Consider the following 56102-nt stretch of genomic DNA (forward strand, 5'->3'; position numbering starts at 1 on the left):
TGGACCGGCACCCACCCGACCGATAGGACGGGGAAAGTCCGGGTGCTGCCCGTCAAGTTGAGCGACCCTCTGACGAGAGACATCCAGTTCAGCGGCTGCCTCGGTGTACCCCATCAGCTCTTGGGGCCTGGGATGGTCCCGTTCTGCGTCAGCCTCCTCGGCTGTGACTACTTGCAGGCTCGTCAGCTCGGCTTCGCTTCCTAGGGAAGCCCCCAGGGCCTCGGCAGCCATCGATGACGCTTCCTGGGCGGCCTGAACCAGCCCTGTCGCGTTCAGGCGCCAGACCAGGTGGAGACGTTCGCTGTCAGCATCGTGCCTGATGACGCCCCTGATGAGCTGGTAGAGCTTCTCGAACTGCTCGTGCGCGATGCTCTTGGGGTAGGCGACGGTCACAATCGCCCTCCACTCTCGTTCCACGACTCTCCTCCTTCGTCCTTGCCGTGTTCTCTTGGGTTGTGTGCGGATGGACAGGGAGCGGGGGCCTGGCCTTCTGACCCCCGCGGCACCTGCTAGTCCTCCTCGGGGAAGACCAGGCCGGCTTCACGCAGTTGCTTGATCAAGTCGACGACGTCACCGGGCGTCACCGGCGGCCCGCAAACAACCGTGTTGCTGTCCCGGGTGATGATCCAGGTGCCGGTTTTGGTCTGTCGCGTCTTGAACTCCTGGCGGTGCAGCGCGGCGAGGAGCTTGTCCATCCAATCGGCCATATCTATTCCACCCCCAACCCTTGCCCATGTCAAGTATTACGCGAAGGACCGTAGCGCCGGCGGGCCGCCGAGGCAAATCGGTGCACGGAACGCAAGGCTACCCCCGTCGTCAGGGCCGATCCATCCCTGCGACACCCAACCCCCGGCCGTCGGAGCGACACGCGCGACTGCGTTCCTGCCCACCACGCCGGGCCGTCGGGCGCGCGGCGAGAGCGGCGACGGAAGGGGCGACCCGGCGGACATCCTTGAGGCGGGCTTCTGCGGATGGAGGGTCCGGCGGGGCTCGGCAGCGGCGGGCGGCAGGGACACCGGTTGAGTGGGACCGGCAGGTAGCGGGGGTTCGGGCAGCAGACTGCGGTGCTGGAGCACGGTCTTCTCGACGGCGTCGGCGAGGTTCTGCCAGAGGTGGAACCGGTCGGCAACGTGGATGGCGTCCGGCGCGCCGAGCCTCCCGGCCTCGGCATGCAGAGCAGAGCGGTCACGGCAGATGACCTTCACCCCTGGGTGGGCGGCCAGCCCCGAGCGGACGGTCTCGACGGTGCGGCCCGGCAGCAGGTCGACCGGTCGCGGGTCTCGATGTCGACCAGGATGGTCGCGTAGACGTGCCCCTTGCACAGGGCGAACTCGTCGATCCCGAGCACGCGCGGCACCGACGGCGCGGGCCCGGGAACAGCGCGTATCAGTCTGAGCAGGGTGGAGCGGCTGACCGGGACGGCGAACGCTTCTGCCAGGCGGGAGCCGACCCGGCCGGCGAGCATCAGCCCGAGCCGCTGCAACGCGGCCTGGAGCTGTTGGCTTCGCCATCCGTACCGGAAGGTGACGCCCTCGACCTGCTCGACGAACGTCGCCCGCTCGCAAGCTGGCTGGCGGCACCGGAAGCGGCAGACCCGTAACTCGACCATGACCCGGCGCTGGCCCGCGGTACTGTCGTCGAGGCTGCGCACGTAGCTGCTGTGCACGCGGCCCGAGGACGTTCCGCACGACGGACATTCTGCACCTGCCCTGGTTGTGGCGGCGTGGATGGTGACGGCGCTGACCGCGACGTCGGTGGTCTGGAGCCAGGGGTCCCTGGGGCAGGTCGTGGGTCACGACCATTCATGATCGTGGAGCTGGTGACCCTCCGTGGCTCCGGCACCAAATGTGATCCAGACCCACGTTCAGTCGCCGCCGACACCGCGCCTGACACGGCCGCAGTCGGATTCCTAGCTGTCCTGTAGCGGAGTTCCGGTCGATCGCGGTGTGTCCCGCACAGCGCGTGCATGCTCGCGGATCTCATGGATGAGTTCCACGGAGTCAGCAGCCTGTCGTGCTCGTGCGGCTGCCTCGGCTACGTCGCTTGGGGGCAGTGAGCCTTTTCCAACCTCAGCTTGACGTGGCGAGCTGCAGCACGAGGACGGCCTTGACGACGTCGGTGATGCGGGTGGTGCTGCAGCGGAGCTTTCGCAGGAGCCGCCAGCTCTTGAGGGTGGCCATGGCCTGTTCTCCGACCGCCCGGATCGTGGCGTGGGAGACATTCACGGCACGCTGACCAGCGGAGAGCCGCTCCCAGCGGCCGCGGTAGGGCACGCGGACGGTGCCGCCGGCGCCCTGGTAGCCCTTGTCCGCCCAGCAACGCACGCCCGCCTCGGCCAGGGCATCGATGATGTGGTGGGTGCGGGCCGCCTTGATGTCGTGCACAGCACCGGGCAGCGCGGGCGAGGCCCAGATCAGGCGCCCGAACGGGTCGGCGATCACCTGCACGTTCATGCCGTGCTTGCGGTGCTTGCCGGAGAAGTAGGGGCGATCGGCGGCAATCCGGTCGATTGGCAGCAGCGTGCCGTCCAGGATGACGAAGGCCTTCCTGGCCGCAGTCCGTACTGCAGTGGCCAGGTCTGGGGCGAGGGCGGCCAGCACCTCGAGAGCCTCCTGCACGTACCGGAAGACGGTGGCCACGCCCACCTCGAAGGCGGCAGCGAGTTGGGCGTAGGTGTCGCCGCAGCGCAGGTGGGCCAGGACCAGCAGGGCCTGGCGGCCAGGCGACAGGCGGCGCCAACGCGTGCGTTGCTGCCGACGCCGCGCCTGAAGGTGTCGCGCCAGGAACCGCACGCTCGAACTGGACAGATCCAGCCCGGACGGGTAGACAAGCACACGAAGCTCCTGGTAGGGCACGGGCGATCTTGGTCGTGAACCCGTCTACCAGGAGCTTCACTGCTTCGTACAGCCAGTCCTGCCAACTCGTCGCCCTCACGGCCAGGTCGGAAAAGGCTCACTGAGCCTTTTCCAACCTCCGTGCGAGGCAAGACCGTTGAGGTGACAACACGACGAAGCTCCTGGTAGATGGGTTGTCGACCAAGATCAACATTCTCCGCCAGGAGCTTCGTGTGCTTGTCTACCCGTCCGGGCTGGATCTGTCCACTTCCGCGCTGCGGCTGCTGGGAAGGGAACTGGCCGCCCGACGCCGCCGGATCGGGACCCGGTGGCGGCGGCTGACCTGCGGCCGGCAGGCGCTGATGGGCCTGGCCCACCTGCGCTGCGGCCACACCTTCGCGCAACTCGCTGCCGGGTTCGGGGGCGGACTGGCCACCGCCCACCGCTACGTCACCGAGGCCGTCGAGGTCCTGGCCGAGCTCGCGCCCACCCTGGAGGAGGCGGTAGCCGTCGCCGCGACCAAGGCGTTCGTGATCCTGGACGGCACCCTGCCGCCCATCGACCGCGTCGCCGCCGACCGGCCCTTCTACTCCGGCAAGCACAAGCGCCACGGCATGAACGTCCAGGTCCTCACCGATGCCTTCGGGAAGGTGATCTGGGTGTCACCGGCCCTGCCCGGCGCGGTGCACGACATCAAGGCTGCCCGCACCCACGGCATCCTCGACGCGCTCAACACCGCGAGCATCCCGTGCTGGGCGGACAAGGCCTACCAGGGCGCAGGCCCGGCCGTTCGCGTCCCCTACCGAGGCCGGTGGGACAAGATTCCCGCAGGTCAGAAGGCCGTCAACCGCGCTCACGCGAAGATCCGCGCGGTCGGCGAGCAGGCCATGGCCACCCTCAAGACCTGGCGCCTCCTGCGCAAGCTTCGCTGCAGCACCACCCGCATCACCAACATCGTCAAGGCCGTCCTGGCCCTGCAGCTCGCCACATCAGCGTGAGATTGGAAAGCCCTCACGGTCGCGCTCATCCCCCGCGCCCCGAGGGCCCCGCCCACCAGGAAGACCACCCACAAAACTGAGAAACCCCAGCTCGTAGCCACAGCAGCCACGCAGAACGACTGGGCGACGACAAGCCCGAGTTCTGGCCAGCCTGGACCCGTGGTGGAACCCGCCCTGGCCGATCGGTGGCAGTACGCCTACCACCACTCCCGCACCCACCCCGATACCCCACGCGCCGCACGATGGATCACCGCCCAGCGCCAGGCATGGCCTCTCCTACACCCTGACCAGCAGCAGCTCCTGGCTGCTCTCGGCATCAGAGTGGGCAGGCCGCTCTCGTTTCAGCGAGGGCGCTCCTGCTCGCTGTGATAGGCGCGGGCCAGTAGCCCAGCGAACGCAGCGGCCCGCTCGACGCCGTATCGACCGCCTCGGATCTGGTGAAGCAACGCCCGGCCTACCTGCTCGGGAGTGAACCCGTTTCTCGCCAGCTCTTGAACGATCTCCTCAATGGACAGTGGTGCCTGCCGGTGGGCACGCTCACTCACCGCACCAGATGCAGTCCCAACAAGGACGGGCCTTTGATCGGCGGATACGGCAGCCTGCACCGGAGCTTCGAAGAGGAGTTGCTGCTCTTTCGGGACGTCTGCAGCCCGCCGACTCCGCGGTGGTCGCACGTCCCCCGGGAGCAGGTTCTCATCCAGTGGCCTGAGATCCGGCCTAGCGCGGACAAGGACGCTCTGGCCGAACGGCAAAGTGCCCCACACGTATGTGGCCTGGTTACTCGCTGCTGGTGTGTCCGTAGGCGTAAGGGGCCCCAGGCCGGCCAATGCTGGCCCCATTGCCGTGTGGCCTACGAGGTCGAGCGTGGCCTTGGGAGGGCTCCAGCGCAGAAGATCCGGGTAAGCGAATGTGGAGGCCTCACGCCCCTGAGAAATGTCCCACATGCGCCGTGCCTCGGTGTCAATTAGCCGGACATCTTGCACGGTGCCAGGCGGGGGGCCTGCCGTGACGACGCCTAGAAGAGCGCCAGCCATGGTGGCGATCGTGTCGGTGTCCGAGCCGAGGGTGTTGGCGGCAAGGAGCAGGCCAGCTTCTGGGGAGTCGGCATAGACATGTGCCAGAACCGCGGCAAGCAGGGTGGTGACTGTGCCTGATCCACGCGTTGCGTCGTCGAAGCCGCCCCACCGCTGCACCAGGGCAGCGTAGATCTCTGTTGAGAGGGGCGTTGTGGGGTCGAAGGCCTCGAGTGCTGCGCGGCATTCGTTGGCGACGGTGACGGCGGCCGAGCGGAAGTCGATGCCAGCGGCATCACTCCATGTGGGTAGCCACAGATACGCCAGTTCGTCATCTTTTGCGATGACGTCCGGTACCTGCTCCAGCCAGTCGACTGCGGGGCGCCACTGCTTGGGGCTGGGAAGTTCGTTGGTGTCCAGTGCGTGGGCCAGCAGGATGGCGTGCAGGACGGCGCCGAGGATGCCCCGGGGGTGTCCGTGGGTGCTGACGGCGTTGCGTACGACGTCGCGGGTGATGTGGTCCCAGTTGGTGAGGTCCCGTGCGGACCAGACGTGGGGTTGGATTCGCATGGCGGCGCCGTTGCCGCCGATGTCGACGTAGCGGGCGGCTTTGGTGGCGAAAACGTTCTGGGACCACTTGGCTTCGACCCGCATCAAACCTGTGGCTGCCGCTTTGGTCCCGCGGCCGGCGCCGAGGGCGTAGGCCTGCCAGGCAACGACTTCGATCTTCGCGAAGGCCTCGGCGTCGAATTCCCCGTCTCCGCGAATGGCGCGTGAAGTTGCAAGGCGCAGTTGGGTGTCATCGGAGTAGGCGCCTGCGGGGAGAGGCATGTCGCGTCCAAAGCGGCCTCCCACGCGCCTCTTCCAAGGCACGGTCGTGGTGACTTCATCCTGTCCGACGCGTCGTCGCACGCCGGCAGTGTCGGTCAGTTCGGTGATGAAGCCGAGTGCATCTCCGTACGCCGCCCACTGGGCTGAGGCGCGTACTGCCTCCCATTGCATGGCGCTCACCGTAGTCCTTACCTGCCGAACGTGACCGGGTCGACGATGATGTCGACCTCATCATCTCCGCTGACACTGACAATGGCCTCGGCCTTCGCTGCATCTTCGTCGGTGAGGACGTAGATGCGGCGCAGGTGTCGGGTTGGGACGGCCTGAGGGTAGAGCACTTCGGCCTGGGGATTGGTCGGGAGGTGGGGCGCTCGGTCCCAGCGCGGCATCGTCTTCTTGAAGCCTTTGGGGACGCGGTCAGCGAAGAGGGCTTCGGCTCCGGGCAGTCCCTCGACGGGGGTGATGCCTTCGTACCCCATGTTGCCTGGGGCGAAGAGGACGCCGGGGTGCCTCATGATCACTGGATCGAAGCTGAGGACAGCCCAGAACAGATCCTCGTTCGCCCACCAGTCTTCGCTGCTGATACGAAGGAAGCGGTGGTTGGCCTCGCTGATGCTGAGGTTCACGTACGACCAGTACTTGGGGTCCTCGCGACGCCACTTGGTGTTCTCGTGGTAGATGCTCTCGAGGTACTCGTCTTTGGCAAGGAGCGCCCGAGCTTTGCACAGCCGCTGCACAAGGATGCCGAGCAGACCACGGTTGGTGGTGAAGTGCACCACTTCGGTGATCTTTCGTTCCTGGATGAGCTTGCTGATTCCCTCAGCGTGTATGTCGCCGTCCGATGTGGGCGGACTCGGCTCTGTGGTGGTCATACGGCCTCCACGTCATAGGTGTCCGGGTCCATGCAGGCGATGAGTTCGCTGGCCTCGGAAGGCTTGTAAGTGATGGTCAAGGTCTTGCGGGCCCGTCCAGCGGACATGGCCAGCAGGCGCAGGTGCGCGTCTCGCTCGCTGTCACCGGGCTCAGCGGCGTGCGGCATGACCTCGCTGCTGAGGCCGACGATGATCACGTGGTCGAACTCCAGGCCCTTTGCGGAGTGCATGGTCGACAGCGCCACGTTCACCGGGCCGGTGGGCCATTCCCCGGTACGCGTGAGCGGGACCCAGGCCAGCCCGGCTGTATTAAGGCGTGCCTTGACCTCGCTGAACCAGCCGCCGCCCTTGGCATGGAGGATGGCGACGGACTCGTCGTTCTCCGGGCCGAGGTCGTTGAGGAACTGCACCACGTGGTCCATCTGCTGGGTGAAGGTCCCCTGGACCAGCAAGGGCTTGTCGCCATCCTCCCCGCAGGAAGAGAGGTCCGGGATCGCGGCGTCGTCCGTGGTCTCTACGTCGCGCAGCAAGGGGGCGGCGAAGGCAGCGATCTGCCGGGTGTTGCGGAAGTTCTTCGACAGCAGCTTGCTGTTGTGCGGCCCCACACTCAAGCCGACTTCAGCCCAGGTGAAGCGCTGGGGGTAAATGCGCTGGGCCGCGTCGAGGACGAAGGTGAGGGTGTGCTCGTCGGTGACGTGGTTGAGGACCGCCCGGACCTGGTTGGCGGAGAAATCCTGAGCCTCGTCCACAACGACGACGTGGTACGGGTCGTCGGCGCGCTTGGCCGCCATGGCGTTGGCCAGGTCAGACCAGTCCCAGGCCTGCTGCTCCTTCTTCCACTCCTGGAAAGGAACGATCACCTCGTCCAGCAGCCGACGGCGCAGCGAGGCCGGCATGCGCGGGGAGCGGCCACGGCCCTGCCGCTCGCACTCGATGTACTCGGTCAGGCAGTCCGGCGTGAAGCGGCCCAGGACATAGTCCACTTCAGAGCGTCCAAAGTCCTCGGACAGGGGCATGGCCGCGGCCAGGGCGTCCAGCTTTACGTTGTGCTCGTGCTCTTGAAGGATCCGCTCGTAGGGCACGCGGTCGGTGGCCCACTTGGCGAAGGTGGAGATCGTCAGCTCGACGTCGTTGCCCTTGATCTGTTCCTTGGTCAGTTCCTCGATGTAGCCGCGCAGAGTCTTGTTGTAGGTGAGGACCAGGACGCGGACGGGGCCGTCGATGAAGCCGTCACGGCGGCGGCGCTGCCAGTACCGGACGGTGAACTTCAGCCGGTAGAGGGCGGTGGTGGTTTTGCCGCTGCCGGCGGCGCCCCGTACGACGAATACCCCCGGCTTGTGATTGTTGATCACCGTGAGCTGCTCGCTCGTCGGCTGCGTCGGCCTGAGAACCTTCATCCGCGCGGTCCCTCCCCAAGACTCGCTCCCCCGAACCCGAGGCCATGTTAGAAGTAAACGCCACCAGCCGGGTTAAGATCGGACAGGCAGTCTGTCGCACAATTTCGGATAGCAGCCCACCCGTCACCCATTCGGGTGATGGGTGTCAAGGTGCGCCTCCCCGCCGACACCGGACTGATCGACCGAGCGTCCTGCGGCCCCCCGCGGATCCGGTTTGATTCACCCACTGCACAGTCGTTGCGAAAACGCCCGCCCGGAGCGGTGAACACGAGACCGTGGCGTAGTGGTCCCTAATACTCCAGCCGTAGATCGTGATGTTCATGGCTGTGTGGCTGTCTGCCGTCGGTAGTGGCAGGTGCGGGCGCGGGCTTGGTGTTGGCGGCGCCACTGCGACCAGCGGAGTCGGTGGAGTGCGTCGTGGATCGGGCGTGCGATCAGCGTGGCGAACAGGTGCTGGATCTCGTTGCAGGTGAGAGGGATCAGGTCGTCTGGTGCGGGGTGGTCGCGTTGCTCGGTGGCGGCGGTGATGGCGAGGAAGGCGTGGGCGAGCATCGCGAGGGTGACCCAGCGGTGCCAGGAGGCCCACGACGGACCTGGTGCTCATCCAGGCCGGCCAGGCCCTTCCCGGCCTGGAAGGTCTCCTCCGCCGTCCAACGTCGCCCGGCCACGCGCACCAGCTCCGACAGCGGTACCGGGTGGGACGAGAAGCAGCGGTAGAAGGCGAGTTCGCCACTTCGTCGGTTGCGGCGGACCAGCAGCCACCAGTGGCCGGGGCGTCCGGTGGGGCCGTGGATGTCGGCCTGCGCCCAGTCGTAGAGGCGCTCGCCTTTGGCACCCGTTCCGGCGGACAGCCGCTGCCGGGCGCGTTTGGGTATGCGCGTGGCCAGGGCCTTCGCCGGGATGCGGCCGGCGTGCGTGGTCACCCGGTGGGTGCTGGAGACGGCCAGCACGTAGCCGGTGCGGCGGTCTTCCGGGGCGGCTCGCAGGTGGGGGTTGTCGCCGTAGACCTCGTCGCCCGCGACCCAGCGGGCGGGTGTGCCCGCGTCCAGGGCTCGGCTGATCATCCGGGCGGCCAGGACCGGCTTGGCGGCGAAGGCGAGGTCGTCGGGGATGCCCGCGGCCCGGCAGCGCGCGTGGTCCTCGGTCCACGAGCGCGGCACGTACAGGGCCCGGTCGGTCGCGGCGTGTCCGCGCGAAGCGGAGTGGACGAGGTAGACGGCGACCTGGGAGTTCTCGATGCGGCCGGCGGTGCCGGTGTACTGGCGCTGCACGCCCACGGTCGCGGTGCCCTTCTTCAGGTCGCCGGTCTCGTCGACCACCAGCACGGCCTCGGGGTCGCGCAGGTGCTCGGTCACATAGGCGCGAATGTCGTCGCGGACCGCGTCGGCGTCCCACTTCGCCCGGTGCAGCAGGTGCTGCATGCCGTCCGGAGTCGCGTCCCCCGCGTGCTCGGCCAGGGTCCAGCAGTTCTTCCTCGGCGGGTCCGACAACAAGCCCAGCACCAAAGCCCGCGCCCGGCGGCGAGGTTCGACCCGGGCGAAGCGGCCCGCGACCCGCCCCATCGCCTGATCGAACATCACCTGCCAACGGGCAGGCACTACGCTGTGACCTGCGGCCACCGCCTGATCCTCGTTTGTCCACACAACTCACGATGATCACCGGTGGCCGCACCTGTCTCCGCACCGGCCCTGACCAGCAGCATCACGATCTACGGCTGGAGTACTAACCTCGGCCCGCGGCGGACCGCTCCCCTGCGGAGGGAGACGACCTCGTCGCTGATCTGCCACATCGCCAGCCACTACGGGATGGAAGCGAAGGTGCTGCGGGCCTGCTGGAAGTGGCGCAACTACCCGCCTGGGCACGAGGGCGGAGGCACACGGGCCGACGCCGAGGTGCTGCTGAACGCAGCCGGACGCCAGCTCCTGGCAGGCATATGCGGCGTCGAGGAAGACGTGCTGGCACGGGCGTTGCCGTCCTGGGAAGAAGGGGACGCCTAGCTGCGCGTCGAGGATGGCGATCCGGTGGGGCTGTGGAGGATCGGTGGCGCGGTGGCCGGTCCGGTGGCGTTCGGCTGCCGGCTGTGCACGGCCCGGCGCACGGGGACGGCTCTGCGGGCGGTGCGGTACGCGCCGCCGTGGGAGCGGGCGTGTGTTCGGCATGGGCGGTGGCTGCTGGACGCGGACGCCAACCAGCCGCTGGAGCACCTCGATCTGCGTGGCCTGCCTGAGGTGGTGGCGGCGCAGCGGCGGTGGGCCTCGGTGGCGCGGCGGGCGGTGCGGGCCGGAGCGGAGCCGGAGCGGGTGTTCGCGCTGGCGCAGGCGGTGGTGGCCCGGTGGTGGGAGCAGGCCCTGCAGTGGGAGCGGGAGACGGTCTGGCCGCGGCGCCTGCACCAGGTCGCGGGCGGGGATGCAGGTGGTGATCTGGAGCGGTGGCGGGTCGTGGGGCGGGACGCGGTCGTCTTCCCGGAGGTGGTGGCGGTGGTCGACGCACTGCTGGACCCGGCGATGGCGGAGCTGGTGTGGGCCGACAGCGGTGCCGGGCGGCCGCGGGCGCTTCCCGCCGACGGGATGTTCTGCCGCAGGCTCGGTGAGCGGCTGGGGCGGGGATGGCTGGGGCCGCTGGCCGCGACGGACCACGGCGGGCCGCTCATCGCGTGGATGGGCAGCGTCATCCGCCTTCGCCGCGGTGCCGGCGGGCCGCCCGGGTACGACAACGACCCGTGGTGGCTGCGGCAGGAACCCCACGCCCCGACCATGGCCGGCCAGCTGCGGGTGCTGGGCAAGGAGAAGAAGGCGCCCGGATCGGGGACGATGTGGCGGGCTGCGGTGCCCGCCGAGCAGCGCAGGCTGATCACCAGCGCTATCTCCAGCGCCGAGGAGCAGCTGCTGCAGCTGCGCGGGGTGCAGACCGCTCCTACCGCCGAGGTCGCCCGACGGCTGCTGCGCGGGCTCGGTCACAGTGCCGGCCTGATCGAGGCGGCCTGGAAACGGACCGCGGTGGCGGCGGTGAACGGCGGGGTGCCGCTTCAGGAGGTGGCCCGGTGGCTGGACATGCCCGTTGAGGTGCTCAGCCAGATGCTGACGGCGGGCAGGCAGGAGAACGGCGGCCGAGAGCGATGCGCCGACGGGCAGGTCGGCTGTTAGCTGATACGGCACTCGTTCGTGGCAGAAACACTGAAAGCGGCGGCGTCTGCCGGCGGGAGCGGTTTGGCTGGCGCGGGTGACCAGCACAGGAGCGGCCCGGGCCAGGAGCCGAGCAGGGCGAGCGGCCGTGGACCAGGGCAGCGGGTTCGAGGCGCTGTTCCTCGACCCGGTGGGACAGGCGGTCCAGCAGCGGTGGGCGGACGCCGCCATGACCGTGGCGTTCGAGGAACTGCCGCCGGTGTCGGCGTTCCCGGTGGTCCCGGGGCGGCGCTGGGGGCCGGGCCTGTGGTGGTCGGCGACCACCGGGCGGCACGTAACCGCCGGGTCCAACGCGATACATGCCCAGCTGATGGTCCTGGACCGCGACCCGGACGTGACATGCCTGGCGGGGCGGCCCGTGCGGCTGTTGTGGCGTACTCCCCGCGGCCAGGTGCGTTCCTGGGTGCCGCAACTCTTCGCCCGCCGTGCCGACGGCACCACGCTGCTCGCCGACTGCCCCGGCCACCCTAACGCGGGCGGCGAACGCGCGGTGAAGGCCGCTGAGGCGGTGGCGCAGGCATGCGCGGACGTCGGCTGGACCTACCGGCGCCTCCCGCCGCTCGACGACGTCCTGGCCGCCAACCTCAAATGGCTGGCCGGATACCGCCATCCTCGCAACGCCGGCCGCCCCGGGCTGATGACGGCGGTCGTCGAGGCGTTCACACGGCCTCAGCCGCTGGTCGAGGGCACCGAAGCGGTCGGCGACCCGATCGAAGTCCTTCCCTGCGTCTTCCACGCTCTGTGGCACGGCCGGTTGACGGCTGGTCTGGACACGCCGCTGCACGAACGCATCCTCGTCGGCCCGCAGGGCTGGAGCGACCAGGGCAAGAAGGGAGGTGCCGGGTGAGCGCGCGGCGTAATGCCCGGCCGGCCGTGAAGGTCGGTGCTCGGGTCCGGTTCTGTGACGTGACGTGGCAGGTGGTCGCCCTTTCGGGGCAGGAGATCCACCTCGTCGGCCCGGACGGAGGCGGCCAGGCCGTGCTCGCCGGGCACCTGTTCGCCGACCCCAGCTTCGCCGTCATCGGGGCCGATGCGCCTCAGGCGGCCCCGCAGTGGGGGCTGTTCGAGACCGCCCCCGCCGCAGCGCGTGAGAAGGCGCTGGCCTGGCGGCGGCACGTGCGGGAAGTCGAGTGCCGGCTCGCCGGCGGGCCCGGCAGCGAAGGAGTGGTCCGGCCGCAGTACGACCCGGAGCGGCACACGCTGGCCGAGCGGGAGCAGACCAAGGCCGAGGAGCTGACCGCGCTCGGCTTCAGCCGGGTGTCGCGCACCACGGTGCAGCGCATGCGTGGCCTGGGACGGCTCGGGCGCCTGGCCCGGCCCGAACACTTCAACCTCGGTGACGGTCTTCCCAGAGGAGCGCACGAGCGCGACCGCGTCCCGTGTGAACTCCTCCGTGTACCGCTTGCTGCGGTTGCTCTTGCTTCCCACCTGGCACTGCTTCCTCTGGAACCTCATGTCCCGGTTTCCAGGTGTCCACGATCAAGGGGAAGGTTCAAGCCGGCCTCCGGCCTGCGGCGTGTGCTCGGTCGCCCCCGTTCAGAAGACAATCCTGGCCCGGCGGGCGGCCGCGAGAGCCGGCTCCGCTCCGGACACCAGTTCCAACTGCACACCGTCATCGCGGCCGGCCAGGGCACGCATGTAGGCCACGGCGTCCGCCCGGACGACCGCCGCCGGCTCGCCCGAGCCGATCAGCCACCCTCCGCCCGCGGGGCCGGTGAGCTCCAGCCCGATGGGAGCCTCCGACCAGGCCAGGGCCAGGTCACGGACGACTTCTTCGACGATCTGCCGGTCGTGGTCACCCACGGCGACGGGCTGTCCCGTGGCCCGGGCCAGGTCGATGCGGTGCATCCACAGGTCGCGGTTGTAGATGGTGTCGAGCAGGTAGCCGACGGACATCCGCGGCGCCCCCGGCATACCGCTGTCGACCTTGGCGCGCCGCATCAGGCCCGGACGGCGTCGGCGGGCCACTACGGCGCGGGGCCACAGCAGCGCAAACTGTGCAACCAGCGCCGGTCCCGAGGCGTCCGCATGGTCGGCGACCTGGGCCGCCATGTGGGCGTCCACCGAGCCTTTGCCGGGGTGGCGCCAGCGTCCCGCGACCTCCCGGCGCAGCATGGTGGGCAGGCTGATGTTGTCCTCACACTGGGCGACGAGGTGGGAGAGCAGGGTGCGCACGTCCCATTCCACGCAGTCGGTGGGACGTCGCCAGTCCTCGTCACGGAGCTTTTCGAGCACGTCCAGAGCTGCCCGGCCTTCGGCCTCGGCCAGCACGGCCGACTGGTCGCGGTCAGTCTGCGGCAGGCGCGCAGCCTCCGCGTAGGTCTGAGCCATCGGACTCGCCCTCCTCCTGGGCGTAGAAGCGGAAGAACATGTCCACTGCCGTCCGCGTGAGCCGGGTGAAGCGGCCATCTTCGGTCTGCGCGGACGGTTCATTGGCGAGCTGCTGGCTGATCACGCCAGCCATCAGCGCCGTGTAAAGGGCCACACCCTCCTCGTCGGCGGCTGCGGGTGACAGCTGTCCGGCGTGCACGGCCGCCCGTAGTGCCGCCCGCAGGATCTCCAGTTGCTGCACCGCGGGCTCGAAGGCCTGGGGGGTCGGTTCGAATCCGGGTACGGGCCGCCAGTAGAGCAGCTGTGCCAGTACCGGATTGGCCACCGCCCAGGCGACGGTGGCCTGCTGGCCCGCCAGGATCGCCCTTCGCGGATTCTCGGACAGCCCGGCACGGTAGGGCTCCAGGACGCCGACCGCCTCGCGCATGCCGTGCTCGAACAGGGCGTCATAGATGGCCATCTTCGACGGGAAGTACTGGTAGAGCGAGGGCGGACGCACCCCCACCCGCCGAGCGACCTCGGCCATGCTCAGCGCGGCCACACCCTCCACCGCCATGACGTCGAGCGCGGTGTCGAGGATCTCCTGCACGGTCTCCTTGCGCCGACGCTGCCTCCGGCCGTCCCTCATGCCATTAACAAAACCTAACAGCCGTAGGGAAGTCAATACCCTGTCGGCCAAGTCCCTGGGCGGGAGTGAGGCGGACCCGGCGGGCCGCCCGTCGACCACGACCTGGCCTTCCCCTTCCTCGACCACTGCGTCCGCTGGTGGGACCACCGCACCGTGCGTGACTACGCGTCGGTGAACGACAAGGTCGGTAACGGGCAGGCCGTCGAGGGTTGGTGGTCGGGTCTCTGGCGGTCTGGGGTTTGTTGGCGGTGTCGGGCCGGGTACGGGGTGCGGTTGCTGTGGAGGGTGACGCTGCCGCCTGGTGCTCAGGCTCGGGCGGCGGCCAGTCCGGGGGGTCCGACCTGCCCGAAGATCTTTCGCAGGTTGTGGCATGCGGCGAGTAGCCGCCATTCGGCGCGGGCGCCTGCTTCGCCGCGTAGCAGGAGTCTGCGGCCGTCTTGGCAGGTCGTGATCTGCCCGAAGACGGGTTCGACGATGGCTTTGCGGTGGGCGTAGGCGGCGCGTCCGGGTTTGGTGTGCAGTTTGCGGGCCATGCGCTCGCGCGCCGTGGCGTCGGCCGGGATGCGTCCGCGCGGGGCGGGGCTGACGCGTTCGTCGTGGGACAGGCGGCCGGTGGCCATGGAGGTGTCGGTGCCGTGTTCTTCCTTGCGCTCGGCTGCGGCCTGAAGGTTGGCCTCGGAGCAGTAGCCCGCGTCGAGGAGCGCCTGACGTGCGTGGATTCCGGTGTTCGTAGCGGATTGGTCGAGCATGCCGGTGTAGTTGAGTGCGTCGGCGGGGTGGGTCGTGACGTCGGCGGCGGTGATGATCTGGTGCGCGTCGTCCACCACGGCCTGGGCGTTGCATGCCTGGATGAACGCGCCGGCCCCGTTCTCCATGATGCGCGATTCGGGGTCGGTGAAGTTGGCCTGCGCCTTGTCCTTCGGCCGCGCGGTTTCGGCCGCCAGGTCGCCGGCTTCGGCCACCGCCTCGGGTTCGTCGGTCCCGGCACGCTTTTGGCGTCGCCGCTCCTTGTCCTCGGCGTGCTTGCGGGCCTTCTCGGCGGTCTCGGCCTCGATCTGCGCAAGGGCGGTCTGCAACCTGGCCAGGCGTTTTTCCCTGCGGTCGGGTTCGGCGGGCAGGTCTGTGTCGTTGCCGTCGGGCCCGAACCGCTCGTCCTCGGCGGCATCGAGAGCCTCGGCATCGGCCGGCAGGCCGGCGGCTGCCGCCTCAAGGCCGGCGATCTCGGCTTCGAGGCGTTCTTCCTTCTCCACCAGCCGGTTGCAGCTCATCGCCTTGTGCTTGGAGGCGTTGGCCCGCAGTTTCGTGCCGTCGAGTGCGACCCGGCCCATCTTGACCATGCCCAGCATCGGTGCACTTGCGCTCGATCGCCCGCGACGAGCGCACCCCGGTGGTGTACCCGTAGATCAGCAGCCGGACCCTCAACCGGGGGTCATACGGCGGGAACCCGCGCTTCTCGGTGCAGGACGCCAGGATCGGGCCCAGGTCGAGCACCTCGTTGACCAGTTCGGCCACGAATCGGGCCAGATGCCCCTCGGGCAGCCACTCATCCGGCGACGGCGGCAGCATCAGCGTCAGCATCTGATCGGGGACGAACGCCCGGAAGGTTTTCTTCACCGCCCCCGTCGGCGCGGTCTCCGGCTTCGCCACCACCGCCGCCGGATCCGCCTCGAACAGGCCATCGCGAACAGGAGGCGGCGTCGGGCTCAATCGCCTGATCGGCTGCCAAGATCCGCGGACAGCGCCGCGTAGATGTACTCGCTGCCCCAGCGATCCCCGTCGAGGTCGTTCTCGACCAGGTGCGCCTCCCGGCGCATCCCGAGGCGCTCACAGACTCGTACAGACCCGGTGTTCTCCACATCCAGCCGTGCGTAGAGCCGGTGCACGCCCAGCGTGCCGAAGGCAAACCCGGCCAGCGCCGCGGCCGCCTCGGTCGCGTAGCCGTGTCCCTGGTGACCTGGGTCGAGAGTCCAGCCGATCTCGGCCTGGGCGGCGCGGGCATCGGCCAGGGTGAGGCTCACCTCGCCAAGGACGCCGGGCTCATCGCGTCGGCAGACAGCGAGCGCCAGCTTGTCCCCGTCGGCGCGCCAGGCCGTCTGCGCCGCGCGCTCGGCGGCAACCTGCTCGCTGCGCTCACGCGTGTGCGCCGGCCGGTACAAGTAGCGCGCCACGCTCGGCAGGCTCTGGTAGGAGTACAGGTCATCGGCGTCGCCGGGAGTGAACAGACGCAGCGACAACCGGGCCGTGGTCAACGGCAGCAGCGAGGCGACGTCCATGCGGACCTCCGGGACGCGGATGTGGATCAAGTTGCGGACTGATTTTCGCATCACGACTGCCCGGCAGCCACGCCTTTTCAAGAGCACCGCTCGCCAGCCGCACTTCACCGCGAGGCACGGCATTCCAGGAGTTGCTTACTGACCCACGCTCCTAGGTGTCTTGACCCGCAGGGTTGTTGACGCGGCTGATCGGGGGTTTTCCTCCGAGTGCTGTGTGGCACCGGTGATGGTTGTAGGTGTGCGGGAAGTTGTCCAGGGCGGCGGTGCGTTCGGTGTTGCTGGTGTGGGGCCGCAGGTGGGCCCACTCGTCGAGCGGTGTGCGGTTGAAGTGTTCGACCTTGCCGTTGGTCTGGGGCCGGTAGGGGCGGGTGAGCTTGCCGGTGGCGCCGAGGGAGGCAAGGGCCTGCTTCCAGGCGGAGCTCTTGCGGTAGGGCCAGGTGTTGTCGGTCAGCACCCGCTCGATGCGGTCGATGCCGCGGGTGTCGAAGAAGGCGGCGGCCCGGCGGAGAATGCCCGGCGCAGGTGTCGGCCTTCTCGTCGGCGTGGACCTCGCTGTGGGCCAGGCGGCTGTGGTCGTCGACGGCGGAGTGGACGCAGTCGTAGCCGACGCCGGCCCTGGTGGCACGGCCGGCTCGGCGGCCGAGCACCTTGAGGTGCTGCTGTCCCGGCAGGCCGGCGACGTGTACGCGCCGGGCTGCCGGCCTCTGGTCAGCGGGCACCCGGACGGCGCGTGGGAGGACATGGTCACCGCCCTGGTGCGCGAGGCCCGGAGTCAAGCCCCACGTACCCTCTTCCTGTGCCTGCCTCCCGTCTGCATCGCGTCGCCGTCCTCGTGCTCGAGGGTGCGAAGCCGCTCGATGTCGGAATTCCTGCGCAGGTTTTCACGACCCGCGCGAGCATGCCGTACGAGGTGCGGGTGTGCGGGGCGGCACCCGGTCTCGTGGCCGGCGGCGACGGCCTCGCGTACCACGTCGCCCACGGCCTCGACGCGCTTGCGTGGGCCGACATCGTCTTCGTCCCCGGCTACCGGTTCCCGGACCGCGACGACCCGCCGCAGGCCGTCGTCGCGGCACTGATCGCCGCCCATGACCGGGGCGCGCGGCTCGCCGCGATCTCGACGGGCGCCTTCGCGCTCGCCGCCACGGGCCTGCTCGACGGCAGGCGCGCCACGACGCACTGGCACTACACGCGGGCACTCGTGGCCAGGCATCCGCTCGTCCAGGTCGACGAGAACGTGCTGTTCGTCGACGAGGGAAGCGTGCTCACCTCGGCCGGAGCCGCCTCCGGCATCGACCTGTGCCTGCACATCCTGCGCGGCGACCTGGGAGTGGCCGCGTCCAACCACGCGGCCCGGCGTCTGGTTGCGGCCCCCTACCGCAGCGGCGGCCAGGCCCAGTACGTGCCGCGCAGCGTCCCCGAGCCGCTCGGCGAGCGGTTCGCCGCCACCCGCGAGTGGGCGCTGCACCGGTTCGGCGAGCCCCTCACCCTCGACGTACTGGCGCGGCAGGCGGGGGTCTCACCGCGCACGTTCTCCCGGCGCTTCGTCGAAGAGACCGGCTGCACGCCGATGCAGTGGGTGATGCGCGCCCGCATCGACCTGGCCCGCGAACTGCTTGAGCGCTCACAGCGCAGCGTCGAGCAGATCGCCGCCGCCGTCGGGCTCGGCACCGGCGCGAACCTGCGCCTGCACTTCCAGCGCATCCTCGGCACCACACCGAGCGAGTACCGGCGCACCTTCACCCGGGGCGAGTGACCCGGCCGGGCCGCCACCGCGTGGCGGGATCCTTTTGAACCGTGGCGATCCCGCCACTGTCAGCGGCACCTGCCGCGAGCGAGCCTGGTGTGGAAGGGAAAGGGATGCCACTCATGACTCGCATCGCCATCAACGGATTCGGCCGCATCGGACGCAATGTGCTGCGCGCACTGCTGGAGCGCGACAGCGCCCTCGAGATCGTCGCCGTCAACGACCTGACGGAGCCCGCCGCTCTCGCCCGACTGCTCGCCTACGACAGCACGGCCGGCCGGCTCGGGCGCCCGGTGACCGTCGACGGTGACGTCCTTGTCGTTGACGGCCGCCGGATCACGGTGCTGGCCGAGCGCGAACCGGCGCAGTTGCCGTGGGCCGAACTCGGCGTCGACATCGTCCTGGAAGCCACCGGCCGATTCACCTCGGCCAAGGCCGCCCGGGCCCACCTCGACGCGGGCACGAAGAAGGTACTCGTCAGCGCGCCGTCGGACGGCGCCGACGTCACGCTCGCGTTCGGGGTCAACACCGGCGCCTACGACCCGGCCGTGCACACGATCGTCTCGAACGCCTCCTGCACCACCAACGCGCTCGCGCCGCTGGCCGCGGTCCTCGACGAACTCGCCGGTATCGAACACGGGTTCATGACGACGGTGCACGCCTACACGCAGGAGCAGAACCTCCAGGACGGTCCGCACCGCGACGCCCGTCGCGCCCGAGCCGCCGGCGTCAACATCGTGCCGACCACGACCGGCGCCGCCAAGGCGATCGGCCTGGTGCTGCCGAACCTCGCCGGCAAGCTCTCGGGCGACTCCATCCGCGTACCGGTGCCGGTGGGCTCGATCGTCGAACTCAACACGACCGTCGCCCGCGACGTGACGCGCGACGACGTGCTGGCGGCGTACCGCGCCGCAGCGGAGGGGCCACTCGCCGGCATCCTCGAGTACTCGGACGACCCCCTCGTGTCGTCCGACATCACGGGCAATCCCGCCTCGTCGATCTTCGACTCGGCCCTGACCCGCGTCGACGGCCGCCACATCAAGGTGGTCGCGTGGTACGACAACGAGTGGGGCTTCTCGAACCGCGTGATCGACACGCTCGAGCTCCTCGCCACCCGCTGACCGGACGCCGGGACGGTGCCCCGCCCGGGAGCAGGCGAACGGCGCGGGCTCCGGACACCCCCGCATCGATGGCGCCCGGGCGCGGCGGTACCCCGGCCTCGGCGCCGCCTCTCATGGCAGGCCGCTTGGCTGCGGGACGATCGGTGTCTCGGATTCGGCGACATGCGGCGCGGGAGGCGAGGACGTGGCCGAACAACGTCCGCTCCGGCACGTGCACCGGCTACGGCCACCTCGGCATCGACGGGACCCACGCATGAGTGGATCACCACGCGCAGGTGTCGGCCTTCTCGTCGGCGTGGACCTCGCTGTGGGCCAGGCGGCTGTGGTCGTCGACGGCGGAGTGGATGCAGTCGTAGCCGACGTCGGCCCTGGTGGCACGGCCGGCGTGGCGGCCGAGCACCTTGTGGCCGCCTCCGTCGGGGATGCGGCCGGGCTTCTTGACGTCGATGTGGACCAGCTCGCCGGGTCGGGCGGGCTCGTAGCGGCGGATGACCTGGCCGGTGGGTCGGTCGAGGTGGGCCAGGCGGTGGAGGCCGTGTCGGGCCAGGACGCGATGCACGGTGGAGGGGGCCAGGTCGAGGATCGGGCCGCCTCGGTAGTGTGGACAACGCGGCTTCCTCCGCCGGGCCGCCGCCTTCTTCGCCACCCGCGGCATCGACCGCATCGAGCCGGTGCTGACCGACAACGCCTGGCCCTACCGCAAGAGCTTCGCCTGGAAGCAGGCCCTTGCCTCCTCGGCGCCACCGGCAAGCTCACCCGTGCCTACCGGCCCCAGACCAACGGCAAGGTCGAACGCTTCAACCGCACACCGCTCGACGAGTGGGCCCACCTGCGGCCCCACACCAGCAACACCGAACGCACCCCCGCCCTGGACAACTTCCCGCACACCTACAACCATCACCGGTGCCACACAGCACTCGGAGGAAAACCCCCGATCACCCGCGTCAACAACCCTGCGGATCAAGACACCTAGCGCGCCCGCGCCCTGCGGCGGGCCACCGTGGTGGAGGCGAGCATCCGGCGCCGGTACGGAGGCGTCCGGTCGCAGGAGTACGGCAGGATCACGAACCGCCCGGGGGTGGGGCAGGGCGTCGCCGCGACCGCCGGGTTCAGCATCAACCAGGCGCTGTGGGCTGGCGGCACCCCGCTGATCGGGGAGGACGGGCCCGGGGTTGCGCAGAGGGCGCGTGCCGGGCGCCTTCGGGGTGGTGAAGGCGTAGCGGCCGAGGATCTCCTATCTGGATGCCTTCGAGTGACGCCTGAACCGGCGCCGTGGCGATCGAGGTGCAGGGTTCGTTGGGCCATCTGAGTGCAGGCTCGGGGAGGTCGGTGTGCGGGTGGTCAAGGAACGCGGTGGCGGAATCGTGCGGCGGGTGCGGTTGGTCGACGGCGACGGGGAACAGGTCACGGCGGCCTGCCGGTTCCTGGATCACTGGTCGGCCGAGCCGGGCTGCCGTGCGGGCCTCCGGCGCGCGGAACAAGCCGACTGCATCGCCCTCCGTCACGCGGTCCGGGAGCCTCCGGACCCCACCGCGAGCAGGCCGGCGATCGAGGTGCGGGTCCCGTCGCGATGGATGCCCATGAGTGCCACGACGGCCTCCGGATCGTCACGGCGCAGTGCCGCGATCATCTCGGCGTGCTCTTCGAACATCCGGGGCCGCCCCCTTGGGTCCATCAGGGATGCCGAGCGGTAGACGTCGCTCAGTGCCCATATCCGGCGGATCTCGTCCACGACGAGATCCAGCCCCGAGGCCCGGAACAGGGTGAAGTGGAAGTCGATGTTGAGGGTGCGCATCATGGCCACGTCTCCGGCGGTCCAGGCCTCCACGATCTCCTCGTTGAGCCGTTCCAGTCGGGCCAGGACCTCCTCGGGCATCGGCACGGGCAGGGCCCGCAGCACCTCCGCTTCCAGAACACGGCGCATGAGATAGGTCTGCTCGAACTCGGCGACGGTGAGCCGCTTCACCGCGTAACCCACGTGCCGGGTGTGCTCCAGGAGCCCTTCGCTCTCCAGGATCCGCAGCGCCTCGCGCACCGGTGCCCTGCTCACCCCGAGCCGCTCGGCCAGCGCCTCCTGACGCAGCGACTGGCCGGGAAGGATCTCCATCGAGGCGATCATCTCGTGCAGCGCCGCGACCGCCTTGGCGACGGCGTTCTCGGTGCCTGCGCCCACCACTCCTCCAGGAATCCTGCCGGGAGACGGAGTCCGGCGGTGATCCGCCGTTGACCTTGGTCATTGTCGCATGCATGATTGGATCCAATCTTGTATGCGATGGTACCTGGGGCCCCGACGAGGTGGTGAGGATCGAGCCGTCGGGTGGCGACCCCGGTCCGCTGCGTCGGGGACGCGGTCCTCCTGAACGCGGACCCCGGCACGCGGAGCGTCGTTCAGGGCCTGGACGCCGACGTGAAGAAACCGGAGAACCGAAGGAGCCCTTGTGGCAGACATCGAGTACACCGTCCGCGACCGGGTCGCGACCATTCTGCTGAACCGGCCTCACCGGAAGAACGCCTTCACGCTCGACATGGTCGATGCGTGGGCGGACCTGCTGCTGCGGGCCGGGGACGACCCCGAGGTGCGGGTGATCGTGGTGACCGGGGCCGGCGGGGCGTTCTGTTCCGGGATCGACCTCGGCGACCTCACGGGCCAGGAGCGAGGCCCGCTGGCGCAGAAGGAGATGCTGACGGGGCGGGTGCACCGGGTGGCGCGTGCCCTGGAGCAGATCGACAAACCGGTGATCGCCGCTGTCCCCGGTGCCGCGGTCGGGGCCGGTATGGACATGGCGCTGATGTGCGATCTGCGCTTCGCCGGCCGCGGCGCCCGGTTCGGCGAGAGTTACGTCAACGTGGGTCTGGTCCCGGGAGACGGGGGCTGCTGGCTGCTGCCGCGCATCGTGGGCACGTCCAAGGCCCTGCATCTGCTGTGGACCGGCGAGTTCATCGATGCCGAGCAGGCGCTGGGGATCGGTCTGGTGGAGGAGGTCGTCGATGACGACAAGCTCCCCGAATTCGTCCACGCGTACGCCGTGCGGCTCGCCGGGCAGCCCCCGGCCGCCGTCCGCATGATCAAGCGGCTCGTCCGGCAAGGGGCCCGGACCGACCTGATGACCTCCCTGGACACGGTCTCCTCGCACTTCGGCGTCATCGGTTCCACCGAGGACAGCAAGGAAGCCTTCGCGGCCTTCAAGGAGCGCCGTCCCGGTCAGTACAACGGAAAGTGAGGTGACCTCGCGATGACTCTCTCCGCGTACGAGGAGAGCCTGCCCGAACTGCGGGCCGAGGTGCGGTCCCTGGTGGCCGGATGGGACTTCGTGCCACGCAGCGACGCCTGGCTGCGCTCGTTCGACCCGGCGTTCAGCCGCGAGCTCGCCTCGCGCGGCCTGGTGGCGATGACGTACCCGGTCGCCTACGGGGGCGCCGGCCGCACCAACGTCGAACGGCTCGTGGTGACCGAGGAACTGCTGCGGGCGGGTGCCCCGGTGGCCGCGCACTGGATCGGGGACCGGCAGATCGGACCGTCGATCCTGCGCCACGGCACGCCGGAACTCCGGGCCGAGATCCTGCCGTTGATCGCCTCGGCGCAGGCGGTGTTCTGCCTGGGAATGAGTGAGCCGTCGGCCGGTTCCGACCTGGCGGCGGTGCGCACGGCGGCGGTGCCCTGCGAAGGCGGCTGGCGGCTGAACGGCCACAAGATCTGGACCAGTCACGCGCACCGGGCCACCCATGCCTATGTGCTGGCGCGTACGTCCACCGGCGAGCGCAAGCACGAGGGGCTCACCGAGTTCGTCCTCGACATGGACGCCGAGGGCGTACGGGTCACCCCGATCACCGACCTGGCCGGCGAGCACCATTTCAACGAGGTCCACTTCGAGGATGTCTTCGTGCCGGCGCACCGGGTGATCGGGGAGGTGGGCAACGGCTGGCGGCAGGTGGTGGAGCAGCTCTCGTTCGAACGGGGCGGCGCCGAGCGGATGCTGTCCAGCTACCCGGCGCTGGCCGAGCTGGCGCGGGTGGCCGCCGAGCGGCCGGACGCGGGGCTGCACGAGCGGCTCGGCGCGCTGACGGCACGGCTGGCGGTGCTGCGGCGGATGTGCTTCGACGTGGCGCGTGCCATGGACGGGGGCCGGGCCCCGGTCCAGGAGTCGGCTGCCCTCAAGTACCTGGGCAACGCTTTCGAGACGGAGGTGATCGAGGCACTGCGGGACACCGGGGCGGGGGTCGATGCCGCTCCGGACGGCGTGTACGGGCAGGCGCTGATGGCCTCGCCGGCCTTCGGTCTGCGCGGCGGGGCGGCGGACGTCCTGCTCGGGATGATCGCGAGACAGGAGGCACGGGCATGACGGAGCAGTCCGCACCACTGCGGGACCTGGTCGGCAGCGTGGCCGACGGGATGAAGGACGCGCCGGCGGAGGCGCTGTGGGATCAGCTGGTGGAGCTGGGCCTGCATCGGATCGGTGTGTCCGAGGAGGCCGGCGGGTCCGGCGGCGAGCTGGCGGACCTGCTGGTCGTCGTCAGGGCGCTGGCCGAACGGGGCGCGGCGACGCCGCTGGTGGAGGCGGCCACGGCGGACTGGGTGCTCGCCGGGTGCGGGAAGCTCGACGGGACGCTGACCACGCTGCTGCTGCGGGACGACACCGGGGCGGGGCGGGAGCTGGTGCTCCCCCGGGTTCCCTGGGGCCGCAGCGCCGGGGCCGTGCTGGTGTGCACGCCGGGCGGGCTGTTCCGCGCGGACCTCGCCGGGGCTGGAGTCGAGCCGGGCGAGGACCTGGCGGGTGAGCCTCGGGACACGGTCACGCTCGTCGCGGCCCCCGAACCGCTGACCACCGGGTCCGCGTTCTCCCCCGAGGCGGTGCGTGAGCGGATCGCGCTGCTGCGGTCCGTGGCGGTGACCGGTGCGGCCCATGGCGCGTACCGGCTGACCCGCCAGTACGTGGCCGAGCGGGAACAGTTCGGCGCTCCGCTGCTGAAGCTGCCCGCCGTGATGCGGCAGCTGGCGCTGGCGCGGATCGCGCTGGCGGAGGCGGACACCGCGCTGTCGCTGGCCGGCACGACGCCGGAGGGCATCGCGGTCGCGGCGCTCACCACGTCGCGGACAGCCACCGAAGTGGCCCGGATCGCCCATCAGCTGCACGGCGCCGTGGGCATCACGGCGGAGTATCCCCTGCATCCGCTGACCCGCCGGCTGTGGGCCTGGCGGGACGCGGTGGCACCGGCATCGGGGTGGGCGCGGGAGCTGGGGGCGCGGGCCGCCGAGGCCGGCGAGGAGGGGATCTGGACGGCCCTGGCCGCTCCCGGACTCTAGGAACCTCTGGGACCTCTGGGGCCTCTGGGATCTCCGGGACCTCTGGAAACGGGGCGCAAGGGAGCGGGGCCCAAAAGAGCGGGACCCAAAAGAGCGGGACCCAAAAGAGCGGGACCCAAAAGAGCGGGACCCAAAAGAGCGGGACCCAAAAGAGCGGGGCCGGACGGCGATCACGCCGTCCGGCCCCGCTCCCCTGTTGTCGGTCAGCCCCGTGCGGCGAGCGCCGAGCGGGGACGGGCGACGAGTTCGACGACGACGCCGTCCGGGTCGCGCAGGAACATCACCGTGAGGCCGCCCAGCGGTGTGCCCGGGAGGGGGATCCACACCGGGTCGCCGCAGCCGAAGGCCGGGTCCCGGGAGAGTTCCGCGTGGGCCGCGTTCACGTCCTCACAGGCCAGGGCGATACGGAACAGGCCTTGTGTGTTCGCCCGGTCGGGGACGGGACCGACGGCCTCGGGGTGTGCCACTGGGTGAGTTCGAGGGTGAAGGTGGGGTCCTCGGACAAGGCGACGGCGGCGGTGGTCACCGCGACCGGGCCTGCTGCGCCGAGCGTCCCGGCGGGCAGATCGCGCCGGGTGGGGCCGTCGGCGACGGTGAACCCGAGGACTCGGTACCAGGCGAGGGCGCGTTCCAGGTCGGCGGTATTGATCCGCAGGTGGGAGAGGGCCGGGGATTCGCCGTCGGCGTCCGGGACGAGTTCCACCGGGACGCCGACGGGGTCCTGCACCCGCAGTGCGCCCTGGTTCGCCCGGCCGGCCACCGGCAGGGGCGCCTCGCCGAGGACGGCTCCCCCGGCGCGCCGGCGCAGCTCCTCGGGAGCCCAGGGGACGCGGTAGCCGACGGCGGCAATACCCAGGTGCCAGGGCGCAGCGGGAAGGGCTCGCGCCACGGGGCCGGGCTCGTTCCACTGCACGATCTCCAGGGCTCCGGCGACGCGGGGCCCGCGGGCGTCGTAGAGGAACAGCGTCTCGCTGTCCGTGATCCCGTCGATGCCCATGGGCGTGGCGTCGCCCTTGGGCTCGTGGGAGCGCATCCGCAGGTTGAGGCCCAGCAGGTCGCGGTAGAACGCGTGCTCCGGCTCGGCGGCGGCGGCGTTGAGGTTGATGTGCAGGATGCCGTGCGCGTGCGGTAGGGGGGCGGGGGCGCTCATCGGGCGTCACCTTCCGTCGTGGGCTGGGGCTTGGCGAGGAGCACCTCGGGGTCGAGGCCGGCGGGCAGGGGTGCGAAGCGCGGCGGACGGCGCTCGGTGAAAGAGGCGACTCCCTCCCCGAAGTCGGGGTGGGCGGTGAGGGCCGCCATCGCGTTCAGCGACCGGTCGTAGGCGGTGGCGAAGTCCGCCTCCAGGTCGGCCAGCACCTGGCGGCGGATCACCGCCATGGCCTGCGGCGAGCTGTTGACGGCGAGGTCCCGTGCGTAGGCCTGCGCGGCGGCGAGCACCTCGTCCGCCGGAAGCACCCGGCTGACGAGGCCGAGTCCCTTGGCCTCGGCCGCATCGACGGTGCGCCCGGACAGCAGCAGGTCCAGGGCGTTCTCCACGCCGGTCAGCCGGGGCAGCAGCCAGGAGATGCCGCGTTCGGCGGGCAGCCCCCGGCGGGAGAACGAGGTGGCGAAGCGGGCCCCGGAAGCGGCGAACCGCACATCGCACAGCAGGGCCTGGATCAGGCCGACGCCGGCGCAGGCCCCGTTGATCGCGGCGATCATCGGCTTCGGGATGCCGCGGGCGTGGTGATGGGGCCGCCGTCCGGCCAGGTTCATGGGGCGTGCGGTCAGCCCGGCCAGGCGCTGCATATCGACGCCGGGGCAGAACGCCTTGCCTGCCCCGGTGACCACGATCGCCCGGACGGCGGGATCGTCGGCGGCCTCGTCGAGGGCCCGGAAGTAGGCGTTCTCGAGGTCGGGGTTCCAGCCGTTGCGCCGGTGGGGGCGGTTCCAGGTGAGGGTGAGGACGCCGGCGTCGTCGAGGTCGCGCAGGACGAGCTCGGTCGGCTCCTCGGTGTCGGGCGGGTTGCTGGTCACCGTTCGGTTCCGTCCTTTCCCGGCCCGGGGGCGGGTGCCGTCTCGCCGGCCCAGGCCTTGCTCAGTGCCGCGCGCCGCTCGGCGCGGTCCAGGCCGCGCAGATCGACGGTGGCGTGTTCGGTGACCACGACGTCCACGTCGTGGGAGGGGGTGCTGACCGCGGTGCTCAGCGACTCGACCAGGGTGGGGCGGCCGCGGTGCCGGCTGGGCAGGGCGATGACGCTGAGCCCGCCCGTGGCGCGGGCCGCGGCGGCCATGTAGTCGGGCTGACCGCCGACGCCCGCGACCGGCTCGCGGCCCACCGCCTCGACGTTGACCTGGCCGTCCAGGTCGATCTGGAGGGCGGTGTTGACCGCGGTCAGCGGCGGCCCCGAGGAGAGCCGGCCCGGATGGTGGGTGTTTTCCAGGGGATGGACCAGGGGCCGGCCGTCGGCCCAGTCGTAGAGCTCCTCGCCGCCGGCCAGGTAGGGCGCGACGGGCAGCCCCCGGAGCAGTCCGCGGCGGTCCAGGGTCAGCACGTCGGGGGTGACTATTCCGGTGTCCACATGGACCGGGCGGCGCAGGGCGGCGACGAACGCCGCGCCCACGCCGCCAGGCGCGAACTGGATGCGGCCGCCGTCTGGGACGAGCGCGGCGACGCGTTCGCCGACGACGCTCTGGACGTCGCTCGGGCCGCCGCCCCAGTCGATGGTTGCCGGGCCGTCCGCCCCCGTGTCCAGCTCCACGACGCGGGCGGGGTCCAGCAGCGGCCCGGCATGGGCGGTGCGGGGGCGGTGCTGCGGTACGCCGGCGACCACGGCGCCCGCCTCGACGGCGGCGTGCAGCCAGGACGCCTCCATGGTGAACCGCCATCCGCCGGGGACCCGCACCACCGGTGCGACCAGCACGTCGGGCCGGATCACGTCGCGCAGCAGCGCGGGGACCGTGCCCAGCCGTGCGGGCAGATAGCGGACGGCGCCGTCGGCGACGGGGCGGCGCAGCGCGTATCCGGCCATGATGGTGCGCACCTCGGCGAAGGCCGTGAGGTCGAGGCCCTCCGGCGGGGCGGGGCACCAGCCGAGGAACAGCCGTACCCCGCCCGCTTCGGCGGCGGCCCGGGAGAGCTCGTCGGCGGCGGCGCCGCGCGGCAGGCCGGCGCCGTCCGCGAACGCCACGGTGCAACCGGGTCGCACGAGCTTGTCCAGTCGGGTCATCCGCGGGTCATCCCCGGTCCGTGGAGAGGATGCTGACGGCGGACACCGCGGTGGGGCCGCCGATGTTGTGGGCGAGGCCGATGCGGGCTCCGTCCACCTGGTTCGCGGCCGTGCCGCGCAGCTGCTCGAACAGTTCGACGCACTGCGCGACACCGGTGGCCCCCGGCGGGTGGCCCTTCCCCTTGAGCCCGCCACTGGGGTTGACGGGGAGCCGGCCGCCGACGCTGGTGACGCCGTCCTCGACCAGCTTGTGCGCGCCGAACCGGTCGGCGAAGCCCAGGTCCTCGTACGAGATGAGCTCCACGCCGGTGAAGCAGTCGTGCACCTCGGCCACGTCGATGTCGGCGGGCGTGATCCCGGCCATGGCCATCGCCTGGCGGGCGGCACGCACGGTGGCGGGGAACGTGGTCATGTCGGGCTTGTGCTGGTGCATCACCCGGTCGAGGCCGAGACCGACGCCCCGCACCCACACGGGGTTGTCGGTGTAGCGGTCGGCGACCTCCTCCCCCACCACCAGCAGGGCTGCGGCGCCGTCGCTCTGCGGAGTGCAGTCGAAGAGACCGAACGGCTCGACGACCATCGGGGCGTTCAGCACCTGTTCGACGGTGATCTCGAAACGGAGCTGGGCCTTGGGGTTGCTGACGGCGTGCTTGTGGTTCTTCACCGCGACCATCGCCATGTGCTCGCGGGTGGCCGGCGATTCGTGGAGGTAACGCCTCACGTGCAGGGCGAAGTTCGCCGGGGCGACAAGGCCGAGGGGGTAGTCCCACGCGGTGTCGCGGGTCATGCCGGCCCACTCCCAGAAGGTGGAGCGGGTGGAGGACTCCCGGACCTTGTCGCCGCCGACCACCAGGGCCACGTCCACCGCGCCGGAGGCCACCGCGAAGGTGGCGTTGCGCAGGGCGTCGTTGCCGGTGGCGCAGGCGTTCTCGACGCGGGTGACGGGGACGTCCTCCAGTCCGCAGCTGTCGGCGAGGATGCCGGCCGGGAACCCGTCGGTGGTGGACAGCTCACCGAACCAGGCCGCCTGGATGTCGGCGCGGTCGAAGCCCTTGTCGACGGAGCGCTCGCACTCCGCCACGGCCATGGGCAGCAGGTCCTTGATACCGAGATCGAAATGTTCGGCGAAGCGGGTCATGCCCGCTCCCACAACGGCGACCCTTCTCATCGGGCGGCCTCCTTGACGGTGTCGGGGCCCGGGCTGCGCCGCCCTCGGTGTCGGGCCAGAACGCGTATCCGTAGTCGGGGACTCCGGAGCGGACCGCGACCCGGCGCAGGGTCATCCGGCCGGTCCGGCCGATACCGATGTCGCCGGGGGCGGCCGCGGTGGTGCGGACCAGGACGCGTACGTCGGTGTCCGCGAGCTGGACCAGGGCCAGGTCGTACGGGGAGGCCATACCGGGGACGGGGACGTGCACGGTGACGCAGGTGTAGACCTCCGCACGGCGCGGCAGGGGGACGTCCCCCAGCCGGCCTCGGCGCCGCAACCGCGGCAGCGGTGGCGGGGCGGGTAGGCGAGGGTCCCGCAGCCCCCGCATCTGGCGGCCTCCCAGCGGACCTTGGGTTCGAACGCGCGGTCGTAGGCGGCGAGCGAGATCGGAATGGGAAGCCCGGGGGTGGTGCGCGTGGCGGGGACGGGCCGCGCCTCGGGTTCGACACGGCGCACCGTGGCGCGCCCGGTGGTGTCCTCACCGACAGCGGCCATGGTCATCGTGGCCTGTTCGGCGGCGAGCAGGGTACCAGGGGTGCCGGACCCGGCCATCTCAGCGAGCGCGAAGAGCACAGCGGAGGCACCGAAGGTCGGCAGCCGAGGCGACCGTCCCGCGCTCAGCGCGCGAGCGTCCCTGTCAGCGAGACCAGCGACCACATCCGGAGTGACCTCCGGTCCGGTCTGTTCGAGGGAGGCCCGCAGGCCGCGTTCGCGCAGCAGGCGCGGGTCGTCGTAGTCGTGGACCACGCCGTCCGGTGTGCGGGTGCGCACGGGGAGGCTGCGCGCGAGGCGGCGCAGGGACCGCAGGCTCAGTCCGGTGCCGCCGGTGAGGACGGCTCCGGCGCCGGCCGGCCGCAGGTCGGCGGCGACGACCAGGGTGTGGGGGCGGGCCGAGAGGACCGCGTCGAGGGCCGCCGGGGCGCCGCCGAGGCGTTCGACGACCTCGACGTCTGCGGGCAGGCCGAGTCCGGCGAGCAGGACCGCGGCGCCGCCGCCTTCGATCAGCGGCAGGTCACGGGTGACCAGGACGATCCGTTCGACGGCCTCCTTCGTGACCGTGCCGTCCAGGGCCGCCCGGCCGGCCTCGACGGCCAGGGTGAGGGCGTCCTCGTCCGGCCCGGCCGTCCGGCTGCCGGACTCCCCCCAGGGCGGGAGATAGGTGCTGACCGCGCGTATGCGGCTCATGGCTGCTGCTCCTTTCGTTGCGCGGGCCCGGGTGGTCCGGGACGAAGCCGCCCCGACCGGGGCCCGAAGCGGACCGGTCACCGGCGGGACAGGGAGGCGATGCCGCCGGGGAGGACGCCGAAGACCCGGCGCAGACCGGAGTCGATCTCCTCGGCCGAGAGCCGCTCGCCGCCGGCGGCGGTGTGGCCGTCCAGCACCGTCCACGGCTGCACACGGTGGACGGTGTTGCCGTCCACGCGCAGGACCGCGCCGCTGAGCCAGCCCGACTCGGCGGAGGCCAGCCAGGCGACCACGGGCGAGCTGTTCTCCGGGTCCATCGGGTCCCATCCCCCGGACCGGGACTCCTCGGCCATGCCGACGGAGGTGGTCATCCGGGTGCGGGCCACGGGCGAGACGGCGTTGGCGGTGACTCCGTAGCGCGCCATCTCCATGGCCGTGACCAGGGTGAGGTTGGCGATGCCGGCCTTGGCCGCACCGTAGACGGCCTGGCCGACGTTGCTGGCCAGACCGGCGCCGGACGTGGTGTTGACGATGCGTCCGGCGACCTGCTCCCCGGTGGCGCGGGCGACCTCGCGCCAGTGGGCGCAGGCGTGGTGCGTGAGGGCCATGGTGCCCTTGAGATGGACGGCGAGGACCTGGTCGACGTCCTCCTCGCGGAGCCTGGTGATCATCCCGTCGCGCAGGATGCCCGCGTTGTTGACGACGGCGTCCAGCCGTCCGTAGCGCTCGACGATGCGGCCCACCATGGCGCCGACGCCGTCCCAGTCGGTGACGGAGGCCATGTCGGCGACGGCCTCGCCGCCGAGCTTGACGATCTCAGCGGCGACCTCCTCGGCCGGTGACTCCCCCACGTCGTCGCCGCGCAGGCCGACTCCCAGGTCGTTGACGACGACCGTGGCCCCATGCCGCGCCAGTTCCAGACAGTGGGCGCGGCCTATCCCGCGGCCCCCTCCCGTGACGACAACGACACGGCCCTTCAGCATGCCCGGCATCTACGCTCCCTCTCACACGTATCGCATCCAGTTCATTTAGCTTAAGATTTAAGCTACATGAACGTCCACCCCCGCACACCCCATGGCCCAAGGACCGCCCCGCGCCGGCTCGCACCCCTCGCACCGGCTCACGGGCACCGTTCGCCATGGTGGTGCGCGCGTCCGGCTCGGACCTGACCGGGGCGACGAGCCACCACGCGACGCCTCGGCAGGGAAGACCGCCTCCGCACGACCACCCGGAAAGGGACGCCCGACCTCCATGGAACCGCAGCATCTACGCATCGACCGGGACGACCGGACCGGAGTCGTCGTGGTCACCCTGGACCAGCCGCCGGTCAACGCGCTCGACGAGCGCAGCTACGCCGAACTCACCCACGTCTTCGACTCGTTCGGCCATGACCGGACCACCCGTGCGGTGGTGCTCGCCGCGGCGGGACGGGTCTTCTGCGCCGGCGGGGACATCCGCGCGACGGAGCGCCGGCTCGCGGGCGGCGGGGACGCGGGGCCGCGCCACCAGCTCGACCCCGGGCTCGCGCCCCGCGCCTGCCTGACCGCGATCCGCACCTGCCCGGTGCCGGTCGTCGCGGCGGTGGGCGGGGCCGCCGTCGGCGCGGGTCTCGCCATGGTCAGCCAGTGCGATGTGATCCTCGCCTCCTCCGCGGCCCGGTTCGGCATGACGGAGATCAACGTGGGCGTGCTGGGCGGCTACACCCACCTCCAGCGCCTGGTGGGCCCCTACAAGGCGCGCGCCATGTACTTCACCGGCGAGCTGGTCGAAGCCGCCGAGATGTACCGGTTCGGGGCGATCGCGGAGGTCACCTCGCCGGACGAGCTGGCCGTCCGGGCGCGGGATGTCGCGGAGGCGATCGCCGCCAAGAGCCCGGTCGCCGTGCGGCTGGCGAAGGAGGCCATCCTGCGCTCCGAGCATCTGCCGGTGGACCAGGCCTATCCGATCGAGCAGGAGTACACCGCGCGCCTGTCCCGGTTCGACGACTCGGCCGAGGCTCGGGCCGCGTTCCTGGAGAAGCGCGAACCCGTATTCCGGTGGCAGTGAGCCGTGCGCAGCGGACCATGCGCAGTGAGGAACGGGCGGCAGGCGCTCCGCACGGAGCACCGAGGCCCCAGCATCCGAGGAGTATGACCTGATGGAGTTCACGTACAGCGAGGAGCAGGAGGACCTGCGCCGCACGGTGCGGGCGTTCCTGGAGCGCGGCGCACCGCTCTCCGAGGTGCTGCGCACGGCGACCGAGGGAGGCGGTCACGACCGCCGGCTCTGGCAGCGGATGGCCGGCGAACTCGGCCTGCACGGGCTGGCCCTGCCCGTGGAGTACGGCGGCGCCGGTTTCGGGCCGGTGGAACTCGGCGCGGTACTGGAGGAGACGGGCCGGGCACTGCTGTGCGCGCCGTTCTTCTCCTCGGTGGTGCTCGCCGCCCAGGCCGTCGTCGACAGTGCGGACAAGGCCGCGGCCGCCGCGCTGCTGCCCGGTATCGCCTCCGGGGACACGGTCGCCGTGCTGGCGCTCACCGGCGACTGCACCGGCGACGGTCCCGCGCTGCCGGTCAGGGCGGTCTACCGGGCCGGTGAGTGGCGGCTGACCGGCACGGTCCGCCCGGTGCCCGACCTGTGCGCGGCGGACCGGCTGCTGGTCCCCGCCCGGACGGAGGACGGCATCGGGTTGTTCTCGCTCTCCTCGGACACGCCGGGCGTCGGCGTCGCCCCGCTGCCCTCCCTCGACCCGACCCGCCCGGTCGGCGTGCTGGACCTCGCGGACGCGGCCGCGGAGCCGCTCGGCGAGCCGGGCAACGCCTGGCCGGGGCTGCGGCACACCCTCGACGTGGCCCTGGCGGCGCTGGCGGCCGAGCAGGTGGGAGGCGCGGCGGCGGTCCTGGACATGTCGGTCGCCCACGCGAGCACCCGGCACCAGTTCGGCCGTCCCATCGGCGGGTTCCAGGCGATCAAGCACCACTGTGCGAACATGCTGGTCGATATCGAGTCGGCACGGGCCACGGCGCACTACGGGCTGCTGGCGGCCGAGGCGGACGCGCCGGACCTGCCTCTGGCGGCGAGCGCGGCCAAGGCGTTCTGCTCGGCGGCGTTCACCCGCTGCGCGGAGACCACCATTCAGATCCACGGCGGCATCGGCTTCACCTGGGAGCATCCCGCCCACCTCTATCTCAAGCGGGCCAAGGCGACGGAGGCATTCCTGGGCTCCCCCCGCGCCCACTTGGAGGCGGTCGCGGTCCGGGCCGGGATCTGACCGCCGACCGGTCGCTATATAGTTATATATTATTGATGATTCATCGATCTGGTCCTATTCTTGGACACCGGCCGCCCACAGCACGGCCGCTGGAGGGGAGCATGAACCACCGAGCCATTGACCGCGCCGCCCTCGCGCGGGATCCGGCCGCATACGGCCGGGCGCTGCGCACGCATCTGTCCGAGGACCCGGCACTGAAACAGTGGCGCACCACCGGGCACGTCAGCACCGAGGAACGGATGGCCGCCCATGCCCGGCTGATGGGACATCTCCACGAGACCGGCTGGAACCGCTACGGCTGGCCCGAGGAGGCCGGCGGCCTGGGCGGCGACGAGCGGCACCGGGCCGTCCTCTACGACGAGCTGGCGGCGGCCGGGCTTCCCCTGCCGGGACCGCACATGCTCCTGGAGACCCTCGGCCCGCCCACCATCCGCTTCGCCCCCCATCTGGCCGCCCGGCATCTGCCCGCGTACCTGCGCGGCGAGGAGTGGTGGGGGCAGGGGTTCTCCGAGCCGGAGGCGGGCAGCGACCTGGCCGGGCTGCGGTGCCGGGCCCGCCGCGAGGGCGACGTCTATGTCGTCAGCGGGCAGAAGCTGTGGACCAGCCACGGAGCGACCGCCACCCGGCTGGTCTGCCTGGTGCGCACCGGCACATGGGAATCCCGCCACCGGGGCCTGTCCATGCTGATGATCGATGCCGACGCGCCCGGCGTGACCACCCGGCCGATCGCCCTGGCCAGCGGGGACAACGAACTCGCCGAGGTCTTCTTCGAGGACGTCGTGGTCCCCGCCGACCGGCTGGTCGGTCAGGAGGGGCAGGGCTGGGAGGTGGCCATGTACCTGCTCCAGTTCGAGCGCGCCATGTACGCCTGGATGAGCTCCGCGGAGGCGCTGCGCAGGCTGCGTGAACTGCGGGACGCCGTGGCCGGTCGCGTCGCGGCCGGAAAGCCGCTGCCCGACGGCGCGGCGCTGCGGCTGGGCACCTGCTACGCGGACCTCACCGCACTGCGCGCCCGCAGCGCGCAGACGGTGCGCCGGCTGGCGTCCGGCCGGATCGTGGGTCCGGAAGCGAGCGTGGACAAGGTGCTGCTCGCCACCGCCGAGACCGGGCTGTTCGACCTGGCCAGGGACCTGCTGGGCACGGGCTTCGTGCTCGGTTCCGACCCGGAGGCCGCACGGTGGCGGGCGGACTGGTGGTACAGCCGTTCCGCCACCATCCTCGGCGGCTCCGCCGAGGTGCAGCGCACCATCCTCGCCGACCACGTCCTCGGGCTGCCCAAGGAGGCCAAGGCATGACCGGCACACCATCCACCGACGCCGCCGCGGGCCTCGACGCGGCGACGGCCGAGCTGCTCACCGAGTCGCTGCGCGAACTGTTCGCCGCCCATCCGGACGGCTCGGGCCTCGCCGGGGCACTCGCCGAACTCGGCTGGTCCGATGTCCAGGACCAGGACCCGGCAGGCGCCGTCACCCTGCTGTTCACCGAGCACGGCCGGGCGCTGGCCGCCTCGTCCCTGCTGGACGACGTCGTGCTCGCCGCCCTGCCCGACGGTCCCGCCCAGGTGCTGTACTCCTGCGGCGACTGCGGGACCCTGCTGCGGCCCTACGACCCGGCCGCCGAGGTGCTCGTGCTCGGCGAGGACGGGACGGCTCGGGTCCTGCCGCCCGGCGCACTCGCCCCTCGCCCGCTGGACGCCTTCGACACCGCCCCCGGCCGGTTCACCGCCGTGGCGGGCCCCGAGGGCACCGCGCTCGCCTCCGACGCCGGAGAGCGCGCGGTCGCGGCGGCACACCGGGCGCTGGCGGCCGAGCTCATCGGTGTCTGCCAGTCCGCGCTGGACCTCGCCGTGCAGCACACCTCCGCCCGCTTCCAGTACGGGCGGCCCCTCGCCACCTTCCAGGCGGTCCGGCACCGGCTGTCCGAGTCCCATGTCGCCCTGGAGGCGGCGCGGGCGACGCTCGGCGTGGCGTGGGACGACGGCGGCGCCTGGGCTGCTCGGGTGGCCAAGATCCGGGCCGGGCAGGCGCAGGAGCAGGTGACACGCGCCGCCTTGCAGGTGTTCGGGGCGATGGGCCTGACTCTGGAGAGCCCGCTGCACCGGCACGTCACCCGCGCCGCCTTCCTGGATCTGCTGCTCGGTGGCCACCGTGCCCTCGCCGAGCGCACCGGCGCCGAGATCCTCGCCGGAGCGGACCCCGCACCCCTCGTCGCGATCGGCTGACCTCCGCCCGACCCCCCTGCTCACCCCGCAAGGAGCCCGCAGATGGCAAAGTCACCCCCGGACATCAGTCCCGACGAATTCGCCGCCGAGGCACGCCGCTTCCTCGACGCCCACGCCGAAAGGGCTGCCCGTTCCGGGGCGTTCGTGTGGGGCGAGGGCGACGACCGGATGGCGTACTTCTCCACCGACCCGCCCGAGGTGGAGAAGGAGAAGGTGCGCGCCGCCCAGGCCTGGCAGCGCGTGCGCTACGAGAACGGCTTCGGCTGGATCACCGGGCCCCCCGAGTTCGGCGGTCGCGGTCTGACACCCGTGCACGACATGGTGTACGACACGGTGGAGTCCGAGTACGAGGTGCCGGACACCGGGACGCTCAGCGTGGTCGGCCTCGGCATGATCGGACCGACGATCCTGGCGCACGCGCAGCCGGAGATCCGGGACCGCTGGCTGCCGGCCATGTACCGCGGTGACGCGATCGCCTGCCAGCTCTTCAGCGAGCCCGGCGCCGGCTCGGACCTGGCCGGGCTGGCGACGCGGGCGGTGCGCGACGGCGACACCTGGGTGATCGACGGGCAGAAGGTGTGGACGTCGGTCGCCCATCACGCCCACATCGGCGTCGCGCTGACCCGCACCGACCCGGACGCACCCAAGCACCGCGGGATCACCGCCTTCCTGATCCCGATGGACTCCCCGGGCGTCGAGGTGCGGCCGTTGCGGCAGATGAGCGGCGGTGCCGACTTCAACGAGGTGTTCCTCACCGGTGTCCGCGTCCCCGATTCGCACCGCCTGGGCGAGGTGAACGGCGGCTGGACGGTGGCGCTGACCACCTTGATGAACGAGCGCGCCACCGTCGGCAACGAGGGCGCCGGCCCCGCCGCCGACGCCCTGGATCCGGTGCGGCTGGCCGCGCTGCTGAAGGCCGCGGGCCACGAGGGCGACGGCGCGCTGCGCGGCCGGCTGGCCGATCTGATGGCCGACAACCAGGCCACCGGCCATCTCAACGCCCGTGCCCTGCGCCGGATGTGCGGCGGTGCCACCCCCGGCCCGGAGATGTCGGTGTCCAAGCTGATGTTCGCCCAGAACCTCACCGGCGCCGCCCACTTCGCCGCCGACGTGCTCGGGCCGCGGTCCGTCGCCGACACCGGCCGCTGGGGAACGTACGCCTGGTCGGAGCTGCTGCTGTCGACCCCGGCGCTGCGGATCCTCGGCGGCACCGAGGAGATCATGAAGAACATCCTGGCCGAGCGGGTCCTGAGGCTGCCCAAGGACGCCGGCATCGACAACCGCTCCCCGTTCCGCGAGCTGAGCCGTCCCGGCGCGGAAGGAGGTGCCGCGTGACCACCGTCGTCCCGCCGCGCACCGAGATCTCCACCGACGCCGAACTCGCCGACCTCCGGTCCGCCGTCCGCGACTTCCTCGCCGCCAAGTCGTCCGAGGAGGCGGTGCGCGCGCTGCTGGGCGCGGAGCCCCGCTTCGACGCGGCCGTGTGGGAGCAGCTCTGCGCCCAGTTGCGGCTGCCCGCCCTCGCCGTGCCCGAGGAGTACGGCGGCGACGGCTTCGGTCTCGTCGAGCTGTGCACCGCGCTGGAGGAGGCCGGGCAGAGTCTGCTGTGCTCGCCGCTGCTGTCCACCACCCTTGCCTCCCAGACCCTGCTGCTGACCGGGGACGACGAGGCCTGCGCCCGGTACCTGCCGTCGCTGGCCGAGGGCCGGACCACGGCGACGGTCGCGGTCACCGAGGAGTCCGGCTCCTGGCGGCCGGACGCTGTCACGGCCCGCGCCGAGCCGGAGTCCTCCCCCGGCGCGTGGACCCTGACCGGGACCAAGTACTTCGTCGCCGACGGTACGACCGCCGACTGGCTGCTGGTCCTCGCCCGGACCGGCGCCGGCCTGTCGCTGTTCGCGGTGGAGCGCACCGCCTCGGGGGTGGGCACCGCGCAGATGCCGGTGCGGGACGAGACGCGCGCCCTGGCCGCCGTCACCTTCGAGGCCGCCCCCGCCCGGCTCGTCGGCCACGACGGGGACGGCGGCCAGCTGCTCGCCGAGGTCCTCGACGTGGCCGCGGTCCTGGTCGCGGCCGAACAGGCCGGCGGTGCGCGCCGCTGTCTGGAGACCGCTTCCGAGTACGCCCGCACCCGGCATCAGTTCGGCCGGCCGATCGGCGGCTTCCAGGCGGTCAAGCACAAGTGCGCCGACATGCTCGTGCGGGCGGAGCTCGCGGAGGCCGCCGCCCGTGAGGCGGCGCGCCTGCACGACCTGGCCGATCCCGGCTTCGCCGCTGCCGCCGCCACCGCGCACTCCGTCGCCTCGCGGGCCTACCTGTTCTGCGCGACCGAGGGCATCCAGGTCCACGGCGGCATCGGTTTCACCTGGGAGCATCCCGCCCACCTGTACTTCCGTCGCGCCAAGTCCTCCCAGCTGCTGCTCGGGGGCCCGGCCGAGTACGGCGAGCGGCTGCTCGACCGCCTCGGCATCTGATCGCCACCCACCGATAGGGAACACCCTCGATGACGTTCACCCTGCCTCCCGAGCTGACTCTGGAGTCGGACGGACCGGTCCGCATCCTCACCATGAACAACCCCGAGCAGCTGAACGCGTTCACCGACCCGCTGCACGAGGCCATGGAGTACGTCTGGGCGCATCTCGCCCAGGACCCCGAGTGCCGTGCCGTGGTGCTGACGGGGGCCGGCCGCGCGTTCAGCGCGGGCGGCAACATCCCGAGCTTCATCCGCGACTACGAGGACCCGGAGCACCGGCGGGCCTCCCTGCGCAAGGCGCGCCGCCTGGTGGACGAGATGCTCGGCACGCATCTGCCGGTCATCGCCGCCGTCAACGGCCCGGCCGTGGGCCTGGGGTGCAGCGTGGCGACGATGTCCGACCTGGTCCTGATGGCCGAGGGCTCGTACCTGGCCGACACCCATGTGAGCATCGGCCTGGTCGCCGGTGACGGCGGCGCCGCGCTGTGGCCGCTGATGACCAGCATCCTGAAGGCCAAGGAGTACCTGTTCACCGGGGCCAGGATCCCGGCCGAGGAGGCCGTCGCCATGGGGCTGGCCAACCGGGTCGTGCCGGCGGACAGGCTGCGGGAGGAGGCGCTCGCCCTGGCCCACAGCATCGCGGCGCTGCCCCCGCAGGCGGTCCAGGAGACCAAGCGGGCCATCAACCTGCACCTTCAGCAGGCGGCGAACACGGTCCTGCCGTTCGCGCTGGCCGCGGAGGGCGAGTCGTTCGGCACGGACGACCTGCGCAAGACCATCGAGCGTTTCCGCTCACGCTGACGGGTGCGGCCGGGCGGGGGGAGGCGCGAGCCCCCGCCCGGCCGCACCCGGTCACGCGACCGCGCAGGGGGGACGGCCGCCGGGCCGTCCCCCCTGCGCGCTTCCGTCTACTTGATGTCTTAATTATTAAGCTATATGCTCGGGATATCGAACACAGACGGAGGAGCCCGCCGATGGCCGCTCAGTTCACCGATGCGCCGATCTTCGACGCCGACAGCCACATGTACGAGACCCCGGATGCCCTCAAGCGGCATCTGCCGGAGAAGTACCAGCAGGCTGTGCAGTTCGTTCAGATCGGCCGGCACACCCGGATCTCCATCCTGAACCGGATCACCGAGTTCATCCCGAACCCCACGTTCGACCGCGTCGCCGCCCCCGGTGCCCACGTGGACTTCTACGCGGGCACCAACACCGAGGGGAAGTCGCTGCGCGAGCTCAGCGGCAAGGGTATCGACGCCCTGCCCGCCTTCCGCGAGCCCGGCGCCCGCCTCAAGGTCCTGGACGAGCAGGGTGTCGACGGGGCGCTGGTCTTCCCGACCCTCGCCAACCTGGTCGAGCACTCCGCCTCCGAGGACCCCGAGCTGGTCGTCGCGATGATCCACGCGCTCAACCAGTGGATGCTGGAGCAGTGGGGGTTCGTCCAGGAGAACCGGCTCTTCATGATGCCGGTCATCAGCATGGCCCTGGTCGAGGAGGCCCAGCGCGAGCTGGACTTCGTCCTGCAGAACGGGGCCAGGGGCGTCCTGATCAAGCCGGCCCCGGTCAAGGGCTTCAAGGGCTGGCGCTCACCGGCGCTGCCGGAGTTCGACCCGTTCTGGCGCGATGTCGAGGCCGCCGGCATCCCGGTGATGCTGCACGCCAGCCAGCCCCCCCTGAGCGACTACATCAACATGTGGGAGCCCCCGCACACCAACAACTTCATGGACATGAGCCCGTTCCGCTGGGCCGTCCTCGGGCACCGCGAGATCTCGGACATGGTCGCGAGCCTCATCCTGCACGGCACCCTGACCCGCTTCCCGAAGCTGCGCATCGGCAGCGTGGAGAACGGCAGCTCCTGGATCAGGCCGCTCATCCATGACCTGCAGGACGTGTACAGGAAGATGCCCCGCGAGTTCCAGGAGGACCCGGTGCAGGTCCTTCGCCGGAACCTGTGGGTCAGCCCGTTCTGGGAGGGCAACGTCGCCGACGTGGTCGAGCAGGTGGGCTGGGACAAGGTCCTCTTCGGCTCCGACTACCCGCACCCGGAGGGACTGGAGGAGCCGAAGGGCTTCTACCGCTACGCCGAGGGCATGGACGAGCAGCGCACCCGGGACTTCATGGGTGACAACGCCCGCCGGCTCCTCGGACTGCCCGTCAAGAACCCCAACCCGCCGAAGGTCGCGGCGGCCTGACCGGAGACCTGACCGGACAGGAGCCCGTGTCCCGCACCGGACGGTGCGGGACACGGGCTCTTCCGTCGCCGTCTCCGCAGCCTTCACGTCCTCTCCTCGACCGCCATGAACCGCCCCCGCCCCCCGGTCTCGGCCGGGGGCGGGGGCGGGGGCGGGGGCGGGGTCGGGGGGCTCAGCGCGCGTCCAGCTCCGCCAGGGAGGCCCGCATGGCGGCGAGGCGCCGGTCAGCGAGGTCCCGAGCGGCCCCGGTCAGCCCGGGAACCTCCGCCTCGGCCTCCCGAATCGCTGCCCGGAGGCGTTCGGCGGCCTCGTCGAGGGTGAGGATGTCCTGGTCCACCCAGTCGTCCTGGGCGATCTGCTTGATCGGCTGCCTGTCCACGGCCGGACCTCAGTCCTGCTTCCCGGCCGTGGGGGCGGGTTCGGCGGCGGGCAGGTTGTACAGGCGCCGGGCGTTCAGCTCGACCATCCTGTGCACCTCCTCGTCCGGGATGTCCGCGAAGGCCGCCTCGGCGCGCTTGCGGCTGGCCGGCCAGTACGAGTCCGAGTGCGGGTAGTCGCACTCCCAGGTGATCCGGTCGACACCGATGACATGGCGGTTGGCCAGTCCGAAGGAGTCGTCGATGAAACAGCCGTGGAAGTGCCTGGCGAAGAGCTCCGAGGGCGTCACCTCCTGGTTGATGTTCTGGTAGTAGCGGTGCTTGCGCCAGGTGTCGTCGGCGCGCTCGACGATGTACGGGATCCAGCCGATGCCGCCCTCGGACAGGCCGATCTTCAGGTCGGGATGCTTGTGCAGCGCCGGGGAGAACAGCCAGTCCGCAGTGGCGTGCATGCTGTTGGCGCCCATGAGGTTGATCATGACGGCGAACGGCGCGTCCTTGGCGATCTGCGGAATGGACTTCTCGCCCCCGCTGCCGAAGTGCTGGCAGAGCGGTATCCCCGCCTCCTCCGCCGCGGAGAAGATCGGATCCCAGTAGTCGGTGTGGATGGAGGGCAGCCCCAGTGCGTGCGGAAGGTCGGGGAAGCTGATGGCCTTGGCGCCCTTGGCGACGGTGCGGTGGATCTCCCGCACGGCCAACTGCGGGTCCCACAGCGGCAGGATGACGACCGGGATCAGCCGGCCGGGGGCGGCGGCGCACCACTCGTCCAGGACGAAGTCGTTGTAGGCCTGGACGCACAGCAGCGCCAGGTTCTTGTCCTCCGCCTCCAGGAAGACCGTGCCGCAGAAACGGGGGAAGGAGGGGAAGCACATCATGGCCTCGACACCGTCGATGTCCATGTCGGCGACCCGGGCCTTGGGGTCCCAGCAGCCTCGGATCATCTCGTCGAACCGGACCGGTTCGACGCCGTACTCCTCGGGGCGCTTGCCGGCGACGGCGTTGAGGCCGATGTACGGGTACGAGCGGCCCTCGTAGAGCCAGGACTGGATCGGCGGCTTGCCCTCACGCGGGGTCTCGACGATCCGCGGGCCGACGTCGCGGTACTTGGCCGGCAGGCGGTCCTGCCAGACCATCGGGTGCTCGATCAGGTGGTCGTCCACCGAAATGAGCTTCATCCATGGCTGCAGTGGCATCGCTGGTACCTCCTTGAGCTGGGGGAATTGCTCGGGATCACTTGGGGGCGAAGCGCTGGGCGCCGTCGAGACGGATCGTCTCGCCGTTCAGGTACGGGTTCTCCAGGATGTGGCGGACCAGTGCCGCGAACTCCTGGGGCCGCCCCAGCCGCCGGGGATTGGGGATGTTGACGGCGAAGGCGGCCAGGGCCTTCTCGCCGACGGACTCCATGATCGGAGTGCGCATGGTGCCGGGTGCGACGGAGACGACCCGCACGCCGACGGGGCCGAGGTCCCGGGCCGCGACGAGGGTCATGCCGACGACTCCCGCCTTGGCCGCCGCGTAGGCGATCTGCCCGATCTGCCCCTCGTAGGCAGCGATGCTGGATGTCATCACGACCGCACCGCGCTGGCCGTCCTCGTCGGGCGCACTGCCGGCGATGGCCGCGCCGGCCAGCCGCAGCACGTTGTAGCTGCCCGTCAAATACAGGTCCACCGTGCGGGTGAAGCCGTCCAGGGGTGCCGGCTTGCCGTCCTTGCCGACGACCCGGTGCGCGACCCCGAAGCCGCCGTGGGCGACCACCGCGTGCCGCAGCACACCCAGGTCGCCGGCGGCCTCGACGGCCCGAGCGACGCTCGCCTCGTCGGTGACATCGGTCCGCACGTAGCGCGCACGGGGGCCGAGTTCGGCGGCGAGCTTCTCCGCCCGCTCGTCGGCCAGGTCGGCGATGATCACCGCCGCCCCGGCTTCCGACACCGTGCGGACGACGGCCTCTCCCAGCCCGCCGGCTCCGCCGGTGACCAGCACGACGCTGTCCGCGAGTTCCATGATTCCGTCCCTCTTCTCGTACGTGGCTTCCTGTCCGCTGCCGGCGCGTGCGCCCGCCGCTCCCGGCTGTGTGTCTGCGGGATCGGCGGGCTCTTCGACCTGGGCGAAGCGCCCGCGCAGGGCGGTCCTGTGGATCTTCCCGGGGCCGGTGCGCGGCGTCTCGCCGACGGTCTCCCTGCCTTCGGGCAGCTTCTGAGTCATGTTCCGGCAGCCTTCGGCCATACGGCTTCACCCGTCAGGCCGAGACCCCGGAACGCGCGGGATTCACGAAGTCGATCGGTCCAGTGCCGTGATGAGCGCATCGGTCGTCGTGAGGGTGGCCAACATGCGCAAGGTGTGGCGCAGGATGCTCTCACCGTGCTCCACCGGGGTCCCGGCGACCGCTTCCCTGGCGATGACGATGCGGAAGCCCTCGTCGGCCAGCTCCGCGGAGGTCACGGGGAGCGCCACGTTCAGCGACACCCCGGCCAGCACCACGGTGGTGACGCCGGCGTTCCGCAGGAGGGAGGCCAGTTCGGTGCCGTGCGTGGGCGAGACGCCGGTGTGGCGGGGCAGCACCAGATCGCCCTCGCCCACGCCGATCTCCTCGACGACCTGCACCGCCGGATGGTCCGCCGTCCAGTCGGCCTGGGAGTCCGCGATCGCCCTCAGCAGGGGGGTGTTGCGGTTGCTCGAACGGTTGTCGAGAGCCGGTACGTAGGTCAGATGGACGACCTGGGCACCGGCCGCGCGGGCGGCGCGGGCCAGCCGACCGATCTCCGGCAGCACCGGCTTGGCAGCGGCGACGAGGTCCGGCATACGGGAGTCCGGGCCGACGACGCCGTTCTGGCACTCGATGATCACCAGAGCGGTCCGGGCGGGATCGATACTGAGCTCGGGGCGGGTCATGCATCCTCCACTACGGAACGGGACGAGGCGGGGTGGCCGGACGCCACCGGATCGGCGCACCGGCGGCGGCAGGGCCGGCGGCGTCACACGGGGCGGGCCCGGCGGCCTTCGCGTCGGCCTTCGCGTCGGCATCGCGCGGCAGTGGGGACCGGCGGGGCGTTCGCGTGCCCGGCCCATCCTTCGGGCGCGGCCGTCCGGCCGTGTCCCGTGTACCCGGCGAACCTCCCATGCCTGGTCTCCCCTCGTACTTCCTCATTGAAGCCTTGAGACGAATAATCTAACTTATTAAGCGCTAGAGCGGAATGCGGAGCGCAAGAGAACCTTGGAAGGCACAGACATGAAGTTCACCCTGGAGTACCCGACGGAACGGTCCGGTCACGACACGGCGTTCCACGACCCGGCGACCATGACCCGCTTTGTGCGGGCTGCGGAGGAGGCCGGTTTTGACGCGATCTGCCTGAGCGAGCACCCGGCGCCCTCCCGCAAGTGGGTCGAGCACGGCGGGCACACCACGTTCGACGCCCCCGTGGTGCTGGCCCACTGGGCGGCGCGCACCGAGCGCATCCGGATGATGACCCACCTGACCGTGCTGCCCTACCGCAATCCCCTGCTGGCCGCGAAGACCCTCACCACCCTGGACCGGATGACGGGCGGGCGGCTCACGGTGGTGGCCGGGGCGGGCTATCTGCGATCGGAGTTCGCGGCGCTCGGCGTCGACTTCGAGGAGCGCAACGCCCTGTTCGACGAGGCCGCCGAGGTGCTGACCCGGGTGTGGTCCGGCGCTCCCCTCACCTTCGAGGGCCGCCACTTCACCGCCCGCGAGCAGATGGTGCGGCCGGGGCCGGTCCAACCGGAACTGCCGCTGTGGATCGGGGGGAACAGCCGCCTGGCCCGCCGCCGTGTCGTCCGGTTCGGGCAGGGCTGGGCCCCGATGTTCACCGGCGGCGAGGTCCAGACCGCCACCACCCGTACCGCCGAGATCCGCACCATCGAGGAACTGGCCGAACGGGTCGAGGAGCTGCGCGAGCAGTTCGAGCAGGCCGGGCGCGATCCGCGCTCCCTCCAGGTGCAGATCAGCCTGCCCGGTGATCCGGGGGACGCTCCCGCACAGCGCCGGGCGCAGGTGGAGCGGCTGGCCGCCGCCGGGGTGACGTGGAGTCTGGTCCACGTCCCCGGCGACAGCCTCGAACACGCTCTGGACGCCGTGGGCCGCTTCGGACAGGATGTCGCCGCAGCCACCCGGTGACGCGGTCCTGCCCCGCGGGTCAGGCCACGGCCGGCTCGCGGGGCAGACCGAGCACGGTCTCCGCGAGGATGTTGCGCTGGACCTCGGAGGCGCCCGCGTAGATGGTCCCGGCCCGCGCGTTGAGATACGTGCCCGTCCAGGAACCGGTGGAGCCGGGCGGCACCCCCGGGTCGTCCGTGCGCAGGGTGCGCAGCGGGCCGCGCCCCTCGGGGGCGAGCGCATCGGGCCCCAGGATCTCCAGGGCGAGCGAGGTGACGGCCTGGTGGTACTCGCTCCAGAACAGCTTGAGCACCGACGACTCGGGGCCCGGCGTGCCGCCCTTCAGATACTGGGTGAGCACCCGGTAGCCGAGATGCCGCATCGCCTCGACCCGGCAGTGGCACCAGGCCAGGCGCTGCCGGATCACCGGGTCCTGCGCCACCCCGCGCTCCTGGGCCAGCTCGATCAGGCGGTCCAGCTCGGCGCGGAAGAGGATGGGCATGGTGGAGGCCTCCTCGCCGCGCTCGAAGCCGAGCAGTGACTTGGCGACCTTCCAGCCGCCGTTGACCGGACCGAGCACCAGGTCGGCGGCGGTCCGCGCGTTGTCGAAGAAGACCTCGCAGAAGTCGCTGTCGCCGTTCATCGTCCGGATCGGCCGCACCTGCACCCCGGGCTGGTCCACCGGGACCAGCAGGAAGGAGATCCCCCGGTGCTTGGAGGCGTCCGGGTCGGTGCGGGCCAGGACGAAGATCCAGTTGGCCCGGTGCGCCTGCGAGGTCCAGATCTTCTGTCCGTTGATCACCCACTCGTCGCCGTCCAGGACCGCGCGGGTGCGCAGCCCGGCCAGGTCGGAGCCGGCCTCCGGTTCGGAGAACCCCTGGCACCAGATGTGCTCATTGCTGAGGATGCGGGGGACGAAGTGCTTCTTCTGCTCCTCGGTTCCCCACAGCAGCAGGATGTTGCCGATCATCTTGATGCTGACCATGTCGCTGATGCCGCCGGTGGGCGCTCCGGCCCGGGTCAGCTCCTCGGCGACCACCACCTGGTGCAGCGCACTGAGGCCGGCGCCGCCGTACTCGACCGGCCAGGTCACGCCGAGCAGCCCCCGGCGGGCCAGTACCGCACGCCAGGATTCGTAGAAGGCCAGAGCCTCCGCGCGGTCCGCGATGGCGCCGACGCCGGCCCAGTCGGCCGGAAGCTCCTCCGCGAGGACCTGCCGCACATACGCGCGGAACTCCTCGGCCTCGGGGGGGTAGACGATGTCCACGGTGCCGACCCCCTCAACTCTGCCGGTTCTGGCTCTGCCGGTTCTGGCTCTGGCTGTTCTTCATGGCCTCCAGCCCGGCCATGGCCGGGTAGTCGGCCACGCTGTACCAGTGGCCGTGGCCGGTCTGATGGACGTCGAACACGGCCTGGAGGGCGGTCTGGAAGCCCTGGACATCGAGGGTCTGGTTGACCGCCCGCTTGGCCTGGCGCAGCGCGAAGGGGTGCTTCTCGGCCAGCCGGGCCGCCAGGTCCATCGTCTCCTCCTGGAGCTTCTCCAGCGGGACGACGCGGTTGACCATGCCGAGCCGCTCCGCTTCCTGGGCGCCGATCCGGTCGCCGAGGAAGAGGAGCTCCTTCGCCTTGCGCGGACCCAGCTCCCAGGTGTGGGCGTGGTACTCCACCCCGCCGATACCCATGTTGACCACGGGGTCGGAGAAGTAGGCGTTGTCCGCGGCGATGATCAGGTCGCACGGCCAGCAGAGCATCAGCCCGGCGGCGATGCAGGCGCCCTGCACCGCCGCGACCGTGGGCTTGGGGATGTTGCGCCAGTGCAGGGAGTAGCCCAGGTACTTCCGGGCTTCCTGCGCGTACATCTCCGCGAGGCTGGGCGGCGCCTCGTCCACACCGGACAGGTCGTGCCCGGCGGAGAAGTGCTTTCCGTTGGCGTTGAGCACGATCACCCGGACGTCGTCGTCGTACTCGGCCCTGGTGAAGGCCGCGTCCAGGTCGTCCAGGAAGGACAGGGACTGGGCGTTGGCCGCCCGGGGCCGGTTGAGCGTGATGACGGCGACACCGTCTTCGCTCCGGTACAGGATCTGGTCCTCCGGCACAGCCGGCCTCCTTCGTCCTAGGTCGCCGCAACTCTAATACGGCTATTTATTTAGCTATTCTAGAGAGGTTTTCGCCTACTCGGCAAGCAGCGCCCGGAGCTTGCCCTTCTCGACCTTCATGCTGGCGTTGCGGGGCAGGGCATCGACGAACTCGACCCTGCGCGGCACCTTGAAGTTGGCGATCCGCTCCCGTGCCCAGGCCACCAGTTCCTTCTCGGTCAGAGCGCCGCTGCGGACCACGAACGCCGCCGCCACCTCGCCCATGCGCTCGTCCGGCATGCCGATCACCGCGACATCGGCCACGGCCGGGTGGGTGCCGAGCAGCTTCTCGATCTCGGCGGGGTAGGCGTTGAAGCCGCCGCAGATGAACATGTCCTTCTTGCGGTCCACGATGCTCAGGAATCCGCGCTCATTGAACCGCCCCACGTCACCGGTGTGCAGCCAGCCGTCCGCGTCGATCGCCTTGGCGGTCTCCTCGGGGTCCTCCCAGTAGCCGCGCATCACCGTGTACCCGCGCACCAGCACCTCGCCCTCCTCGCCGGGCGGGAGCGCGACGCCGTCCGGGGAGGCAACGACGACCTCCAGCCCGTCGGCCGGCACACCCACCGAGTTCACAATGTCCTCGACGTCGTCGCCCGCACGGCTGGAGGTCACCAGCGAGGTGGATTCGGTGAGCCCGTAGGCCGTCAGCACCACCTCGAAGCCCAGTTCGCTGCCCAGTCGGCGCACCAGCTCGGCCGGCACCGTGGTCGCGGAGGGAACGGTGGCACGCAGCGAGGACAGATCGTATTCGGCCCGTCGCGGGTGGCGCATCAGGTCCTCGAAGAGCGTGGGCGGGCCCAGCAGGATCGACACCTTCTCCCGCGCTATCCGCTCCAGCACCTGATCGACGTCGAAGGTCTCCTGGGGCAGGGCGGTCACCCCCTGCATCAGGCAGGCCATCCAGCCCGCCTTGTAGCCGAAGGTGTGGAAGAAGGGCGGGATGATCAGATAGCGGTCGCCCGGAGTGAAGGTGAAGACACCGGACAGCCAGCCGAACGCGCGCAGCGACTGCCCGTGGCCGAGGACGACGCCCTTGGGGCTGCCCGTCGTCCCGGAGGTGAACATGATGTCGGAGACGTCCTCCGGACCGATCCCGTCGATCAACCGGTGGACGGCCCCCTCCTCGACGCCCTCACCGAGGGCCAGGAACTCCTCCCGGCCGAGGACTCCCTCCTCCACCTCGCCGCGCATGACGACACCTCGGACGCCGTCCGGCAGCATTCCCAGGTAGTCGGTGCCCAGGAAGCCGGTCACGGTGAAGACCGTCCGGGCCCCGCTCTTGCGCAGGATGTAGCCCGCCTCCTCCGCTTTGAAGCGGGTGTTGAGCGGGACCAGTACACCGCCGGCCGCCTGGATGCCCAGAGCGGTGAAGATCCACTCGGGGCAGTTGGGTCCCCACAGGGCCACCCTGTCGCCGGGCCTCACCCCCAGGGCGATCATGGCGCGGGCCGTCCGCACCATCTCGGCCGCCACCTCGGTGAACGACCACCGCCGACCGTCGTCCAGGTCCGCGAGCGCCTCGGCCTCGCCGAATCGTCCGGCGCTCGCGCGCACCATCCCCGGAATGCTCCGGAACTCCAGATCGTGCCGCACATCCGCCTCCATCACAGCCGAACCTCACAGTGCGGGGCATCTTAGGTAAACAGGTAACTCATTGCAATAAGATGACGCCCATGGGTCCAACTGGACGAGCGGGGCAGGCCTGCGCGGGCGCCGGAGGAAGCTCCGCACCCGCGCACGGATCGACGCGAGGGACCCTCCCCCGCAGACCGCGCCCGCACGGTAGCGCAAGAGTATAATGATTAAGCTTACAGTAGCTTGACCGATCCGTGAGGAGTACCATGAGGTCCGGCGCGCGCACGAGAACGGTTCGGGTTCCCAAAGCCGGGGAGATGGTCGCCGCGCAGTTGCGTCGGCAGATCGTCACAGGCGAGCTGGGCGAGGGCACCGCGCTGCCCTCCGAGTCGGTGCTGATGGAGGAGTTCGGGGTCTCCCGGCCCACCCTGCGCGAGGCCTTCCGCGTCCTGGAGTCCGAGGGGATCATCGAGGTGCGCAGGGGCGCCCGGGGCGGCGCCCATGTGATGATCCCCGACGCCACGGCGATCGGCCGGCATACGGGCACGCTCCTGCAGTACCGCGGCACCACCCTGGCCGATCTGTACGAGGCGCGGTCCCTGCTGGAGGGCTCCAGCGTCGACCTGCTCGTGCGCCGCCGCACCGACGCGGACCTGGCGGCACTCGACGAGGCCCTGCGAAGGAGCGAGACTCAGCTGACGTCCCCGGTCGAGTGGGTGGAGCAGCACGATCTGGCTTTCCACCGCCTGGTGATGGAGCGGACCGGGAACCAGACCCTGACCGCACTGCTGGAGTCGCTCTTCACCGTGGTCGAGCTCCACAACCGCTCGTTCATGCTCACTCATCCGGTAGGCGAGGACGCCCAGACGCAGGTGCGCGAGAGCCACAGCGCCCATGTGAAGCTGGTCGCGCTGATCCGCGCCGGTGAGGCCGAGCGCGCGGCCCGGCACTGGCGGCGTCATCTGGAACTGGTCGGTGACTACTTGATCGAGGATCCCTCGGAGGTCGTACTCGATGTCCTGTCCTGATCCACCCGGGGACGCGGGGAACGACGCGGGGAACGACGCGGGGAACACGGAGGACGCGAGGACAGCATCCCCGTCCGCTCTGCCGCACAGCAGCTCAGGTCCTCGCTCCGGGCCGGCGTGACGCCCGCCGGGGAGTCGCGCCGTCCGCCGCATCCGGCGAGGCCGCACCAGGGGTGCGGGGAGCGGCACCCCCACGTCGGCCATGGGGGTGCCGGTGCGCGGCCGACCCCGGGTATCACGCCGTCTCCTCGGCGGTCCCGGTACTCCCCTCCGTGCGCTGCGGGCGGTACGCCGCCCGCAGGAGCGCGGCAGCTCCGCCCGCACCCAGCAGTGCCGCCGTCAGCGCGGCCCCGGTCCCGCCCCGGATGCGGCCGTGCAGCAGTCCGTCGGCGGACCACCGGCCCGGTCCGAGCGCGGCAGCGGCGACCGCCGCTCCCGCGACCACGGCGGTGTACTCCCAGCCTCCCTTGAAGACGAAGAAGCCCTTGCCCCGATGGTCGGTACGGGCGGCGACGCCCATCAGGCCGACGGCAGCCGCCGACGGGAAGGGGCCGCCCGCGCCGACCGTGATCGCCGCGCCGGCCGCGAGTTCCGTGGCCGCGGCAAGCCTGGCGTGGACCGCGGCCGGTTCGAGCCCCAGCGCACGGAACCACCCGGTCGTACCGTCCAATCCCCCCGGGCCGCGCACCTTGTTCCAGCCGTGCGCGACCAGCATCGGTCCCAGGGTGGCGCGCAGCAGCAACGCTGCCGCGTCGGTTCCCCTTTCGGTCCTGTTCATCGAGCCTCCAGTAGGACTTCTCACACTCCCGAATCCAAAGTACTATAGTTCAACTTAGTTATATGATTCCAGTCTGTCCCGGACCCTGATCCACGCCCGTTGCACGGGGTTGCAGACACGGCCGATCGACCCGCCGCACCGCACCGCGCACCTCATAGGAGTGACCACATGTCCGACCGTCCTCTCCCCCAGCCCTCCCTGGCCAGCGCGGCCTTCTGGTCCGGCGGGAAGGACGGGATCCTGCAGATCCACCGCTGCGGGGACTGCGGCCGCTGGCTGCACCCTCCGCTGCCCTCGTGCCCCTCCTGCCGGAGCCGTGACGTCTCGCCCCAGGCCGCCTCGGGACGCGCCACGGTGGTGGGGTTCACCGTCAACCACCAGCAGTGGCTGCCCACGATGCCGCCGCCGTACGTCGTGGCGATCGTCGCGCTGGAGGAGGACGAGGAGGCCAGGCTCACCACGAACATCGTGCACTGCGCCCCGGAGGACGTCCGGATCGGCATGCGGGTCCGGGTCGTCTTCGAGCAGCACGACGACGTCTGGATCCCGCTCTTCGAACCGGACCCCGACGTGCCCGCCGACGCCCCCGCCGCGGACCCCGCCGACCGGCGGGCCCCCGTGCGGCCCATGGTGTCCCCGGCGAAGTTCGAGGACAAGGTGGCCCTGACCGGGGTCGGCGTCTCCGAGGTGGGCCGACGGCTGATGCGTGATCCGCTCTCGCTCTCGGTGGACGCGGCGACAGCCGCGGTGGCGGATGCCGGGCTGGAGTGGTCGGACATCGACGGACTGTCCACGTACCCGGGCGGCAGCCTGAGCCCCGGTATGAGCGAGGGCGGCATCATGGCACTGGAGGAGGCCCTGCACCTCCATCCGACCTGGGTGAACGGCGGTTCCGAACTTCCCGGCCAGATCGGCTCGATCACCGCGGCCATGCTGGCCGTCGCCTCGGGGTTGTGCCGCCATGTGCTGTGCGTGCGCACCGTCTGGGAGGCCAGCCAGCAGCATCTGGCCCGGACCGGCGCCTGGCACACCGCGGCGAGCCGCGCCGACGGGATGATGGAGTTCCGCGCGCCGTTCGGGGCGGTGTCCGCGGCCAACTGGATCGCCTGCCACGCCTCCCGCTACATGCACCGTTACGGTGACGACCGGGAGACCCTCGGCTGGATCGCGCTCACCGCCCGCGACGGCGCCCGCCGCAACCCCGAGGCGCTGCACCGCACCCCGCTCACCATGGACGAGTATCTCGGCGCCCGGATGATCTCGTCGCCGTTCGGCCTGTACGACTGCGACGTCCCGGTCGACGGGGCGGTCGCCGTCATCGTGTCGGCCGTCGAGACCGCCCCGGACCGGCCCAAGCCACCGGTCCTGGTGGAGGCCGTGGGCACGCAGATCACCGAGCGGCTTTCCTGGGACCAGGGCACGCTCAGTCACCTCCCGCAGGCCCACGGGCCGGCGGCCCACCTGTGGACCCGGACGGAACTCGGCCCGGACGACGTGGATGTGGCCCTGCTGTACGACGGGTTCACCTTCAACGCGCTGTCGTGGCTGGAGGCCCTCGGGTTCTGCGAGGCCGGAGGGGCGCGGGACTTCATCGACAAGGGCCGCGGCATCGCCCTCGACGGCCGCCTCCCCCTGAACCCGCACGGCGGCCAGCTCTCCGCAGGCCGGCTGCACGGATACGGCTTCGTCCGCGAGGCCATGCTGCAACTGCGCGGCGAGGCACAGGACCGCCAGGTGGCGGACGCCCGGGTGGCCGTGGCCACGGCGGGCGGCGGTGTGCCGTCGGGTGCCCTGCTGCTGCGGCGCGGCTGAGCGGGACACCCGTACCGGGAGCCGATCGGCACCCGGCGTTCCACGGCCGGCACGATGTACCGGGGTGGGTGTCTGGGACGTCCGGGAGTACGGCGCGCCCCAAGGCCGTGCGGGCGCCGCCAGGCGGTGCCGCTCATCCCGCCATCCGCCCCTGGGCGGTGCGGGAGAACGGCTGAAGCGCGTCACGGGCGAGGCCCGGTGACGCGCTTCAGCCGTTCTCCTTGGGGAGAGCCCCGCTCAGACTTCCACCACCATCGCGGTGGCCTGGCCGCCGCCTGCGCACATCGCGGCCACACCGATCCCTCCGCCCCGGCGGCGCAGGTCGTTGACGAGGGTGGTGAGCATGCGGGCCCCGGTGGCCGCGACCGGGTGCCCGATGCTGCACCCGCTGCCATGGATGTTCACCGTCTCCTCATCCAGGCCCAGCTCGCGCACGGCGGCGAGGGAGACGGACGCGAAGGCCTCGTTGATCTCCCACAGGGCCACAGCGCCCACCGGGACACCGGCTCGGGACAGCGCCTTGCGGATCGCGGGTGCGGGGGCGAGCCCGGTCCGCTCCGGGTCGACACCGACCGACGCCCAGGCCCGGACCGTCGCGAGCGGCGTGAGTCCCTCACGCGCGGCGAGGGCGTCGCTGGTGAGGGCGAGAGCGGCTGCGGCGTCGTTGAGGCCGCTGGAGTTGCCCGCCGTCACCGAGAATCCCTCGATCTCGGGGTGCAGCGGCTTGAGGGCGGCCAGCTTTTCGGCCGAGGTGCCGCGGCGCGGATACTCGTCCACCGAGAACAGGGTGGTCGTGCCGTCGGCGAGCAGTGCCGTGACCGGAACGATCTCTTCGGTGAAGAGTCCCTGATCGATCGCCGCGAGCGCCCGATGGTGCGAGCGCAGCGCCCAGGCGTCCTGCTCCTCCCGGGTGAGGCCGGTCAGCCGTGCCGCGTTCCACCCCACCGATATCGACATGTCGTCGTTGGGCGCCGTGGGCGTGCTGGGGTGTGCCGGCGATTCCCAGCGCTCCTCCATCTCACCGGTGACCGGATCGCGCCGCCGCATCTCGGGCGAGGTGGAGAGCGACTGGACACCGCCCGCGATCAGCGCCTCGTCCATGCCCGCGCGGATGCCGGCCGCCGCCATGGCCACGGTGGTGAGGCTTGAGGCGCAGTGCCGGTTGACCGCGACGCCGGGAACCGAGGTCAGACCGGCGGTCACGGCGGCGTGCCGCGCGATGTCACCGCCTCCGTAGCGGGACTCCCCGAGAATCAGGTCGTCGAAGGCCTCGCCCCGCAGTCCGGAACGCCGGACCACCTCGCCGACAACGGCGTCGGCGAGCTCCGGCGCGCCGGTCCGCGCGAGCGTCCCCTTGAACGCGGTGCCCACAGCGGTGCGGCAGGTGGCGACCACCACGGCTTGTGTCATCGTCGGCTCCTCCTCGGAGCTGTATCTCAGCTCATGTTCCGGACGGTTCGGTGGACTTCAACGGTGCCCGGTGTCCGTCATCGGGCTGATCCGCTGCCGGGCCCCAGAGGTGCGGTACGTCCTCCAGGGCGCGCGGCGTGTCGTTGAGATGGGTGCAGGTGGACGTACCGGTGAAGTGGGCCCGGACCTCTGCCCGCAGGCCCGTCAACGGCCGTCCGGCCGTCCGCCCCGCACTGGCCGCCCCGCACTGGCCGACCCGTGCCGGCCGACCCGTGCGCGGGCTCCGCCCAGGACGCGAGGCCGGCGCTTCGGCCTGGGCGGACGGGCGGACGGGCTCGTCAGACGGCTTCGGGGACGAGCCCGAGGTGGTCGGAGATCCGCTCCAGGTGCCAGGAGGCGCTGCCCAGTAGGAGGGAGGAGGAGCGGGCTCGGCGCAGATGGAGATGGGCGTCGTGCTCCCAGGTGAAGCCGATGCCTCCATGGATCTGGAGGTTCTCCGCGGAGGCGCGGACATAGGCCTCGGCGCAGTACGCGGCCGCGGCGGAGACGCCGATCGGCTCGCCGGGGTGTTCGGCGGCCTCCTCCACGGCCGCATCGGCGGACTCGGCCTCCAGGAGGAGTTGGGCGCACTTGTGCTTGATGGCCTGGAAGGAGCCGATGGGGCGGCCGAACTGGACGCGCGTCTGCGCGTACTCGACCGCCGTGTCGAGGCACTTCCGCAGGCCACCGCTCTGTTCGGCGGCCAGCGCCACCGTGGCCAGATCGAGGGCTCCTCGGAGAGCCTCCTCCGCTCCGCCCTCGCGCCCGATCAGCCGGGCCGGGGCGCCGTCTAGTGTGACCTGCGCCAGGGCACGGGTGAGGTCGAGGGCGTCCAGCCGCCGGGCCGTGACCGTCTCCCCGGCGGCCGCGCTGTCCACCGCGAACAGGGAGAGCCCGCTGCCGGTGCGCGCGGCGACCAGGAGCAGGTCGGCTGCGGCCCCATCGACCACCCAGTCCTTGACACCGTGCAGGACGTGACCGCCGTCCCCGTCCGGCCGGGCCGTCGTGGTGATCGCCGCGAGGTCGCGCGGGGCCTCCCCCTCCGCGAAGGCCAGGGCCGCGATCGTACGGCCCTCGGCGATGGCCGGCAGGAGGTCCGCGCACGCCGTCTCGTCGTCACTGCCGGTGAGGGCGGCCACGGAGAGGACTGCGGTGGACAGGAACGGAGCGCACAGCAGAGAACGCCCCATCTCGGCCATGACCACGGCGAGTTCGGGCGCTCCGGCACCCGCCCCGCCGTGCTTCTCGGGCACCAGCAGTCCGGCCAGGCCCAGTTCCTCGGCCAGGCGTCGCCACACCTGCGGGTCCCAGCCCCGCTCGGTCTCCATGGCGCGGCGCACCTGGTCGGAGGGCGAGACACGGTCGAGGAAGTCCCGGACCGTGCGGCGCAGGTCCTCGCGCTCCTCGTCGGCAACGGCCACGACGGCCTCCTCCCTCACTTCTTCGGCAGACCGAGCACACGCTCGGCCAGGATGTTCTTCATGACCTCGGTGGTGCCGGCGGCGATCGTGGCCGCACGGCTCTCCAGGAAGCGATGCGTCTCGGGCCCGGCGAGCAGCCCCTGCGTACCGGCGACATCCAGGAGGGTCTCGCCGAGCCGCTGGGTGGTGAGCGACCAACCGAACTTGATCACCGATTGCATCGCGCCGGGCTGGTCGCCCGCACGCAGGGCCCGCATCATCCGCTCGCCCATCAGACCGACCGCGTGGGCCTCGACATAGCGGCGGGCGAGCTCCTGCCGGGTCACGGGGTCGGCGATGCCGTCCCGCAGGCCCGCCACGACGCCCCGCACGTCACGTTCGAGGGCGGCGGCGTACTCCACGACACCGGCCCGCTCGTGGCCGAGGGTGGTCATGGTGACCCGCCAGCCGTCGTTGAGCGGGCCGAGCAGGGCGCTTGCGGGGACCTGGACGTCGGTGAAGAACATCTCCGCGAAGCCGGTCCCCCCGGTGATCTGCCGCAGCGGGCGGCGTTCGACACCGGGCGTGTCGAGAGGGACGAGGAGTGCCGAGATGCCCAGGTGGGACGGCGCGTCGGGATCGGTGCGGACGAGCAGCATGCAGTGTGTCGCAAGGGTGCCGTCCGACGTCCAGACCTTCTGGCCGTTGATCACGAACGAGCCGTCGTCCTGCCGCACCGCGCGGCAGCGCAGCGACGCCAGGTCGCTGCCCGCGTCCGGCTCGGAGAAGCCCTGTACCCAGATCTCCTCCGTGGAGAGGATCTTCGGCAGCGACTCCCTCTGCTCCGGAGTGCCGAAGACGGAGAGTGTGGGACCGACGTTCTTGATGCCGAAGATACCGGCGATGTCCGGCGCGCCGGCCTCGGCGAGGACGGCGTCGCACTCCAGCCGGTCCACGATGCCCAGTCCACGGCCGCCGTCCTCGACGGGCCAGTGCGGGGCCGCCCAGCCGCCCTCGTGGAGGGCCTTCTGCCATGCCAGCCGGGCCTCCCAGGCGGAACTGTCCGGCCAGGCCCGGTGCAGCGGGGGCGCGATCACGTCCAGGAAGGCTTGCAACTCCTCGGCGGGGCTCACCGCGCGAGCCTTTCGTCCGGCGCGCCGGTCAC

Annotated in this window: 51 protein-coding genes and 7 pseudogenes (1 of these 58 only partly in view); 21 read left to right on the plus strand and 37 right to left on the minus strand. The window is 71.2% G+C overall.

The window, feature by feature from the left end; translation table 11 throughout:
* The 5 genes from C7M71_RS00235 to C7M71_RS00255 all read right to left on the minus strand — a co-directional run.
* Positions 1 to 393 carry the 5' portion of a hypothetical protein gene (locus tag C7M71_RS00235; RefSeq protein WP_162824079.1) on the minus strand. 75 nt of this gene lie to the left of the window's left edge, so the window shows 393 of its 468 coding nt (coding positions 1–393); it begins with the start codon at positions 391 to 393; the stop codon falls past the left edge of the window.
* Between the two features lie 116 nt (positions 394 to 509).
* Positions 510 to 695 (minus strand): hypothetical protein, encoded by a 186-nt coding sequence (locus C7M71_RS00240; RefSeq protein WP_162824080.1) that lies wholly within the window; start codon positions 693 to 695, stop codon positions 510 to 512.
* A 48-nt stretch (positions 696 to 743) separates the two neighbouring features.
* On the minus strand, positions 744 to 1262 hold the full coding sequence (locus tag C7M71_RS33060) for a transposase (RefSeq protein ID WP_407675963.1): 519 nt from the start codon (positions 1260 to 1262) through the stop codon (positions 744 to 746).
* Positions 1202 to 1729: a transposase family protein gene (locus C7M71_RS31205; RefSeq protein ID WP_111493795.1), complete on the minus strand. Its 528-nt coding sequence runs from the start codon at positions 1727 to 1729 to the stop codon at positions 1202 to 1204. Before C7M71_RS31205 ends, C7M71_RS33060 begins: the two co-directional genes overlap by 61 nt.
* A gap of 340 nt (positions 1730 to 2069) precedes the next feature.
* Positions 2070 to 2834 (minus strand): transposase family protein, encoded by a 765-nt coding sequence (locus C7M71_RS00255; protein WP_111493797.1) that lies wholly within the window; start codon positions 2832 to 2834, stop codon positions 2070 to 2072.
* A gap of 233 nt (positions 2835 to 3067) precedes the next feature.
* Here C7M71_RS00255 and C7M71_RS00260 point away from each other — a divergent pair, with 233 nt between their 5' ends.
* Positions 3068 to 3832, plus strand: coding sequence for a transposase family protein (locus tag C7M71_RS00260; RefSeq protein ID WP_114914111.1), 765 nt, complete (start codon positions 3068 to 3070; stop codon positions 3830 to 3832).
* A 341-nt stretch (positions 3833 to 4173) separates the two neighbouring features.
* Here the strand turns inward: C7M71_RS00260 and C7M71_RS00265 are convergent, their stop codons facing one another.
* From C7M71_RS00265 to C7M71_RS00280, 4 genes and pseudogenes are all read right to left on the minus strand, one after another.
* Positions 4174 to 5847: an ADP-ribosylglycohydrolase family protein gene (locus tag C7M71_RS00265; RefSeq protein ID WP_229759020.1), complete on the minus strand. Its 1674-nt coding sequence runs from the start codon at positions 5845 to 5847 to the stop codon at positions 4174 to 4176.
* A gap of 17 nt (positions 5848 to 5864) precedes the next feature.
* Positions 5865 to 6548 carry a DarT ssDNA thymidine ADP-ribosyltransferase family protein gene (locus C7M71_RS00270; protein ID WP_111488968.1) on the minus strand — a complete coding sequence of 228 codons (684 nt, stop codon included), beginning with the start codon at positions 6546 to 6548 and terminating at the stop codon, positions 5865 to 5867.
* Positions 6545 to 7945 carry a 3'-5' exonuclease gene (locus tag C7M71_RS00275; protein ID WP_111488966.1) on the minus strand — a complete coding sequence of 467 codons (1401 nt, stop codon included), beginning with the start codon at positions 7943 to 7945 and terminating at the stop codon, positions 6545 to 6547. Before C7M71_RS00275 ends, C7M71_RS00270 begins: the two co-directional genes overlap by 4 nt.
* Before the next feature lie 318 nt (positions 7946 to 8263).
* Positions 8264 to 9507, minus strand: a pseudogene (locus tag C7M71_RS00280) (IS701 family transposase).
* A 99-nt stretch (positions 9508 to 9606) separates the two neighbouring features.
* Between C7M71_RS00280 and C7M71_RS31210 the strand changes: the two are divergent.
* From C7M71_RS31210 to C7M71_RS00290, 3 genes are all read left to right on the plus strand, one after another.
* Complete coding sequence (locus tag C7M71_RS31210; protein WP_229758431.1) at positions 9607 to 9942, plus strand: hypothetical protein; 336 nt, start codon at positions 9607 to 9609, stop codon at positions 9940 to 9942.
* Between the two features lie 24 nt (positions 9943 to 9966).
* Positions 9967 to 11088 (plus strand): DNA-binding protein, encoded by a 1122-nt coding sequence (locus tag C7M71_RS00285; RefSeq protein ID WP_229758432.1) that lies wholly within the window; start codon positions 9967 to 9969, stop codon positions 11086 to 11088.
* A gap of 127 nt (positions 11089 to 11215) precedes the next feature.
* Positions 11216 to 11974 carry a TnsA-like heteromeric transposase endonuclease subunit gene (locus C7M71_RS00290; RefSeq protein ID WP_111488964.1) on the plus strand — a complete coding sequence of 253 codons (759 nt, stop codon included), beginning with the start codon at positions 11216 to 11218 and terminating at the stop codon, positions 11972 to 11974.
* Positions 11975 to 12663: 689 nt separating this feature from the next.
* Here C7M71_RS00290 and C7M71_RS00300 read toward each other — a convergent pair.
* From C7M71_RS00300 to C7M71_RS00320, 5 genes and pseudogenes are all read right to left on the minus strand, one after another.
* Positions 12664 to 13458: a maleylpyruvate isomerase family mycothiol-dependent enzyme gene (locus C7M71_RS00300; RefSeq protein ID WP_162824083.1), complete on the minus strand. Its 795-nt coding sequence runs from the start codon at positions 13456 to 13458 to the stop codon at positions 12664 to 12666.
* A complete protein-coding gene (locus C7M71_RS30425) occupies positions 13415 to 14047 on the minus strand; it encodes a TetR/AcrR family transcriptional regulator (protein ID WP_162824084.1) in 633 nt (210 codons plus the stop codon). The genes C7M71_RS00300 and C7M71_RS30425 overlap by 44 nt, the downstream gene beginning before the upstream one ends.
* Before the next feature lie 344 nt (positions 14048 to 14391).
* Positions 14392 to 15700 (minus strand): annotated as a pseudogene (locus tag C7M71_RS00310) (transposase).
* A gap of 89 nt (positions 15701 to 15789) precedes the next feature.
* On the minus strand, positions 15790 to 16359 hold the full coding sequence (locus tag C7M71_RS00315; RefSeq protein WP_111488958.1) for a GNAT family N-acetyltransferase: 570 nt from the start codon (positions 16357 to 16359) through the stop codon (positions 15790 to 15792).
* 151 nt (positions 16360 to 16510) lie between these two features.
* A pseudogene (locus tag C7M71_RS00320) lies at positions 16511 to 17009 on the minus strand (integrase core domain-containing protein); the annotation flags it as partial.
* 146 nt (positions 17010 to 17155) lie between these two features.
* On the opposite strand from C7M71_RS00320, the gene C7M71_RS00325 reads away from it, so the two are divergent.
* Positions 17156 to 18112, plus strand: coding sequence for a GlxA family transcriptional regulator (locus C7M71_RS00325; RefSeq protein ID WP_111488956.1), 957 nt, complete (start codon positions 17156 to 17158; stop codon positions 18110 to 18112).
* Positions 18113 to 18225: 113 nt separating this feature from the next.
* The gene (gene gap, locus C7M71_RS00330) at positions 18226 to 19224 is read left to right on the plus strand and encodes a type I glyceraldehyde-3-phosphate dehydrogenase (protein WP_111488954.1); all 999 of its coding nucleotides are present in this window, start codon (positions 18226 to 18228) and stop codon (positions 19222 to 19224) included.
* Positions 19225 to 19492: 268 nt separating this feature from the next.
* Here the strand turns inward: gap and C7M71_RS00335 are convergent.
* Positions 19493 to 19813 (minus strand): annotated as a pseudogene (locus C7M71_RS00335) (IS481 family transposase); the annotation flags it as partial.
* Positions 19814 to 19838: 25 nt separating this feature from the next.
* Between C7M71_RS00335 and C7M71_RS00340 the strand changes: the two are divergent.
* Positions 19839 to 20197: pseudogene (locus tag C7M71_RS00340) on the plus strand (integrase core domain-containing protein); the annotation flags it as partial.
* Here C7M71_RS00340 and C7M71_RS30430 read toward each other — a convergent pair.
* Both C7M71_RS30430 and C7M71_RS00345 read right to left on the minus strand, forming a co-directional pair.
* On the minus strand, positions 20194 to 20367 hold the full coding sequence (locus C7M71_RS30430; RefSeq protein WP_162824085.1) for a hypothetical protein: 174 nt from the start codon (positions 20365 to 20367) through the stop codon (positions 20194 to 20196). The pseudogene C7M71_RS00340 and the gene C7M71_RS30430 sit on opposite strands and share 4 nt — an antisense overlap.
* 358 nt (positions 20368 to 20725) lie before the next feature.
* Positions 20726 to 21397 (minus strand): GntR family transcriptional regulator, encoded by a 672-nt coding sequence (locus tag C7M71_RS00345; RefSeq protein ID WP_114914112.1) that lies wholly within the window; start codon positions 21395 to 21397, stop codon positions 20726 to 20728.
* Between the two features lie 265 nt (positions 21398 to 21662).
* On the opposite strand from C7M71_RS00345, the gene C7M71_RS00350 reads away from it, so the two are divergent.
* The 3 genes from C7M71_RS00350 to C7M71_RS00360 are packed head-to-tail and all read left to right on the plus strand — an operon-like array spanning position 21663 to position 24526.
* The gene (locus C7M71_RS00350) at positions 21663 to 22445 is read left to right on the plus strand and encodes an enoyl-CoA hydratase/isomerase family protein (RefSeq protein WP_111488950.1); all 783 of its coding nucleotides are present in this window, start codon (positions 21663 to 21665) and stop codon (positions 22443 to 22445) included.
* Positions 22446 to 22457: 12 nt separating this feature from the next.
* The gene (locus C7M71_RS00355; RefSeq protein ID WP_111488948.1) at positions 22458 to 23564 is read left to right on the plus strand and encodes an acyl-CoA dehydrogenase family protein; all 1107 of its coding nucleotides are present in this window, start codon (positions 22458 to 22460) and stop codon (positions 23562 to 23564) included.
* Complete coding sequence (locus C7M71_RS00360; protein WP_111488946.1) at positions 23561 to 24526, plus strand: acyl-CoA dehydrogenase family protein; 966 nt, start codon at positions 23561 to 23563, stop codon at positions 24524 to 24526. Before C7M71_RS00355 ends, C7M71_RS00360 begins: the two co-directional genes overlap by 4 nt.
* 203 nt (positions 24527 to 24729) lie before the next feature.
* Here C7M71_RS00360 and C7M71_RS00370 read toward each other — a convergent pair whose 3' ends face one another.
* The 8 genes and pseudogenes from C7M71_RS00370 to C7M71_RS00400 all read right to left on the minus strand — a co-directional run bounded on the left by C7M71_RS00370 (position 24730) and on the right by C7M71_RS00400 (position 31122).
* Positions 24730 to 24909, minus strand: a complete 180-nt coding sequence (locus C7M71_RS00370) for a VOC family protein (protein ID WP_114914113.1) — start codon at positions 24907 to 24909, stop codon at positions 24730 to 24732.
* Positions 24906 to 25676 carry a VOC family protein gene (locus C7M71_RS00375; RefSeq protein ID WP_114914114.1) on the minus strand — a complete coding sequence of 257 codons (771 nt, stop codon included), beginning with the start codon at positions 25674 to 25676 and terminating at the stop codon, positions 24906 to 24908. Before C7M71_RS00375 ends, C7M71_RS00370 begins: the two co-directional genes overlap by 4 nt.
* On the minus strand, positions 25673 to 26542 hold the full coding sequence (locus C7M71_RS00380; RefSeq protein WP_111488942.1) for an enoyl-CoA hydratase-related protein: 870 nt from the start codon (positions 26540 to 26542) through the stop codon (positions 25673 to 25675). The genes C7M71_RS00375 and C7M71_RS00380 overlap by 4 nt, the downstream gene beginning before the upstream one ends.
* Positions 26539 to 27735 (minus strand): acetyl-CoA hydrolase/transferase C-terminal domain-containing protein, encoded by a 1197-nt coding sequence (locus tag C7M71_RS00385; RefSeq protein WP_111488940.1) that lies wholly within the window; start codon positions 27733 to 27735, stop codon positions 26539 to 26541. The genes C7M71_RS00380 and C7M71_RS00385 overlap by 4 nt, the downstream gene beginning before the upstream one ends.
* A gap of 7 nt (positions 27736 to 27742) precedes the next feature.
* Complete coding sequence (locus C7M71_RS00390) at positions 27743 to 28903, minus strand: thiolase C-terminal domain-containing protein (protein WP_111488938.1); 1161 nt, start codon at positions 28901 to 28903, stop codon at positions 27743 to 27745.
* A 187-nt stretch (positions 28904 to 29090) separates the two neighbouring features.
* A pseudogene (locus tag C7M71_RS33065) lies at positions 29091 to 29273 on the minus strand (hypothetical protein); the annotation flags it as partial.
* Positions 29222 to 30130: pseudogene (locus C7M71_RS00395) on the minus strand (hypothetical protein); the annotation flags it as partial. The pseudogenes C7M71_RS33065 and C7M71_RS00395, both read right to left, overlap by 52 nt.
* 77 nt (positions 30131 to 30207) lie before the next feature.
* On the minus strand, positions 30208 to 31122 hold the full coding sequence (locus C7M71_RS00400) for an SDR family NAD(P)-dependent oxidoreductase (RefSeq protein WP_162824086.1): 915 nt from the start codon (positions 31120 to 31122) through the stop codon (positions 30208 to 30210).
* Positions 31123 to 31381: 259 nt separating this feature from the next.
* On the opposite strand from C7M71_RS00400, the gene C7M71_RS00405 reads away from it, so the two are divergent.
* The 8 genes from C7M71_RS00405 (at position 31382) to C7M71_RS00440 (ending at position 40266) form a co-directional block, all read left to right on the plus strand.
* Positions 31382 to 32176, plus strand: coding sequence for an enoyl-CoA hydratase-related protein (locus C7M71_RS00405; protein WP_111492920.1), 795 nt, complete (start codon positions 31382 to 31384; stop codon positions 32174 to 32176).
* A gap of 91 nt (positions 32177 to 32267) precedes the next feature.
* Entirely contained in the window at positions 32268 to 33380 is a 1113-nt protein-coding gene (locus C7M71_RS00410; protein ID WP_111492919.1) for an acyl-CoA dehydrogenase family protein, read from the plus strand.
* A 101-nt stretch (positions 33381 to 33481) separates the two neighbouring features.
* Positions 33482 to 34675 carry an acyl-CoA dehydrogenase family protein gene (locus tag C7M71_RS00415; protein WP_111492918.1) on the plus strand — a complete coding sequence of 398 codons (1194 nt, stop codon included), beginning with the start codon at positions 33482 to 33484 and terminating at the stop codon, positions 34673 to 34675.
* Positions 34672 to 35601 carry an acyl-CoA dehydrogenase family protein gene (locus C7M71_RS00420; RefSeq protein WP_111492917.1) on the plus strand — a complete coding sequence of 310 codons (930 nt, stop codon included), beginning with the start codon at positions 34672 to 34674 and terminating at the stop codon, positions 35599 to 35601. The genes C7M71_RS00415 and C7M71_RS00420 overlap by 4 nt, the downstream gene beginning before the upstream one ends.
* A 42-nt stretch (positions 35602 to 35643) precedes the next feature.
* Entirely contained in the window at positions 35644 to 36936 is a 1293-nt protein-coding gene (locus tag C7M71_RS00425; RefSeq protein WP_111492916.1) for an acyl-CoA dehydrogenase family protein, read from the plus strand.
* On the plus strand, positions 36933 to 38075 hold the full coding sequence (locus C7M71_RS00430; RefSeq protein WP_111492915.1) for an acyl-CoA dehydrogenase family protein: 1143 nt from the start codon (positions 36933 to 36935) through the stop codon (positions 38073 to 38075). Before C7M71_RS00425 ends, C7M71_RS00430 begins: the two co-directional genes overlap by 4 nt.
* A gap of 29 nt (positions 38076 to 38104) precedes the next feature.
* Positions 38105 to 38875 carry an enoyl-CoA hydratase/isomerase family protein gene (locus tag C7M71_RS00435; protein WP_111492914.1) on the plus strand — a complete coding sequence of 257 codons (771 nt, stop codon included), beginning with the start codon at positions 38105 to 38107 and terminating at the stop codon, positions 38873 to 38875.
* Positions 38876 to 39048: 173 nt separating this feature from the next.
* On the plus strand, positions 39049 to 40266 hold the full coding sequence (locus C7M71_RS00440) for an amidohydrolase family protein (protein WP_111492913.1): 1218 nt from the start codon (positions 39049 to 39051) through the stop codon (positions 40264 to 40266).
* Between the two features lie 172 nt (positions 40267 to 40438).
* Here the strand turns inward: C7M71_RS00440 and C7M71_RS00445 are convergent, their stop codons facing one another.
* The 4 genes from C7M71_RS00445 to C7M71_RS00460 form a co-directional block, all read right to left on the minus strand.
* Positions 40439 to 40645 (minus strand): hypothetical protein, encoded by a 207-nt coding sequence (locus C7M71_RS00445; RefSeq protein ID WP_229758435.1) that lies wholly within the window; start codon positions 40643 to 40645, stop codon positions 40439 to 40441.
* A 9-nt stretch (positions 40646 to 40654) separates the two neighbouring features.
* Positions 40655 to 41836, minus strand: a complete 1182-nt coding sequence (locus C7M71_RS00450; protein WP_111490604.1) for an amidohydrolase family protein — start codon at positions 41834 to 41836, stop codon at positions 40655 to 40657.
* 37 nt (positions 41837 to 41873) lie between these two features.
* A complete protein-coding gene (locus C7M71_RS00455; RefSeq protein WP_322975134.1) occupies positions 41874 to 42845 on the minus strand; it encodes an SDR family NAD(P)-dependent oxidoreductase in 972 nt (323 codons plus the stop codon).
* A 63-nt stretch (positions 42846 to 42908) separates the two neighbouring features.
* Positions 42909 to 43532 carry an isochorismatase family protein gene (locus C7M71_RS00460; protein ID WP_162824087.1) on the minus strand — a complete coding sequence of 208 codons (624 nt, stop codon included), beginning with the start codon at positions 43530 to 43532 and terminating at the stop codon, positions 42909 to 42911.
* Positions 43533 to 43869: 337 nt separating this feature from the next.
* On the opposite strand from C7M71_RS00460, the gene C7M71_RS00465 reads away from it, so the two are divergent.
* Positions 43870 to 44778 (plus strand): LLM class F420-dependent oxidoreductase, encoded by a 909-nt coding sequence (locus C7M71_RS00465; protein WP_111490602.1) that lies wholly within the window; start codon positions 43870 to 43872, stop codon positions 44776 to 44778.
* A gap of 19 nt (positions 44779 to 44797) precedes the next feature.
* On the opposite strand, the gene C7M71_RS00470 is transcribed toward C7M71_RS00465, so the two are convergent.
* From C7M71_RS00470 to C7M71_RS00480, 3 genes are all read right to left on the minus strand, one after another.
* The gene (locus tag C7M71_RS00470) at positions 44798 to 46024 is read right to left on the minus strand and encodes an acyl-CoA dehydrogenase family protein (RefSeq protein WP_111490601.1); all 1227 of its coding nucleotides are present in this window, start codon (positions 46022 to 46024) and stop codon (positions 44798 to 44800) included.
* Positions 46025 to 46037: 13 nt separating this feature from the next.
* Positions 46038 to 46853 carry an enoyl-CoA hydratase gene (locus tag C7M71_RS00475; RefSeq protein ID WP_111490600.1) on the minus strand — a complete coding sequence of 272 codons (816 nt, stop codon included), beginning with the start codon at positions 46851 to 46853 and terminating at the stop codon, positions 46038 to 46040.
* A gap of 75 nt (positions 46854 to 46928) precedes the next feature.
* Positions 46929 to 48452, minus strand: a complete 1524-nt coding sequence (locus C7M71_RS00480; RefSeq protein WP_229758436.1) for an AMP-binding protein — start codon at positions 48450 to 48452, stop codon at positions 46929 to 46931.
* Between the two features lie 335 nt (positions 48453 to 48787).
* Here C7M71_RS00480 and C7M71_RS00485 point away from each other — a divergent pair, with 335 nt between their 5' ends.
* On the plus strand, positions 48788 to 49498 hold the full coding sequence (locus C7M71_RS00485) for a FadR/GntR family transcriptional regulator (protein WP_229758437.1): 711 nt from the start codon (positions 48788 to 48790) through the stop codon (positions 49496 to 49498).
* A gap of 235 nt (positions 49499 to 49733) precedes the next feature.
* Here C7M71_RS00485 and C7M71_RS00490 read toward each other — a convergent pair whose 3' ends face one another.
* On the minus strand, positions 49734 to 50276 hold the full coding sequence (locus tag C7M71_RS00490) for a DoxX family protein (RefSeq protein WP_111490598.1): 543 nt from the start codon (positions 50274 to 50276) through the stop codon (positions 49734 to 49736).
* 168 nt (positions 50277 to 50444) lie between these two features.
* Between C7M71_RS00490 and C7M71_RS00495 the strand changes: the two genes are divergently transcribed.
* Complete coding sequence (locus C7M71_RS00495) at positions 50445 to 52088, plus strand: thiolase C-terminal domain-containing protein (protein WP_111490597.1); 1644 nt, start codon at positions 50445 to 50447, stop codon at positions 52086 to 52088.
* Between the two features lie 237 nt (positions 52089 to 52325).
* Here C7M71_RS00495 and C7M71_RS00500 read toward each other — a convergent pair whose 3' ends face one another.
* Genes C7M71_RS00500 through C7M71_RS00515 form a run of 4 tightly spaced genes read right to left on the minus strand, consistent with a single transcriptional unit; the run spans position 52326 to position 56070 of the window.
* Positions 52326 to 53498: a thiolase family protein gene (locus tag C7M71_RS00500; protein ID WP_111490596.1), complete on the minus strand. Its 1173-nt coding sequence runs from the start codon at positions 53496 to 53498 to the stop codon at positions 52326 to 52328.
* 31 nt (positions 53499 to 53529) lie between these two features.
* On the minus strand, positions 53530 to 53943 hold the full coding sequence (locus tag C7M71_RS33070) for a DUF2889 domain-containing protein (RefSeq protein ID WP_407675964.1): 414 nt from the start codon (positions 53941 to 53943) through the stop codon (positions 53530 to 53532).
* Positions 53837 to 54958, minus strand: coding sequence for an acyl-CoA dehydrogenase family protein (locus C7M71_RS00510; RefSeq protein WP_194104074.1), 1122 nt, complete (start codon positions 54956 to 54958; stop codon positions 53837 to 53839). The genes C7M71_RS33070 and C7M71_RS00510 overlap by 107 nt, the downstream gene beginning before the upstream one ends.
* Positions 54959 to 54972: 14 nt before the next feature.
* Positions 54973 to 56070, minus strand: a complete 1098-nt coding sequence (locus tag C7M71_RS00515) for an acyl-CoA dehydrogenase family protein (RefSeq protein WP_111490594.1) — start codon at positions 56068 to 56070, stop codon at positions 54973 to 54975.
* Between the last annotated feature and the right edge of the window lie 32 nt (positions 56071 to 56102).

This window comes from Peterkaempfera bronchialis (genome assembly GCF_003258605.2).
GTDB classification, from domain to species: domain Bacteria; phylum Actinomycetota; class Actinomycetes; order Streptomycetales; family Streptomycetaceae; genus Peterkaempfera; species Peterkaempfera bronchialis.

Excerpts from the sequence above, each read along its gene's own strand:
- C7M71_RS00460 (WP_162824087.1), bottom strand. The coding sequence starts at position 43,532 with ATGACCCGCCCCGAGCTCAGTATCGATCCCGCCCGGACCGCTCTGGTG.
- C7M71_RS00300 (WP_162824083.1), bottom strand. The coding sequence starts at position 13,458 with ATGGCTCAGACCTACGCGGAGGCTGCGCGCCTGCCGCAGACTGACCGC.
- C7M71_RS00275 (WP_111488966.1), bottom strand. The coding sequence starts at position 7,945 with ATGAAGGTTCTCAGGCCGACGCAGCCGACGAGCGAGCAGCTCACGGTG.
- C7M71_RS00450 (WP_111490604.1), bottom strand. The coding sequence starts at position 41,836 with ATGCCACTGCAGCCATGGATGAAGCTCATTTCGGTGGACGACCACCTG.
- C7M71_RS00400 (WP_162824086.1), bottom strand. The coding sequence starts at position 31,122 with ATGCCGGGCATGCTGAAGGGCCGTGTCGTTGTCGTCACGGGAGGGGGC.
- C7M71_RS00355 (WP_111488948.1), top strand. The coding sequence starts at position 22,458 with ATGACTCTCTCCGCGTACGAGGAGAGCCTGCCCGAACTGCGGGCCGAG.
- C7M71_RS00415 (WP_111492918.1), top strand. The coding sequence starts at position 33,482 with ATGAACCACCGAGCCATTGACCGCGCCGCCCTCGCGCGGGATCCGGCC.
- C7M71_RS00360 (WP_111488946.1), top strand. The coding sequence starts at position 23,561 with ATGACGGAGCAGTCCGCACCACTGCGGGACCTGGTCGGCAGCGTGGCC.
- C7M71_RS00485 (WP_229758437.1), top strand. The coding sequence starts at position 48,788 with ATGGTCGCCGCGCAGTTGCGTCGGCAGATCGTCACAGGCGAGCTGGGC.
- C7M71_RS00440 (WP_111492913.1), top strand. The coding sequence starts at position 39,049 with ATGGCCGCTCAGTTCACCGATGCGCCGATCTTCGACGCCGACAGCCAC.
- gap (WP_111488954.1), top strand. The coding sequence starts at position 18,226 with ATGACTCGCATCGCCATCAACGGATTCGGCCGCATCGGACGCAATGTG.
- C7M71_RS00420 (WP_111492917.1), top strand. The coding sequence starts at position 34,672 with ATGACCGGCACACCATCCACCGACGCCGCCGCGGGCCTCGACGCGGCG.
- C7M71_RS00270 (WP_111488968.1), bottom strand. The coding sequence starts at position 6,548 with ATGACCACCACAGAGCCGAGTCCGCCCACATCGGACGGCGACATACAC.
- C7M71_RS00410 (WP_111492919.1), top strand. The coding sequence starts at position 32,268 with ATGGAGTTCACGTACAGCGAGGAGCAGGAGGACCTGCGCCGCACGGTG.
- C7M71_RS00490 (WP_111490598.1), bottom strand. The coding sequence starts at position 50,276 with ATGAACAGGACCGAAAGGGGAACCGACGCGGCAGCGTTGCTGCTGCGC.
- C7M71_RS00500 (WP_111490596.1), bottom strand. The coding sequence starts at position 53,498 with ATGACACAAGCCGTGGTGGTCGCCACCTGCCGCACCGCTGTGGGCACC.
- C7M71_RS00455 (WP_322975134.1), bottom strand. The coding sequence starts at position 42,845 with ATGACTCAGAAGCTGCCCGAAGGCAGGGAGACCGTCGGCGAGACGCCG.
- C7M71_RS00425 (WP_111492916.1), top strand. The coding sequence starts at position 35,644 with ATGGCAAAGTCACCCCCGGACATCAGTCCCGACGAATTCGCCGCCGAG.
- C7M71_RS00465 (WP_111490602.1), top strand. The coding sequence starts at position 43,870 with ATGAAGTTCACCCTGGAGTACCCGACGGAACGGTCCGGTCACGACACG.
- C7M71_RS00495 (WP_111490597.1), top strand. The coding sequence starts at position 50,445 with ATGTCCGACCGTCCTCTCCCCCAGCCCTCCCTGGCCAGCGCGGCCTTC.
- C7M71_RS00315 (WP_111488958.1), bottom strand. The coding sequence starts at position 16,359 with ATGGACGTCGCCTCGCTGCTGCCGTTGACCACGGCCCGGTTGTCGCTG.
- C7M71_RS00385 (WP_111488940.1), bottom strand. The coding sequence starts at position 27,735 with ATGACCCGACTGGACAAGCTCGTGCGACCCGGTTGCACCGTGGCGTTC.
- C7M71_RS00240 (WP_162824080.1), bottom strand. The coding sequence starts at position 695 with ATGGACAAGCTCCTCGCCGCGCTGCACCGCCAGGAGTTCAAGACGCGA.
- C7M71_RS00405 (WP_111492920.1), top strand. The coding sequence starts at position 31,382 with ATGGAACCGCAGCATCTACGCATCGACCGGGACGACCGGACCGGAGTC.
- C7M71_RS00375 (WP_114914114.1), bottom strand. The coding sequence starts at position 25,676 with ATGAGCGCCCCCGCCCCCCTACCGCACGCGCACGGCATCCTGCACATC.
- C7M71_RS00390 (WP_111488938.1), bottom strand. The coding sequence starts at position 28,903 with ATGAGAAGGGTCGCCGTTGTGGGAGCGGGCATGACCCGCTTCGCCGAA.
- C7M71_RS00435 (WP_111492914.1), top strand. The coding sequence starts at position 38,105 with ATGACGTTCACCCTGCCTCCCGAGCTGACTCTGGAGTCGGACGGACCG.
- C7M71_RS00480 (WP_229758436.1), bottom strand. The coding sequence starts at position 48,452 with ATGGTGCGCGCGAGCGCCGGACGATTCGGCGAGGCCGAGGCGCTCGCG.
- C7M71_RS00265 (WP_229759020.1), bottom strand. The coding sequence starts at position 5,847 with ATGCAATGGGAGGCAGTACGCGCCTCAGCCCAGTGGGCGGCGTACGGA.